The 40,729-nt window shown below is 66.6% G+C and carries 23 protein-coding genes (1 of these 23 cut by a window edge); 14 read left to right on the top strand and 9 right to left on the bottom strand.

The genetic code is table 11. The annotated features are described in order from the left end of the window. The first annotated feature begins 97 nt into the window (after positions 1-97). On the top strand, positions 98-13,051 hold the full coding sequence (locus tag J5M58_RS15355) for a non-ribosomal peptide synthetase (RefSeq protein WP_207878636.1): 12,954 nt from the start codon (positions 98-100) through the stop codon (positions 13,049-13,051). 310 nt (positions 13,052-13,361) lie between these two features. Here J5M58_RS15355 and dsbG read toward each other — a convergent pair whose 3' ends face one another. From dsbG to dsbD, 3 genes are read right to left on the bottom strand one after another with little or no spacing between them, the layout of a single operon-like run. Then, a complete protein-coding gene (gene dsbG, locus J5M58_RS15350) occupies positions 13,362-14,120 on the bottom strand; it encodes a thiol:disulfide interchange protein DsbG (RefSeq protein WP_112253012.1) in 759 nt (252 codons plus the stop codon). A gap of 1 nt (position 14,121) precedes the next feature. After that, entirely contained in the window at positions 14,122-14,958 is an 837-nt protein-coding gene (locus J5M58_RS15345; RefSeq protein ID WP_112253011.1) for a TlpA disulfide reductase family protein, read from the bottom strand. Beyond that, complete coding sequence (gene dsbD / locus J5M58_RS15340) at positions 14,958-16,673, bottom strand: protein-disulfide reductase DsbD (protein ID WP_112253010.1); 1,716 nt, start codon at positions 16,671-16,673, stop codon at positions 14,958-14,960. Before dsbD ends, J5M58_RS15345 begins: the two co-directional genes overlap by 1 nt. Before the next feature lie 324 nt (positions 16,674-16,997). On the opposite strand from dsbD, the gene J5M58_RS15335 reads away from it, so the two are divergent. The 8 genes from J5M58_RS15335 (at position 16,998) to J5M58_RS15300 (ending at position 26,814) form a co-directional block, all read left to right on the top strand. Next, the gene (locus tag J5M58_RS15335; protein ID WP_207878634.1) at positions 16,998-19,829 is read left to right on the top strand and encodes a xanthine dehydrogenase family protein molybdopterin-binding subunit; all 2,832 of its coding nucleotides are present in this window, start codon (positions 16,998-17,000) and stop codon (positions 19,827-19,829) included. Further along, positions 19,822-20,358 (top strand): (2Fe-2S)-binding protein, encoded by a 537-nt coding sequence (locus J5M58_RS15330; RefSeq protein WP_207878632.1) that lies wholly within the window; start codon positions 19,822-19,824, stop codon positions 20,356-20,358. Before J5M58_RS15335 ends, J5M58_RS15330 begins: the two co-directional genes overlap by 8 nt. A 2-nt stretch (positions 20,359-20,360) precedes the next feature. Beyond that, positions 20,361-21,572, top strand: coding sequence for a cytochrome c (locus tag J5M58_RS15325; protein WP_112253009.1), 1,212 nt, complete (start codon positions 20,361-20,363; stop codon positions 21,570-21,572). Between the two features lie 3 nt (positions 21,573-21,575). Then, positions 21,576-22,547, top strand: a complete 972-nt coding sequence (locus J5M58_RS15320) for an XdhC family protein (protein WP_112253008.1) — start codon at positions 21,576-21,578, stop codon at positions 22,545-22,547. Continuing rightward, positions 22,544-23,116 (top strand): NTP transferase domain-containing protein, encoded by a 573-nt coding sequence (locus J5M58_RS15315; RefSeq protein WP_112253007.1) that lies wholly within the window; start codon positions 22,544-22,546, stop codon positions 23,114-23,116. The genes J5M58_RS15320 and J5M58_RS15315 overlap by 4 nt, the downstream gene beginning before the upstream one ends. Positions 23,117-23,202: 86 nt before the next feature. Then, complete coding sequence (locus tag J5M58_RS15310) at positions 23,203-23,886, top strand: response regulator transcription factor (protein ID WP_015271116.1); 684 nt, start codon at positions 23,203-23,205, stop codon at positions 23,884-23,886. After that, positions 23,883-25,205: an ATP-binding protein gene (locus J5M58_RS15305; RefSeq protein WP_112253006.1), complete on the top strand. Its 1,323-nt coding sequence runs from the start codon at positions 23,883-23,885 to the stop codon at positions 25,203-25,205. The genes J5M58_RS15310 and J5M58_RS15305 overlap by 4 nt, the downstream gene beginning before the upstream one ends. A 217-nt stretch (positions 25,206-25,422) precedes the next feature. Further along, a complete protein-coding gene (locus J5M58_RS15300; protein ID WP_207878630.1) occupies positions 25,423-26,814 on the top strand; it encodes an aspartate aminotransferase family protein in 1,392 nt (463 codons plus the stop codon). A 141-nt stretch (positions 26,815-26,955) separates the two neighbouring features. Here the strand turns inward: J5M58_RS15300 and J5M58_RS15295 are convergent, their stop codons facing one another. Continuing rightward, positions 26,956-28,077, bottom strand: coding sequence for a cupin-like domain-containing protein (locus J5M58_RS15295; protein ID WP_207878628.1), 1,122 nt, complete (start codon positions 28,075-28,077; stop codon positions 26,956-26,958). Between the two features lie 140 nt (positions 28,078-28,217). On the opposite strand from J5M58_RS15295, the gene J5M58_RS15290 reads away from it, so the two are divergent. Further along, positions 28,218-29,186, top strand: coding sequence for an alpha/beta hydrolase (locus J5M58_RS15290; protein WP_112253003.1), 969 nt, complete (start codon positions 28,218-28,220; stop codon positions 29,184-29,186). Positions 29,187-29,314: 128 nt separating this feature from the next. On the opposite strand, the gene J5M58_RS15285 is transcribed toward J5M58_RS15290, so the two are convergent. Both J5M58_RS15285 and pvdM read right to left on the bottom strand, forming a co-directional pair. Continuing rightward, complete coding sequence (locus tag J5M58_RS15285; protein WP_207878626.1) at positions 29,315-30,601, bottom strand: aminotransferase class V-fold PLP-dependent enzyme; 1,287 nt, start codon at positions 30,599-30,601, stop codon at positions 29,315-29,317. 17 nt (positions 30,602-30,618) lie between these two features. Then, complete coding sequence (gene pvdM, locus J5M58_RS15280; RefSeq protein WP_112253001.1) at positions 30,619-31,965, bottom strand: pyoverdine-tailoring dipeptidase-like protein PvdM; 1,347 nt, start codon at positions 31,963-31,965, stop codon at positions 30,619-30,621. 187 nt (positions 31,966-32,152) lie between these two features. Here pvdM and J5M58_RS15275 point away from each other — a divergent pair, with 187 nt between their 5' ends. Continuing rightward, positions 32,153-33,763: a PvdJ/PvdD/PvdP-like protein gene (locus J5M58_RS15275; RefSeq protein ID WP_112253000.1), complete on the top strand. Its 1,611-nt coding sequence runs from the start codon at positions 32,153-32,155 to the stop codon at positions 33,761-33,763. Positions 33,764-33,884: 121 nt separating this feature from the next. Here the strand turns inward: J5M58_RS15275 and J5M58_RS15270 are convergent, their stop codons facing one another. Genes J5M58_RS15270 through J5M58_RS15260 form a run of 3 tightly spaced genes read right to left on the bottom strand, consistent with a single transcriptional unit; the run spans position 33,885 to position 38,429 of the window. Then, complete coding sequence (locus J5M58_RS15270) at positions 33,885-35,288, bottom strand: efflux transporter outer membrane subunit (protein ID WP_207878624.1); 1,404 nt, start codon at positions 35,286-35,288, stop codon at positions 33,885-33,887. Between the two features lie 3 nt (positions 35,289-35,291). Then, entirely contained in the window at positions 35,292-37,256 is a 1,965-nt protein-coding gene (locus J5M58_RS15265; RefSeq protein WP_207878622.1) for a MacB family efflux pump subunit, read from the bottom strand. Then, the gene (locus J5M58_RS15260; protein ID WP_112252997.1) at positions 37,257-38,429 is read right to left on the bottom strand and encodes an efflux RND transporter periplasmic adaptor subunit; all 1,173 of its coding nucleotides are present in this window, start codon (positions 38,427-38,429) and stop codon (positions 37,257-37,259) included. It abuts the gene before it with no gap. Positions 38,430-38,760: 331 nt separating this feature from the next. Between J5M58_RS15260 and J5M58_RS15255 the strand changes: the two genes are divergently transcribed. The 3 genes from J5M58_RS15255 to J5M58_RS15245 form a co-directional block, all read left to right on the top strand. Next, a complete protein-coding gene (locus J5M58_RS15255; protein WP_112252996.1) occupies positions 38,761-39,237 on the top strand; it encodes a sigma-70 family RNA polymerase sigma factor in 477 nt (158 codons plus the stop codon). A 168-nt stretch (positions 39,238-39,405) separates the two neighbouring features. Further along, positions 39,406-39,885 carry a histidine kinase gene (locus tag J5M58_RS15250; protein WP_112252995.1) on the top strand — a complete coding sequence of 160 codons (480 nt, stop codon included), beginning with the start codon at positions 39,406-39,408 and terminating at the stop codon, positions 39,883-39,885. A gap of 72 nt (positions 39,886-39,957) precedes the next feature. After that, positions 39,958-40,729, top strand: partial view of an MFS transporter gene (locus tag J5M58_RS15245; protein ID WP_207878620.1) — the 5' portion only. 551 nt of this gene lie beyond the right edge of the window; only the first 772 of its 1,323 coding nucleotides appear in the window; its start codon is at positions 39,958-39,960; the stop codon falls past the right edge of the window.

The raw sequence follows: 40,729 nt of genomic DNA, 5'->3' as shown, positions 1-40,729 counted from the left end.
CCGTTTCCCTGTGTACACCTCAGGCCGCCACATGCCGCTGCGCCCACGTTCGCGCAGCAGCCGGCCCGACCCAACCAGACACTGGCAGGAACACCCCATGACGGACGCCTTCGAACTCCCGCTCTCGCTGGTCCAGGCCCTGGCGCAGCGCGCCGCGCACACCCCGGACAAAGTCGCCTTGCGCTTTCTGGCCGACGCGCCCGGCGAGCAGGCGGTGCTCAGCTACCGGGACCTCGACCAGCGCGCCCGCACCATCGCTGCTGCCTTGCAAGCCCGGGCCGGCTTCGGCGACCGCGCGGTGCTGTTGTTCCCCAGCGGGCCAGATTATGTGGCGGCGTTCTTCGGCTGCCTGTATGCCGGCGTGATTGCGGTGCCGGCCTACCCGCCGGAGTCCGCGCGCCAGCACCACCAACAGCGCTTGCTTTCGATCATCGATGACGCCGAGCCGCGCCTGCTGCTGACTGTCGCGGCGCTGCACGACAGCCTGCAGGGCCTGGAGGCCCTGACGGCGGCCAACGCTCCCGAACTGCTGGCGGTGGATGGCCTGGACCCGGCGCTGGCCGCGCAATGGCGCGAGCCCGCGCTCAAGGGTGATGACATCGCCTTCCTGCAGTACACCTCCGGCTCCACCGCACTGCCCAAGGGCGTGCAGGTCAGCCATGGCAACCTGGTGGCCAACGAGCAACTGATCCGCCAAGGCTTTGGCATCGACCTCAACCCCGACGACGTGATCGTCAGCTGGCTGCCGCTGTACCACGACATGGGCCTGATTGGCGGCCTGCTGCAGCCGATCTTCAGCGGCGTGCCTTGTGTGCTGATGGCGCCGGGCTACTTCCTGGCACGGCCGCTGCGCTGGTTGCAGGCCATCAGCGAGTATGGCGGCACCATCAGCGGCGGCCCCGACTTCGCCTACCGGCTGTGCAGTGAGCGGGTCAGCGAGGCCTCCCTGGCCGGGCTCGACCTCAGCCGCTGGCGGGTGGCCTATTCCGGCTCCGAGCCAATCCGCCAGGACAGCCTGGCGGCCTTTGCCGACAAGTTCCAGGCCTGCGGCTTCGACCCGCAGAGCTTCTTCGCCAGCTACGGCCTGGCCGAAGCGACCCTGTTCGTCAGCGGCAGCCGCCGTGGCCAGGGCATCGCCGCGCTGGAGCTGGACGCGCAAGCCTTCGCCGCCAACCGTGCGGAACCTGGCAAGGGCAGTGTGCTGATGAGCTGTGGCTACCCGCAGCCCGGGCATGCCGTGCGCATTGTCGAACCACAACGCCTGCAGGTGCTGGGCGACAACCAGGTGGGCGAGATCTGGGCCGGCGGCCCGAGCATCGCCCTGGGTTACTGGCGCAACCCTGAAGCCAGTGCCCGCACCTTCGTCGAGATGGACGGCCAGACCTGGCTGCGTACCGGCGACCTGGGCTTCATGCGCGAAGGCGAAGTGTTCGTCACCGGGCGCCTGAAGGACATGCTGATCGTGCGTGGGCAGAACCTGTACCCGCAGGACCTGGAAAAAACCCTCGAGCGGGAAGTGGATGTGCTGCGCAAAGGCCGGGTGGCGGTGTTCGCCGTTGAGCAGCAAGGCGAGGAGGGCATTGGCGTGGCGGTGGAAATCAGCCGCAACGTGCAAAAGGCGATCAAGCCCCAGGAGCTGATCAAGACCCTGCGCCAGGTGGTCGCCGACGCCTGCCGCCAGGCCCCGGCCGTGGTCCTGCTGCTGAACCCGGGCGCGCTGCCCAAGACCTCCAGCGGCAAGCTGCAACGTTCAGCCTGCCGTCTGCGCATGGACGATGGCAGCCTGGACTGCTACGCCCGTTTCCCTGAGGGGAGCGAGCCCGTTGCCAGGACGGTAGCGGGTGATGACCTGCAGGCGCGCATCGCCAGTGTGTGGCGCGACATCCTCAAGGTCGAAGCGGTGGCGGCAGACGACCACTTCCTGCTGCTGGGCGGCAACTCCATCGCCGCCACCCATGCCACCGCACGCCTGGCCGATGAGCTGGGCGTCAACCTGGGCCTGCGTACCCTGTTCGAGGCGCCGGTACTGGCGGACTACGCCCAGGCAGTGGCCGCGATCATCGCCCAAGGCGGTGGTCGGGGCGGTGCCATCGCCACCCTGGAACGCACCCAGGCGCTGCCCCAGTCGCTGGCGCAGAACCGCCTGTGGCTGCTATGGCAGTTGGACCCGCAGTCGGCGGCCTACAACATTCCGGCCGGCCTGCAGTTGCGCGGTGAGCTGGACGAAGGCGCCCTGGAAGCGGCCTTCCAGGCGCTGGTGGCGCGCCACGAATCATTGCGTACCCTGTTTGCCGAAGAGAACGGCCAGGCCCTGCAGCGCATCCTGGCGCAGCAGCCGTTCGACCTTCGCCGCCTGGACCTCGAAGGCCAGGCCGCCGAGCAGGTCGCCGCCCAGCGCGAAACCGAAGCTCGCCAGCCGTTCGACCTGACCCGCGGGCCGTTGCTGCGGGCGACCCTGGCGCGCCTTGACGATGAACATCATCAGCTGTGGGTGACCCTGCACCATATCGTCGCCGACGGCTGGTCGCTGAACATACTGCTCGACGAATTCGTCAAACTGTACGCCGCCCATTGCCAGGGCCTCGACGCGAACCTGGCACCGCTGACCCTGGGCTATGCCGACTACGGCACCTGGCAGCGACAGTGGCTGGCCGCAGGCGAAGCCGAGCGTCAGCTGCAGTACTGGCAGGCGCGCCTGGGGGGTGAACTGCCGGTGCTCGACCTGTGCACCGACCACCCGCGTGCCAGCCAGCGCGACCACCGCGCCGCCCGCTTCAGCCTCAAGGTACCAGCCAGGCTCACCGAAGCGCTGAATGGCCTGGCCCGCGAGCAGCAGGCCAGCCTGTTCATGGTGCTGCTGGCCGGCTGGCAGGCGCTGCTGCACCGCTACAGCGGCCAGGTCGATATCCGTGTCGGCGTGCCCAACGCCAACCGGCCGCGCCTGGAAACCCAAGGCATGGTCGGCTTTTTCATCAATACCCAGGTGCTGCGTGCGCAACTCGATGGCCGCCTGCCGTTCGACCAGTTGCTGGCCCAGGTGCGCCAGGCCACCCTGGATGCCCAAGCCAACCAGGACTTGCCATTCGAGCAGCTGCTCGAAGCCTTGCCCGAGGCTCGCGAGCAAGGCCTGTTCCAGGTCATGTTCAACCACCAGCAACGCGACCTGTCTGCCCTGCGCCGCCTGCCGGGCCTGCTGGCCGAAGAGCTGCCGTGGCACAGTCGCGAAGCCAAGTTCGACTTGCAGCTGCACAGTGAAGAAGACCACCAGGGCCGCCTGAGCCTGGCCTTCGACTATGCCGCTGAATTGTTCGATGCCGGCTCCGTCAAGCGCCTGGCCCAGCACCTGCTGGCCCTGCTCGAGCAGGTGTGCACCGAGCCGCAGCTGGCGCTGGGCGAGGTGCAATTGCTCGATGAGGCTGGCCGCGCGCAACTGCTGAGCTGGGGCGAGGCACCGGCTGCGACGCCGCAGCGCCTGCTGGTCGAGCAGCTCAGTGACCAGGCACGCCTGACCCCGCAGCGCACCGCCCTGGTATGGGACGGTGGCAGCCTGGATTACGCTGAGTTGCATCAGCAAGCCAACCGTCTGGCCCACTACCTGCGTGACAAAGGCGTCGGCCCCGACACCTGCGTGGCCATCGCCGTCGAGCGTTCGCCGCAGCTGCTGGTCGGCCTGCTGGCCATTCTCAAGGCCGGTGGTGCCTATGTGCCGCTGGACGTCGATTACCCGGCCGAGCGCCTGGCCTACATGCTCGCCGATTGCAATGCGGGCCTGTTGCTGAGCCACAGCAGCCTGCTTGGCAAGCTGCCACAGGTTGACGGCGTCAGTGCCATCGCCCTCGACCAGTTGCACCTGGACAGCTGGCCAAGCCATGCCCCTGGCCTGCACCTGCATGGCGACAACCTGGCCTATGTGATCTACACCTCCGGTTCCACCGGCCAACCCAAGGGCGTGGGCAATACCCACGCGGCACTGGCCGAGCGCCTGCAATGGATGCAGGCCAGCTATGCGCTGGATGACAGCGACGTGCTGATGCAGAAGGCGCCGATCAGCTTCGACGTTTCGGTGTGGGAGTGCTTCTGGCCACTGGTGACCGGCTGCAAGCTGGTGCTCGCCGGCCCCGGTGAGCACCGCGACCCGCAGCGCATCGCGGCGTTGGTGCAGGCCCATGGCGTGACCACGCTGCACTTCGTGCCGCCGCTGTTGCAGGTGTTCGTCCAGGAGCCGCAGGCGGGTGCCTGCAGCAGCCTGCGCCGGCTGTTCTCTGGTGGCGAAGCGCTGCCCGCCGCGCTGCGTGACCGCGTGCTGCAAGTGCTGCCGCAGGTGCAGTTGCACAACCGCTATGGCCCGACCGAAACCGCCATCAACGTCACCCACTGGCACTGCCAGGCTACCGATGGCGAACGCTCGCCGATCGGCCGCCCGCTGGGCAATGTGCTGTGCCGCGTGCTGGACGACGAGCTGGAGCTGACCGCCCCAGGTGTGCCGGGCGAGCTGTACCTCGGCGGTGCAGGCCTGGCCCGTGGCTACCTGGGCCGCCCGGGCCTCACCGCCGAACGCTTCGTGCCCCGGGCAGATGGCAACGGCGAACGCCTGTACCGCAGTGGCGATCGCGCCCGCTGGCAGGTGCAGACCGAGGCGCTGGAATATCTTGGCCGCCTCGACCAGCAGGTCAAGGTACGTGGCTTCCGTGTCGAGCCCGAGGAAGTCCAGGCCTGCCTGCTGGCACAAGCGGGGGTCGAACAGGCGCTGGTACTGATTCACAAGGATGCCGTAGGCGCGCAACTGGTCGGCTACTACAGTGGCAGCGCCCAGCCTGATGCGTTGCTGGCGGCGCTGGCTGAACAACTGCCGGCCTACATGGTGCCGGCACAACTCATCCCGCTGGCGCAGATGCCACTGGGCCCCAGCGGCAAGGTCGACCGCAAGGCATTGCCGGCCCCGGTGTGGCAGCAGCGGGAGCACATCGAGCCGCAAACCGAGTTGCAACAGCAGGTCGCCGCCATCTGGCGCGAGGTGCTGAACCTGCCGCGCATCGGCCTGCAGGACGACTTCTTCGCCCTCGGTGGCCACTCGCTGCTGGCCACTCAAATTGTCTCGCGCACGCGTCAGGCCTGCGATGTCGAGCTGCCGCTCAAGGCCCTGTTCGAAGCCAGCGAGCTAGGCGCTTTCTGTGCCGAGATCGCGGGTATCCGCGCTGCCGGTGAACGCAACCTGCAAGGCGCAATCGCCCGCGTCGACCGCCGCCAGGCGGTGCCGCTGTCGTACTCGCAGCAGCGCATGTGGTTCCTCTGGCAAATGGAGCCGGACAGCCCGGCGTACAACGTCGGCGGCATGGCGCGCCTGCGCGGCACCCTGCATGTGGATGCCTTCGAGCGCGCGTTGCAGGCGCTGGTGGTGCGCCACGAAACCTTGCGCACTACCTTCCCCAGCATCGATGGCGTGCCGTACCAGTGCGTGGCCGAAGACAGCAGCCTGCACCTCGACTGGCAGGACTTCAGCGCCTTGCCCGCCGATGCCCGCCAACAACGCCTGCAACAACTGGCCGATGGCCAGGCGCACCAGCCGTTCGACCTGGAGCGCGGTCCGCTGCTGCGTGCCTGCCTGGTCAAAGCCCAAGAGCGCGAGCACTTCTTCGTGCTGACCCTGCACCATATCGTCACCGAAGGCTGGGCGATGGACATCTTCGCCCGCGAACTGGGCGAGCTGTACGAGGCCTTCGTCGATGACCGCGAATCGCCGCTGGCGCCGCTGCCGGTGCAGTACCTGGACTACAGCGTGTGGCAACGGCAATGGCTGGAAAGCGGCGAGGGCGCTCGCCAGCTGGCCTACTGGCAGGCCCGCCTGGGCGATGAACACCCGGTGCTGGCGCTGCCTGCCGACCGCCCGCGCCCGGCAGTGCAGAGCCACCGTGGCGAGCTGTACCGCTTCGAGCTCGACCCGGCGCTGGTCGCCCGTGTGCATGCCTTCAACAGCCAGCGCGGCCTGACCCTGTTCATGACCATGACTGCCACCCTGGCCGCCTTGCTGCACCGCTACAGCGGCCAGCGTGACCTGCGCATTGGCGCGCCGGTGGCCAACCGCATCCGCCCGGAAAGCGAAGGGCTGATAGGCGCGTTCCTCAACACCCAGGTGCTGCGTTGCGAGCTGGACGGCCAGATGACTGCCGTACAGTTGCTGGAGCAGGTACGCCAGGTTGCCATCGAAGGCCAGTCGCACCAGGACCTGCCGTTCGACCAGCTGGTGGAAGCCCTGCAGCCACCGCGCAGCAGCGCCTACAACCCGCTGTTCCAGGTGATGTGCAACGTGCAGCGCTGGGCCTTCCAGCAAAGCCGCCAGCTTGCCGGCATGCAGGTGGATTACCTGGTCAACGACGCCAGCGCCACCAAGTTCGACCTGTACCTGGAGGTGACCGACCTCGACGGCCGCCTGGGTTGCTGCCTGACCTACAGCCGCGACCTGTTCGACGAACCACGCATCGCACGCATGGCCGAGCACTGGCAGCAACTGCTGGCCGGCCTGCTCGACAACCCGCAACAGCGCCTGTGCGAGCTGCCGATGCTGAGCAGTGCCGAGCAGAAAATGCTGGCGGGTCAGTTGCAGGGCGAGCCGGATTTCGCTCTCGACCAGACCGTGCACGGCCTCTTCGCCGCCCAGGCTGCGCGCACGCCACACGCTGGCGCGTTGACCTTCGCCGGCCGGCACATGACCTATGCCGAACTCGACCAGCAGGCCAACCGCCTGGCCCGTGCCCTGCGCGAGCGTGGCGTCGGCCCGCAGGTGCGGGTGGGCCTGGCGCTGGAGCGCTCGCTGGAAATGGTCGTCGGCCTGCTGGCCATCCTCAAGGCCGGTGGCGCCTACGTGCCGCTCGACCCCGAGTACCCGCTCGACCGCCTGCGCTACATGATCGAAGACAGCCGCATCGGTCTGCTGCTCAGCCAGCGCGCGCTGCTGCAAACCCTGGGGCAGCTACCCGAAGGCGTGGCGCGCTGGAGCCTCGAGGACGACAGTGCCAGCCTTTCAGCCTACAGCGATGCGCCGCTGGACAACCTCAATCTGCCGCAGCACCAGGCCTACCTGATCTACACCTCCGGTTCCACCGGCAAGCCCAAGGGCGTGGTAGTCAGCCACGGCGAGTTCGCCATGCATTGCCAGGCGGTGATCGACGCCTTCGGCATGCGCAGCGACGACTGCGAGCTGCATTTCTATTCGATCAATTTCGATGCCGCCAGCGAGCGCCTGTGGGTGCCGCTATTGTGTGGTGCCCGGGTGGTACTGCGCGCCCAGGGGCAGTGGGGCGCCGAAGACATCTGCCAACTGGTGCGCGAGCAACAGGTGAGCATCCTCGGCTTCACGCCCAGCTACGGCAGCCAGTTGGCGCAGTATCTGGGCGGGCAGGGCGAACAGTTGCCAGTGCGCCTGGTCATTACCGGTGGTGAAGCGCTGACCGGTGAACACCTGCAGCGCATCCGCCAGGCCTTCGCGCCGCAGCAGTTCTTCAACGCCTACGGGCCGACCGAAACCGTGGTCATGCCGCTGGCCTGCCTGGCACCACAGACATTGCCGGCGGAGCTGGGCAGTGTACCGATCGGCCGCGTCATCGGTAGCCGCACGGCCTACATTCTCGATGAAGACCTTGCCCTGTTGCCGCAAGGCGGTATTGGCGAGCTGTATGTCGGCGGTGCCGGCCTGGCCCAGGGTTACCACGACCGCCCCGGCCTCAGTGCCGAGCGCTTCGTCGCCGACCCGTTCGGCAGCGAAGGCGGGCGCCTGTACCGCACCGGTGACCTGGTGCGCTTGGGCAGCGATGGCCTGGTCGAGTACGTCGGTCGCGCCGACCAGCAAGTGAAGATTCGCGGTTTCCGCATTGAACTGGGCGAAATCGAAAGCCGCCTGCAGGCCCATGCCGATGTCGACGAAGCTGTGGTGCTGGCCCTCGACCTGCCGGGCGGCAAGCAACTGGTGGGTTACCTGGTGTGCAGGCAGGCCGCTGCCGACAGCGAGGCCCAGGGCCTGCTGCGCGACGCGGTGAAAGCCGATGCCCGCCAGCACCTGCCGGACTACATGGTGCCGGCGCACCTGGTGCTGCTCGACAGCCTGCCACTGATGGGCAACGGCAAGCTCGACCGCCGTGCGCTGCCGCTGCCGGACCTGGAGCAGGCACGCCAGCAGTACCAGGCGCCTGGCAACGAGGTGGAAGCGCAGCTGGCGCAGATCTGGCGCGACGTGCTAAACGTTGCCCGGGTTGGCGTGCAGGACAACTTCTTCGAACTGGGCGGCGACTCGATCCTGTCGATCCAGGTGGTCAGCCGTGCCCGTCAGGCCGGCTTGCAGTTCACCCCGCGCGACCTGTTCCAGCATCAGACCATCCAGACCCTGGCGGCCGTCGTTCAGCGCAGCGAAGCCGCCAGCAGCATCGAGCAGGGCCAGCGCCAGGGCCAGGCTGGCCTTACGCCGATTCAGCACTGGTACTTCGACAGTGAAGTGCCACAGCCGCAGCACTGGAACCAGGCTGTTCTGCTGGAGGCGCGCAAGCCGCTGGATAAGGGAGTGCTGGAGCAAGCCTTGGCCGCCCTGGTGCAGCACCACGACAGCCTGCGCCTGCGCTTCAGCCAGGCCCAGGGCCGCTGGCAGGCCGAATATGCTTCGCCTGCCACCGGCCAATTGCTGTGGACAGCCACGGTCGCCGACTTCGCCGATTGCCAAGCGCTGTACACCGGCCTGCAACGCAGCCTCGACCTGCAGCAGGGCCCGCTGTTGCGTGCCTTGCTGGTAAATGACGGACAGGGCAGCCAGCGCCTTTTACTGGCGATCCATCACCTGGTGGTCGATGGCGTGTCGTGGCGCGTGCTTCTGGAAGACCTGCAGGCGCTGTACCGTGGCCAGCCACTGCCGGCCAAGACCCACGCCATGGGCGACTGGGCCGCACGCCTGGCCAGCTATGCTGGTAGCGATTCGCTGCGCGACGAACTGGGCTGGTGGCAAGGCCAGTTGGGCGGTGTGCGCCGCGAACTGCCATGCGATCACCCGCAGGGCGGCAACCTGCACCGCCACGCCCGTACCTTGGCCATCGGCCTGGATGTGGCGCAGACCCGGCAGTTGCTGCAGCAGGCCCCGGCGGCCTACCACACCCAGGTCAACGACCTGTTGTTGACCGCGCTGGCGCGTGCCCTGTGCCGCTGGAGCGGCGACGAAGAAGTGCTGGTACAGCTTGAAGGCCATGGCCGCGACGGGCTGTTCGAAGACATGGACCTGACCCGCAGCGTTGGCTGGTTTACCAACGCCTACCCGCTGAGCCTGCGTCCGTTGCCAGGCGACGACGATGCGGCGCGGGCAGGCTCGATCAAGCGCATCAAGGAGCAGCTGCGCCAGGTGCCGCACAAAGGGCTGGGTTACGGCGTGCTGCGCTACCTGGCCGATACGGCCGGGCGCGAGCAGATGGCGGCTTTGCCGCAGGCACGCATCACCTTCAACTACCTGGGCCAGTTCGACCAGCAGTTCGACAGCACGGCGCTGTTCCAGCCGCTGGACGCCCCGGCCGGTTTGGCCCACGACCTCGATGCACCGCTGCCCAACTGGCTGAGTGTCGATGGCCAGGTGTATGGCGGTGCCCTGCAATTGCGCTGGACCTTCAGTGCCGAGCGCTACGACGAGCGAACCATCGCCAGCCTGGCCGAAGCCTATCGCCAGGAGCTGCTGGCCCTGGTCGAGCATTGCCTGGCTGATGGCAACGGCAGTTTCACGCCCTCGGACTTCCCGCTGGCGCACCTGACCCAGGCGCAGATCGACGCGCTGCCGGTACCGGCCGCGCAGATCGAGGACGTCTACCCGCTGACGCCGATGCAGGAGGGCATGCTGCTGCATACCCTGCTGGAGCCGGGCACCGGCCTCTACTACATGCAGGACCGCTACCGCATCAACAGCGCGCTCGATCCCGAACGCTTCGCCCAGGCGTGGCAGGCGGTAGTGGCGCGCCACGAAGCGCTACGCGCATCGTTCAGCTGGAACACCGGCGAGGCGATGCTGCAGATCATCCACAAGCCGGGCAACACACCGGTGGACTACCAGGACTGGCGTGGCCTCGACGACAACGCCCAGGAGCAGCGCCTGCAGGCCCTGCACAAGCAGGAACGCGAGGCTGGTTTCGCCCTGCTCAGCGAGGCGCCATTCCACCTGCGCCTGGTGCGTGTGGCCGACGAGCGCTACTGGTTCATGATGAGCAACCACCACATCCTCATCGATGCCTGGTGCCGCTCGCTGTTGATGAACGATTTCTTCGAGATCTACCAGGCCCTGGGCGAAGGCCGGCAGGCCCGATTGCCGGTGCCGCCGCGCTATCGCGACTATATCGGTTGGCTGCAACGCCAGGGTCTGGACGACGCACGTGCCTGGTGGCAGGCCAATCTGGCCGGCTTCGAACGTGCCACCACCATCCCCAGCGACCGCCCGCTGCGCCATGACCATGCCGGTAGCGGCATGATCGTCGGCGACTGTTACACCCGCCTGGCGGTGAGCGACGGCGTGCGCCTGCGCGAGCTGGCCCAGGCCCACCAGCTCACCGTCAACACCTTCGCCCAGGCGGCCTGGGCCCTGGTACTGGCGCGCTACAGTGGCGACCGCGACGTGGCCTTTGGCGTGACCGTGGCCGGGCGCCCGGTGAGCATGCCGCAGATGCAGCGTACCGTCGGCCTGTTCATCAACAGCGTTGCCCTGCGCGTGCAATTGCCGGTGGCGGGTGAGCGCTGCAGTGTGCGCCAGTGGTTGCAAGGCCTTTTGGAGCGCAACATGGAGCTGCGCGAGTACGAATACCTGCCGCTGGTGGCAATCCAGGAATGTAGCGAACTGCCCAAGGGCCAGCCACTGTTCGACAGCCTGTTCGTGTTCGAGAACGCGCCGGTGGAAACCGCCGTGCTCGACCACGCCCAGCACCTGAATGCCAGTTCCGACTCGGGCCGCACCCACACCAACTTCCCGCTGACAGCAGTGTGCTACCCGGGCGATGACCTTGGCCTGCACCTGTCGTTCGACCAGCGCTACTTCGACTACCCGACCGTCGAGCGTCTGCTGGCCGAGTTCAAGCGCCTGCTGCTGGCGCTGATGCAAGGCTTTGAAGGGGAGATGAGCGCACTGCCGTTGCTGGGTGACGAAGAGCAGCGCTTCCTGTTGGAGGACTGCAACCGTACCGCACGTGCCTATCCGCTGGAGCAGAGCTACATTGCGCAGTTCGAGGCGCTGGTGGCCGCACATCCGCAACGTACCGTGGCCCGCTGCCTGGACGCGTCCTACGACTACGCCGGGTTGAACCTGGCGGCCAACCGCCTGGGCCATGCCTTGATCGCGGCGGGTGTGAACGTGGACCAGCCGGTGGCACTGCTGGCCGAGCGTGGGCTACCGCTGCTGGGCATGATCGTCGGCAGCTTCAAGGCCGGCGCCGGCTACCTGCCACTGGACCCGGGCCTGCCGGCGGCGCGCCTGCAAAGCATCATCCAGCTCAGTCGTACACCCGTGCTGGTGTGCAGCGGGGCCTGTGCCGAACAAGGGCGGCTGTTGCTGGATGAGCTGGAGCTGACGACGCGGCCGCAGTTGCTGGTCTGGGAAGATATCCAGGCCAGCCCGGTGGCCAGCCACAACCCCGGCATTCACAGCGGGCCGGACAACCTCGCCTATGTGATCTACACCTCAGGCTCCACCGGCCTGCCGAAGGGGGTGATGGTCGAACAGCGCGGCATGCTCAACAACCAGCTGAGCAAGGTGCCGTACCTGGCGCTTGGCGAGCAGGACGTCATCGCCCAGACGGCCTCGCAGAGCTTCGACATTTCGGTGTGGCAGTTCCTTGCCGCGCCACTGTTCGGCGCCAGGGTGGAGATCGTGCCGAACGCCATTGCCCATGACCCGCAGGCCCTGTTGGCGCATGTGCAGGCCACCGGCATCAGCGTGCTGGAAAGCGTGCCGTCGCTGATCCAGGGCATGCTGGCCAACGACCACCAGGCCCTCGATGGCCTGCGCTGGATGCTGCCGACCGGCGAAGCCATGCCACCGGAGCTGGCGGCGCAGTGGCTGCAGCGCTACCCGCAGATCGGCCTGGTCAACGCCTACGGCCCGGCGGAGTGCTCCGATGACGTGGCGTTCTTCCGCGTCGATGCCGCCTCGACCCGTGGCAGCTACCTGCCGATCGGCACGCCGACCGACAACAACCGCCTGTACCTGTTCGGCGAGGACCAGGCGCTGGTGCCACTGGGTGCGACAGGTGAGCTGTGCGTGGCCGGCACCGGCGTGGGCCGTGGCTATGTCGGCGACCCGGTGCGTACGGCACTGGCGTTCATTCCCCATCCTCATGGTGCCCCGGGTGAACGCCTGTACCGCACCGGCGACCTGGCGCGGCAGCGCCCGGACGGGGTGCTGGAGTATGTCGGGCGCATCGACCATCAGGTGAAGATCCGCGGCTACCGTATCGAACTGGGCGAGATCGAAGCCCGCTTGCACGAACAGCCGGAAGTCCGCGACGCTGCCGTTGGCGTGCAGGAGGGCGTCAATGGCAAGCACCTGGTGGGTTACCTGGTGGCGCATCAGGGCGTTGCAGCCGACGCTGCGTTGCTGGAACAGCTCAAGCAGCGCCTGCGTGCCGAGTTGCCGGAGTACATGGTCCCACTGCACTGGGGCTGGTTCGACAGCCTGCCGCACAACGCCAACGGCAAGCTCGACCGCAAGGCCCTGCCGGCCATCGACATCGGTGGCCAGCAAAGCCAGGTCTACCAGGCGCCGCGCAACGAGCTGGAAGAGGTACTGGCCGGAATCTGGGCCGATGTGCTCAAGGCCGAGCGGGTAGGGGTGCACGACAACTTCTTCGAGCTGGGCGGGCATTCGCTGCTGGCCACGCAGATCGCCTCGCGGGTGCAGAAGCAGTTGCAGTTGAACGTGCCGCTGCGGGCGATGTTCGAGTGCAGCACGGTGGAGGAGCTGGCGGCGTATGTGCAGGGGCTGCAGGGCAATGTGCTGGATGACGACAAGGTCGACCGGCTCAGTGACCTGATGGCTGAGCTGGAGGGCTTGTGACCTGAACAGGTGAGGCCTGCACCGCCCCTGGATTGGCGCACAAAAGTTGAAATTGCTGGGGCCGCTATGCGGCCCTTTCGGGACACAAGGCCGCTCCTACAGATACGGCGTTGTTCTCGAGGTTTGGCGCAGGACCTGTGGGAGCGGGCATGCCCGCGAACACCGGCGCAGCCGGTGCCATACACCGCGTTGAGTCTTCGCGGGCTTGCCCGCTCCCACAGGGCCGCCACCGCCTTCATGGCAGGTGCACTACTTGTAGGAGCAGCCTTGTGCTGCGAATGGGCGGCAAGGCAGCCCCGGCGATTTCACATCAGCGCTTGCCGAGAATCTTCCCAAGCAACTCCGGCCGCGGTGCGCCTTGCTGGCTCTGCAGGTTGCCCTGGTCATCCTGATAGAAGATCGCCGGGGTCGCCTGCAAACCCATCTCTTCCATCAGCGCCATGTTCGCCGCCAGCTTCTGCTGCACCGCCTCCGGCACCTGCTCCAGTGCCTTCAACTTGCTGGCCTTGCCCGCTTTTTCATGCTCATGCAGTGCCTTGGCCGGGTCTTTCGCCGCCAACAGCGCCGCCGACTTGCCCGGGCTATCCTCGCGGATGATGCCGACCATGATATGGCGCAACTGCACCTTGCCCGACTCCACCCACGGCCGCGCCTGCTCCCAGAACATGTTGCAGTAGGGGCAGTTGGGGTCGCTGAACAGGTACACCTTGCGCGGTGCATCGTCCTTGCCGTCGGCGATCCAGGCGGTTTTTTCCATCTTGGCCCAGATTTCCTTGCTCATCGGCGCATACACCAGCTTTTTCAGCGGCTCGGCACTGAGGTCCTTGCCCTGTTCGTCGAACAGGCTGCCGACCAGTACGTGCTTGCCGTCAGGGGTGAGGTACAGCGCCAGGCCGTTATTCTGATACTCGGCGGCATACCCGCGCAGGCCGTTGGGGGCGTCGAAGCTGCCTTTGATCACGGCGCCCTTGGCTTGCAGTTGTTGAATTGCCTTGGGCAGCTCTTCGGCCTGCAGGGTGGGGCTAGCCAGCAGGGCCAGGGACAGGGGCAGCAGTGCAGTCAGTCGCATGTCAGTTTCCTTGTGCGGCAGGGGCGGGCGCGGTGGCCCGGTCGAAAGGCTCCAGGGCGTGGCGCAGGCTGGCCTTGGACAGCTCGCCCAGATGGCTGCCGACCAGGCGCCCGTCGGCGTCGTAGAACAGGGTGGTAGGCAGTGCCATGGAGCCGACGCGCTGGGCCAGCAGGCCGGTGCCGTCGAACAGCACGTGGGTCAGGCTCAGGCCGGTGGTGGCGAGGAAGGTGCTGACGTTTTCCGGGGTCTCGCCCTGGTTGACGAACAGGAAGGTCACATGCGGGTAGGTGCTTTGCGCCTGTTGCAGCACCGGCATTTCGCGTCGGCAGGGTGGGCACCAGGTGGCCCAGATATTGATGACCAGCGGCTTGCCGCGGTAGCTGTGCAACGCTACGGATTGGCCGTTGGCCTTGCGCAGGCTCAAGTCGGGCAGTTCGGTGCCCTTGCTGTACAGGTGGCCGCCGAGGCTGGCCAGGCCCCAGAACAGCGCGCCGCTGAACAGCGCCCAGCCCAGCGGTCGGCGCAGACCCGGATGGCGCCAGCCCTGCCACAAGGCGCCGAGCACGATGCCGGCAATGCCCGACCAGAACAGGAAACCACCATCACGGATGTCGATGACCTGCAGCGGGTCGTCCTGGTACATCGGCCAATAGGCCAGCACGAAGCCGGCGCGTGCGCACAGCAGGCCGATCAGGAACAGGTTGAACAATGCCGATTCCGGGCTCTCGCCGCCACGCCGGGCGACCCACCAGCCGACCATGCTGGCGATCACCAGGGCGGTGAGCATCAGCAGGTGGTTCAGGGCCATGGTCAGCGGCCCGAGGGTTACGGTCAGCATCAGCCTTGGCTCCTGGTCTGGGTCCAGTGTTGCAGGAAGGCGGCTGAATCCACTTCACCGGTGATGCGCCGTGCGCGGCGTTCGTCGCCTTCCGGGCCGACCCAGATGATGCTGGGCGGGCCAGGTACCTGGTAGCGCTGCAGCAGGGCCTGGCTGGCCGGGGTGTCGGCGGTCACGTCCAGGCGCAGCAGGTGCACACCGGCCAGGCCGGCCTGCACGTCGCTGCGGGCGAACACCTGTTTTTCCATGACCTTGCACGACACGCACCAATCGGCATAGTAGTCGAGCATCACCCACTGGCCACGGGCCTTGGCCGCATCCAGTTCGCGTTGCAGGTCTTCCGGGCGGCTGACGGTGACAAAGGCGTCCTCGGCCTGCTGGCCGGTGGTTGGCGCAGTACCGCCAGCGGCGAATGGGCGCAGCGGCTGCCAGAGGTCGTCGCCACCGGCCGCTGCACCCACCAGCAGCAGGCCACCCCACAGGGCACCCAGCAGTGGCAAGGCGCGCAACGCCGGCAACCGCTGCAGGGCTGGCCAGGCAGCCCAGGCCAGGGCGATCAGCAAGGCACCGCTCATGGCCAGCAACAGTGCTGCAGGCAGCAGCCCGCGCAAGGTGTATAGCGCCATGCCCAGGAACACGAAGCCGAACACGCCCTTGACCCGGTTCATCCAGGCACCCGGGCGGGGCAGGTAGCGGTTGCCCAGGGTAACCAGCAACAGCAGCGGCACGCCCATGCCCAGGCCGAGGCTGAACAACACCAGCCCCCCCTGCAGCACGTCGCCGCTCTGGGCGATGTACAGCAGTGCGCCGGCCAACGGCGCGGTCATGCACGGCCCCATCAGCAGGCCGGACAGCGCGCCCAGCAGCGCGGCGCCATACAGGTTGCCGCCACGGGTGCCTTGCCCGGCACGGTCGAGGCGATCGCGCAAGGCGGCGGGCAATTGCAACTCGAAGGCACCGAACATCGGCAGGGCCAGCAACACGAACAGCCCCGCCAGGCTGGCCAGCAGCCAGGGTTGCTGCAGCCAGGCCTGCAGGCTGGCACCCAGCAGCGCGGCGACCACGCCCAGGGCGGCATACACCAGGGCCATGCTCAGTACATACACCCCGGCCAATATCCAGCCGCGCCGGGCACTGGCGCCATTGCCCAGTACCAGCCCGGCGAGGATCGGCAGCATCGGCAGCGAGCAGGGGGTAAAAGCCAGCAACAGGCCCAGGCCGAAGAACGCCAGCAGGCTCCAGGCCAGGTGCCCCTTTTGCAGACCGCTGGCCAGGGCCTGGTCACTGGCTTGTTCGGCCGCCGGCGGCACACTGCCGCCCAGGTCGATCAGCGTGGTTTGCGGCGGGTAGCACAGGCCGGCGTCGGCACAGCCCTGCCAGCCCAGGCGCAGCTGGCCCTGGGCATCGGCCGGGAGTAGCAGTTCGAGTTGGTCGCGGTAAACCGCACTGTCGCCGAAGAACTCGTCGTGGTGGTTGAGGGCAGCTGGCAGTTGCGGGTGCTGTGCGGCAGGCAGGCCGTCGAACTTCAGGCGCTTCTGATACAGGTAGTAGCCAGGCTGGATCTGGAAGAACAGGCGCATCTGGCCATCGGCCTGGCGGTCATGGGTAAGCACGAAGGCCTGGTTGACCGGCAGGAAGTCCGGTTTGACATCGAACGGGTTGGCCTGCAACGGGCCGGCCAGCAGCAGTGTCAGGAAGAGCAGGAGGACGCGCATGTCTTCGCCTTGGCAGTACGTTGAAGGGGGTCATGCTGGCTTGGGTCGATTAACCCAAGGTTAACTCTGGTTTTTGGTCAGGGGGGCGCATCAGGGCTTGGAGGTGTATGCCGTGGAATTGTCTGCGCGTGGGAGAGCCCCCCGACGAACTCCTACCAGGCACAGCCAAATTCCCCCCACATCCCAGATATGTCGCGACATATTGTCTGCTTGACTTTGCCTGCGCCACTACAATTGCTGTAAAGTTGACGCACAGGTCAGCTTTTGCGAGCTAGTACCAGAATCAAAAAAAGGGCAGACCCCCTGCTGCCCAGAGGATCAAGCATGTCCAACCGTGATATTTCCCGGCGCGCCTTCCTGCAAGGCGGCCTGATAGCTGGTGTCGGCGTGACCATGGCGCCGCTCGGCAGCCAGGCGTTCGCCGCGCTGATGGAGGAACGCGTCACCACCTCGCCGCAGAAGTGGATGAACCATGACGGCAAGGCGCGTTTTCGTAACGATGCCTTGTCCAAGGTGTGCGGCGACAAGGTGTTCGCCCGCGACATCCGTGCCAAGGACATGCCCGGCTGGCCCGCGCAGCAGGGCCATGCGCTGCTGCTCAAGGCGACCAAGGCCGACCGTATCTATGCCGGCCATGACCTCAGCCTGCTTGGCACCGACCTGCAACCGGACCGCATCGTCACCGCTGCCGACCTGGAGCGGGACGGCATCGCCTGGCCCGAGGCCCACTCGCCCGACCCGCTGCTGCCGCCCGGCAAGGTGCCGATGTTCATCGGCCACCCGGTGGCAATCCTGATCTGGCACGACTTCGAGCGCTTCCGCCAGGCCAAGCGCAAGCTGCAGTTCAACGACCAGGCGATCCGCTATGGCGCCCAGGCGCCGCTGTACCAGCGCGACCCCTACGGCAGCTTCCGCTTCGTGCGCGTGGGCGGTGCCACGCCGTTCGACGATGATGAATTCTCCAGCCTGAAGAATTCCATGCTGTTCCCCACCATCCTCAACCGCAAGCCGGTGTGGTCGAAGCAGCCCAACCAGCATGGCGACCTGACCGAGCAGGGCCTGTTCTACGCCAAGCGCATGGCCGAGCAGCTGGACAACCCGCCCGAGGACTGGCTGGTGTTCGACGAGCGCTACAAGACGCCGTCCATCGAGCCGGCCGCACTGGAGCCGGACAACGGCAACGGTTGGTACGACCCGGCCAGCGGTACGCTGCATTTCGTGGTCGCGACCCAGTGCCCGTTCGAAGTGGCGCAGGAATGCGTGCACATGATCAAGCCGTCGCGCTTCGCCCTGAACACGCTGAACATGCACCCGGGCTATACCGTGGGCTACGGCTCGAAAGACAACAACATCTTCGTCTTTTACGCCGCCGTGGCCGCGTTGTATGGCGCCGGTGTACCGATCCGCCTGGCCAACGACCGCTATGAGCAGTTCCAGAGCGGCATCAAGCGCCATGCCTTCGATATCCGCTACCAGTTGGCGGTGGACAAGAAGGACAACAGCTTCAAGATCTTCCGCGCCGACATGAGCTGCGACGGCGGCGGGCGTATCAACTACAGCCCGTCGGTGGCAGCGGTGGGCGCCACGGCGGCCCAGTCGATCTACTACATGCCGCAGAACGACCTGTCGGTCACTGCCTATCATTCCCGGGGCGTCGAGGCCGGCTCCATGCGTGGCTACGGCACCCTGCAGACCATGGCCGCTACCGAAATGATGGTGGATGAGATCGCCGGGCGCCTGGGCGTCGATGCCATCGACCTGCGCCGCGCCAACGCGCTGAAGTCGGGCATGAAGAACACCCAGGGCGCGGTCCCGGCCGGCGCGCTGCGCCTGTACGAGATTCTCGACAAGGCCGCCGTGCACGACTGGTGGCGCAACCGCGACGCGCGCAAGCAGCAGATGGATGCCAAGGACCCGGACCACTGGTATGGCGTGGGCTTTGCCATCTGCCAGAAAGACTTCGGCACCGGCTCCGAAGCTCCGATGGCCAGCATCGAGTTCAGCCGCGACGGGCGCATCAGCCTGCGTCACATCGGCACCGAGCTGGGAACCGGCATGTCCACCTCCCAGGCCCTGGTGGTCAGCGATTTCCTCGGTCGCTCTGCCGACGAGGTGAAGACCGCGGTCACCGAATGGCCGGAGCTGCAGCTGACCACCAGCGGCAACCCGTACCTGATCAGCCAGCCCGAGCAGGATGCCGCGCTGCGCAACCCGCGTTGGGTCGGCAAGCTCGCTTCACCATCGTCGGCGACCAACTCGGCGTTCTATTTCAGCCATGCCACCCGCGAAGCGGCACGCGTGCTGTTCAACCACGGTCTGTGGCCGGCGGCCATGGCCATCTGGAGCCAAGGCCCTTACGGCGGCCAGGCCAACCCGCTGGTGGTGCGTCGCGAGAACGCGGTATGGGTCAACGGCGAGCTGACCGGCAACGGCCTGTCACCGATCCCGTTTGCCCAGCTGGCCCAGAAGGCCCATGACATGGGCCTGGTCACCGGCGTCAGCGTGCACGGCTTCAACCGCTGGAGCTGGGCCGAGGCCGACTTCGTCATCGACGGCGTGCGCGAGCGCTTCCCCCTCGACGCGCTAGCGGTGAAATATGGCGATGGCGCGGTGAACGCCAAGAAGGCGCAGATGAGCAGCCACGGCTACCACCTGCTCGACCGGCAGAACGCCGCCTACCCCGACACCCAGCTGAACAACGCCATGGTCACCTACTACAGCCCGGTGGCGACCATTGTCGAAGTCAAGGTGAACAAGGGCACTCACGAAGTGCAGGTGCTCAACCATCACAGCTGGGTCGAGTGCGGTCGGGTGCTGGTGCCGGAGCTGGTCAAGGGCCAGCTCGAAGGCGGTATCGCCATGGGCATCGGCCATGCCTTGACCGAAGAAATGCCGTTGTACGAGGGCGGGCCCGGGGAGGGCGACTGGAACTTCAACCGCTACCGCCTGCCGCACGCGCGCGATGTGGCGGTGTGGCAGCAGACCAGCGAAATCCTCCCGCCGCTGTCACCGACCGACCCGTCCAAGGGCATCGCCGAGGTGGTGATGATTCCGGTCGTCGGTGCCATCGGCAATGCCGTCGCGCATGCCATCGGCAAGCGCGTTCGCGATCTCCCCATCACCCCAGCCCGTATCAAGGAGGCCCTCAATGGCTAACCGCCCACTGCAACTGACCCTCAACGGTCAACCGGTCGGCCCGGTCGAGGTCCCCGATGACCTGGCGATGATCGACTACCTGCACGAACACCAGAACCTCACCGGCTCGCGCCTGGGCTGCGGCCAGGGTATCTGCCACGCCTGTGTGGTGATCGTCGACAACGCTGACGGCACCAGCGAGGAGGTGCGCACCTGCATTACCGGCGCGCATTACTTCGAGGGCAAGAAGGTCCGCACCATCGAGGGCCATGCCAGACAGGACGAGGCCGGCAACCTGACGCTGAACCCAATCCAGCAGAAGTTCGTCGACCTGTTCGCCTTCCAGTGCAGCTACTGCGCGCCGGGCTTCGTCAATGCCGCCACGGTGCTGGTGGAAACCGCCCAGCGCCAGCCGCTGAAGAAGAGCGAGGTGGAAGACCGCATCGAGGCGAGCCTGGGCCACCACATCTGCCGTTGCACTGGCTACGTGCGTTACTACGACGCTACTCGCACGGTGCTCAACGACCTCGGCCTGGTCAAGGAGGGTTGAGCATGGGTCTTGTTCGTAGCGCACTGGCGCTGGCTCTCGGCCTTGCCATTACCTCGCTTGCCCAGGCAGCCGACCAGGCGCAGGTCAAGCGCGGTGAATACCTGGCCCGCGCGGCCGACTGCATGGCCTGCCACACCGCCGAAGGCGGCGCGCCGTACGCCGGCGGCCTGCCGATCCATTCGCCGTTCGGCACCATTTACGGCAGCAACATCACCCCGGACAAGCAGTACGGCATCGGCAACTACAGCGCCGACGAATTCTTTGCCGCGGTAACCGAGGGCAAGCGCAAGGACGGCGCCAACCTCTACCCGGCGATGCCGTACACCTCGTACCACCTGATCAAGCGCGAAGATTCGGACGCGATCCTCGCCTACCTGATGACCGTGCCGCCAATCAACCGCCCGGCACCGCAGACTGCGTTGCGCTTTCCGTTCAACGTGCGCCAGGGGCTGAGCGGCTGGAACATGCTGTACGGTAAAAGCGTTCAACTGCAGCCGACCGAGGGCAAAAGCCCGGCCTGGCAGCGTGGGCAGTACATGGTCGAAGTCATGGGCCATTGCGGCGAGTGCCATACCCCGCGCAACCCGATCGGTGCGTTGCAGCAAGACCAGCGCCTGAGCGGCGGCCTGCTGGGTGGCTACCTGGCCCCGAGCCTGCTGGCCCAGGACCTCGCCGAGCGCGGCTGGACCCAGCCGGACCTGACCACCTTCCTCAAGCATGGCATCAGCGCCCAGGGCAGCATGTTCAACGAAATGTTCCCGGTGGTGCACCACAGCACCCAGCACCTGGAGGATGCCGACCTGGCGGCCATGGCCACCTACCTGCTGGGCGACCAGCCACCGCCGGCCAAGACCATCCAGGCGGTGGCGCTGGAGCAGATGAGCGACAGCGCCAAGCGCGGCCGCCAGCAATACCTGAATGTCTGCGCGGGCTGCCATGGGGTGGACGGCGAGGGCAAGCCGCACATCGCCGTGGCCATGCGCGGCAACACGGTGCTGCGCCAGGCCGACTCGCGCAACCTGGTCAAGGTGGTCCTCGAAGGCATCCGTGAGCAGCAGTTCACCGGCTTCGAGCGCATGCAGCCGATGCCGGGCTTTGCCGACAAGCTCGATGACCAGCAGGTGGCGGATATGGTCAACTACCTGCGCCAGGCCTGGGGTGGATTGCCCGGTGACCTGAGCGTACAGCAGCTCGCCGAGCTGAAGGCGGAGTAAAGGGTGCAGCATCTCGATCTACAGGTGGTCCGCCAGGCGTTGCAGTGGTCGCGCGGCGGCCAGAGGGTGTGGTTGTGCACGGTGCTCGCCACCTATGGCTCGGCGCCCCGTGCGCCGGGCTCGCTGCTGGCGGTGAACGCCAGCGGGCAGTGGCTGGGTTCGCTGTCCGGTGGCTGCGTTGAAGACGACTTTCTCGAGCGCGTGGGGCGGGGAGCGTTTCCCGAACCGGTGGCCATCGTGCGTTACGGCGATGGCAGCGACTCGCGTTCGAGTATTCGCCTGCCGTGTGGCGGCGTGCTGGAAGTGCTGGTGGAAAACCTTTCGGCCGAATGCGATGTGCAGGCGCACCTGCGTGAGCTGGAAAGCGCATTGCAGGGCCAGCGCCGTGTGCTGCGTGAAGTGAGCCTGCCCGAGGGCCGGCGCCTGCTTGTCAATGACCACAGCCAGGGGCCGCGTGTGGAGCGTGAAGGTGCCTGTGTACGCTTGCGTGTGGGGGCAGCCCAGCGTCTGCTGCTGGCCGGCTACTCCAGCGTCGCGCACTTCTGTGCCGAGTTCGGCAAGGGCATGGGCTTCGAAGTCATCCTCTGCGAGCCGCGTGACGAAGTGCTCGACGGCGTGCGGCTGGATGGCATCGAAGTGCGCCGCGAGCTGCCATCAGAGTTCATCGCCCATGGCGGTTGCCATGCCGACACTGCCGTGGTGGCGCTGACCCACGACCCGAAGATCGATGACCTGGCGATGCTCGAAGCGGTGCGCACCGAGGCGTTCTATATCGGTGTGATGGGTTCCCGGGCGACCTCCGACAAGCGCCGTGAACGCCTGCGGCGGATCGGTGGCCTGGGTGACGTCGAACTGGGCCGCATCCACGCCCCCATCGGCCTCAACCTGGGCAGCAAGACCCCGGCCGAGATCGCTTTGGCGGTGCTGGCCGATATTCTGCGGGTGCGCAATGGCATCGAGAGGGCGGCGCTGTGAGCGTGGTTGCGCTGGTGCTGGCGGCAGGGAGCGGCCGGCGTTTTGGTGCCGACAAGCGCCGGGCGACGTTGGCTGATGGTCGCAGCCTGCTGGCCCATAGCGTGGAGCGGGCTCGGGCGGTATTCGATGATGTGCGCGTGGTGTTGCGCGCGGGCGAGTGGGGCGAGGATTTTGCCTTGCCTGGCGATTGCCGGGTGGTCGTCAGCCCGGATGCGGCGTCGGGGATGGGGCATAGCCTGGCTGCCGGTGCCAGGTCGTTGGGTGATAGCCAGGCGCAGGCGGTGGCGATCTTGCTGGGTGATATGCCTTGGATCGAAGCGGCAACCTTGCGTCGGCTGGCCGAGGCGGCCACCGCCTCGACCATCGTGCTGCCGGGCCATGCGGGGAAGCAGGGGCATCCGGTGATTTTCGGGCGCGACTTCTGGCCGGCGCTGGGGCAGCTTGCCGGGGATGAAGGGGCGCGGGCGGTGGTGCGGGCGCAGCGGGATTGTTGTGTGGTGGTTGAGGTGGAGGATGCGGGGGTGCTGCTGGATGTAGATACGCCGCAGGCGTTGAAAGGGTCAAGGTGAACACCCCCACCCAACAAAAAGGTCCATAATCCCCCCTTAATCCGCCCAAGGTGCAATGCCAGCCACACCATTCCGGGAGCCCCGCCATGCACGTTCTGCTCTGTGAGGACGACGACCTGATCGCCGCCGGCATCTGCGCCGGCCTTACCGCCCAGGGCCTGACCGTGGACCGTGTGGGCAACGCCGCCGATGCACGGGCGATGCTGCAGGCGGCGCAGTTCGATGTGATGATCCTCGACCTTGGCCTGCCCGACGAAGACGGCCTGAAGCTGTTGCGCCGCCTGCGCGAGAAAGGCGAGACGCTGCCAGTGCTGGTGCTCACTGCCCGTGATGCGGTTACCGATCGGGTCGATGGCCTGCAGGCCGGCGCCGACGATTATTTGCTCAAGCCGTTTGACCTGCGCGAGCTGGCCGCACGCCTGCACACCCTGCTGCGGCGGGTGGCCGGGCGGGCGGTGAATGTGATCGAGCACGGCCCACTGCGCTATGACCCGAGCAGCTGCGAGGCAACCCTGGCCGGCCAGCCGGTCGACCTGTCCCGGCGTGAACAGGCATTGCTCCAGGCGCTGTTGCAGAACCCCGGGCGTGTACTGTCCAGCGAGCAGCTCAAGGATTGCGTGTACGGCTTCAGCGACGAAGTCGAGAGCAATGCGCTGAACGTGCATATCCACCATCTGCGGCGCAAGCTGGGCAACGGCATCGTCGAGACCGTGCGCGGCCTGGGTTACCGCCTTGGCCCGGCGCAGGCGCCGGAGCAGGCCGCATCATGAGCCTGCGGGTACGCCTGAGCCTGATCCTGGGCAGCGCCTTCGTGATCATCTGGGCGCTCGCCGCCGCGTGGATGCTGCGCGACCTGCGCCAGCAGATGATGTTCTCGCTCGACCAGCGCCTGGTGGCCTCGGCGCGCATGGTCGCCGGGTTGATCGACCAGTTGCCGCAGCCGCTGACTGCCAAGGGCGGCGAGGCGCACTTTTCCGCCGATCAGTTCAGCGTGCCGGACGGCATGGCCTGCCAGGTCAGCTCGCTGCGCGGCGAGATTCTCGCCAGCAACCACAAGCACGATGGCGTCATGGACGATGAACGCAGCGGTTTCCGCGACCAGACCATCGACGACGCGCTGTGGCGCACCTTCACCTACAACCATGGCGATGTTCGCATCACCACCGCCGACCGGCACATGGAGCGCGAGGCGCTGAACCAGTCGATCCTGCTGGCAGCCTCGGCGCCGGTGTTGATGGCCCTGCTTGGCAGCCTGGGGTTGTTGTGGATCGGCCTGGGCAAGGGCCTGGAGCCGCTCAACCGCATGCGCGATGCCCTGCGCCGCCGGCGCGCGGACAGCGTCGAGCCGCTGCAGGTGGCGGGCATGCCCAGCGAACTGCAACCGTTGCTGGAAACCCAGAACCAGCTGTTCCTGCGCATTGCCCAGACCATCGAGCGTGAGCGGCGCCTGACCGACGATGCCGCGCATGAACTGCGCAGCCCGCTGACGGCGATCAAGACCCACCTGCAGGTGGCGCGGATGACCGATGGCGCCGTACGTGAGCAGGCGCTGGAGCATGCCGAGCAGGGGGCCGACCGCATGCACCGCACGCTGGAGCAGTTGTTGATGCTGGCGCGGGTGGAGGGCAGCCTGTCGTTCGAGGATGGCGTGCAGTGCAGCGCCGAGCAGGTGGCCCGGCAGGCGGTGCAGGATGCCGGCGGTGGTGACAACCGGCGCATCGTGCTGCGCTTGCCTGAAGCCGCTACGCAGATCTACCTGGGCATGCCCGCCCCGCTGGCGGTGGCGGCGCTGCGCAACCTGCTGGACAACGCCTTGCGCCATGGCGGCGACGAGGCGGTGGAGCTTGAGGTGCAGATGGCTGACGGCCAGGTGGGCTTCATGGTGCGCGACCATGGGCCGGGGATTGCCGAGGCGGACCTGGAGCACCTGACCGAGCGCTTCTGGCGTAACGGGCAGAGTGGTGGATGCGGGCTGGGGCTGGCGATCGTGCAGGCGATCGTGCAGCGTTGTGCCGGTAGCCTGAAGTTCGACAGCCGCAGTGATGGGTTGCGGGTGTTGTTGCAAGTGCCGGCGCGCTCGGCGCATTGATGTTTATCGCCTGCGCCGGCCTCTTCGCGGGTAAACCCGCTCCCACAGGTACTGCATCATCCCTGAAATCTGTGGCAACCCTGTGGGAGCGGGTTTACCCGCGAAGAGGCCGGGCCTGTTTTCAAAAATCCCATGGCAACCGCTAAATCCTCCCCGCACTCAAGCGTTTCCCAAGCGACGAACACCCGCACTTTCGCTTGCTTGCGAGGATTCACCCATGCCCACCGCTTCCTGCCTTGCCCAGGTCCCGCCGGCCAGCGCGCCGCGTGCCTTGTACGAGTTCACCGATTCACCCTTGCTGCAACGCCAGCAACAACAGGAATCCAACGCCCGCAGCTACCCGCGCCGCATCCCGCTGGCGCTCAAGCGCGCCCGCGGCATCCATGTGGAAGATGTCGAAGGCCGCCAGTTCATCGACTGCCTGGCCGGCGCCGGCACCCTGGCGCTGGGCCACAACCACCCGGTGGTGGTCGAGGCGATCCAGCGGGTACTGGCCGATGAGCTGCCGCTGCACACCCTGGACCTGACCACGCCGGTCAAGGACCGCTTCGTCCAGGACTTGTTCGGTGTGCTGCCAGAGGCGTTGCGCCGTGAAGCCAAGGTCCAGTTCTGCGGCCCGACCGGTACCGATGCGGTGGAGGCAGCGCTGAAGCTGGTGCGCACTGCAACCGGCCGCAGCACCGTGCTGGCCTTCCATGGCGCCTACCACGGCATGAGCCAGGGGGCGCTGAGCCTTATGGGCAGCCATGGGCCGAAGCAACCGCTGGGGGCCTTGCTCGGCAATGGTGTGCAGTTCATGCCGTACCCCTACGACTATCGTTGCCCGTTCGGCTTGGGCGGCGAAGCCGGGGTCAGGACCAACCTGCATTACCTGGAAACCCTGCTGCTCGACCCGGAAAGCGGCGTGCCGCTGCCGGCGGCGGTGATCCTCGAGGTGGTGCAGGGTGAGGGCGGGGTCATCCCGGCCGATATCGAGTGGCTCAAGGGTGTACGCCGTATCACCGAGCAGGCCGGTGTGGCGTTGATCGTCGATGAGATCCAGAGCGGGTTTGCCCGCACCGGGCGCATGTTCGCTTTCGAGCATGCCGGCATCGTCCCGGACGTGGTCACCCTGTCCAAGGCCATTGGCGGCAGCCTGCCGCTTGCGGTGGTGGTGTACCGCGACTGGCTGGATACCTGGAAACCGGGCGCCCACGCCGGCACTTTCCGTGGCAACCAGATGGCCATGGCGGCGGGTTCGGCGGTGATCGATTACCTGGTCGAGCATCGCCTGGCCGAGCATGCCGAGGTCATGGGGCAGCGCCTGCGCCAGCACCTGCAGCAGTTGCAGCGGGATTATCCGCAGTTGGGTGATGTTCGCGGGCGGGGGCTGATGCTCGGGGTAGAGCTGGTGGAACCGCAGGGGCAGCGGGATGCGCTTGGGCATCCGGCGGCCAACCGCGAGCTGGCGGCGAAGGTGCAGCGCGAGTGCCTCAAGCGCGGGCTGATCCTGGAGCTCGGTGGGCGGTATGGGGCGGTGGTGCGCTTCCTGCCGCCGTTGATCATCAGTGGCGAGCAGATCGATGAGGTCGCGCAGCGGTTTGCTGAGGCGTTGATCGCAGCGGTCTGATCGGTTGCCGGGGCCGCTGCGCGGCCCTATCGCCGGCAAGCCGGCTCCCACAGGGACCGCGCCGACCTGAAGGCTTGCGTTGTACCTGTGGGAGCTGGCTTGCCGGCGATAGGGCCGCGCAGCGCCCCCTGGCAATCCCGACTACCAGCCGCGCCCGGAATTCACCCAGAAGTTCACCGACAGCGAGGTGGTCACAGACTCCACCTGGTGAAACCACCCTTCGGGCAGGAACAGCAGGTCACCGGCCTGCAGCACCACGCGCAGGAAAAGCACTTCGCGCGCCGCCGGGAAACGCTGGAAGTCCGGGGCATCGGGGTTGAAGTCGCAGCCGTCCAGGCCGCCCTTCGGGCTGGTCGACCAGGTGCCCAGGGCTGGGCGATGGTGCGGCGCGGCGAGGATGAACGATTTCTGCCCCCATACCTGCGCGAACAGGTTGTCGGTGTCGTCGCGGTGCAGTGGCGTCAGGGTGCCCTTGGGGCCGATCCAGATGCGCGGCGCAATGAACTTCTCGCGGGCGAAGTACTGCGGGTAGCGAATCAGCGTCAGCAGCTTTTCCGGCACGATGTTGTTGCCCATGTAGGCCGGGGTTTCGCCGGGTTTGGCAGGGGTGTCGAGCGAGGCGATGAAGTCGGCCATGGAGGTGGAACGGAAGTCACGGTCGGTGGAGAAGGTCTTCTTCACGTAGTCGCCGTGGCGGGTGATGCCCTGCAGTTCGGCGAAATGTTCCAGCGAAGCTTCGCGGCCCATGGTGAACAGCGGCCAGTCCTGCAGGGCATCACTGATGACCACCGGCGTCCCGTGCTTCAGGTATTCGCTCTGGAAGCGCGCCAGCGACAGGTCGGTGCGGGCAATGCATGCCACCTCGCGCTGTGCCGGTTGCGCGGCCGACACCCGTTCGCTGAAGCGTGCCGGTGTCGGGTAGCGTTGGTTCATCGACACCTTGGTCGCCGGCGCACCGCGGCGGGCGTTGCTGATGATCTGCGGCAGCAGGGTGGCCAGGCCCATGTTGCCGCTGATCTTCAGGCGGGCGCTGGCGAACAGTTCTTCGACGTTGGCGGTGCCGCCCATGATGCCGATGAAGTCACGCTCGGTCACCTCGATGGTGACGTCCGGGGCGCTGTGCCGGCCGGCACCGGTGCGGCTGCTGTCGCGCACCTCCGACCAGAAGGCCAGGTCCTGGCTGAAGACGAACTGGAAAACGCCTTCGATGCCGACGGCATGGGCGTTGGCGAACAGTTTGCTGAGGATGCTCTGAAGGTCCACGGTATGCCTCTGGCGGTCTTTCGTTGTGCAGGGATAACGAGTGCTCGCACCAACGATTTAGCCGTGTGGACGGGTAATTTTTCGCCATGCTGCTACGTCCCGTAGGGAGGCTCGAGTCACATTTCACCCAAGGAACCCACATGGCACTGCACCCTGATCTGGCGGCATTTCTGGAACTGGTCGAATTTGGCCGGCTGACGGGCAGGAGCCTGCCCATGCACGCAATGGACGTGGCCCAGGCCCGTGCCGAGTTCGAGGGCAGCTCGCAGGTACTCGACCCGAGCCCGCCCGGCAACGTCACGGTCAGCGAGTTGCAGCTTACCGCGCGCGACGGTGCCCGCCTGGCTGCTCGTCTGTACCGCCGGGGCGATGCCGGGGCTGCCTTGCAGCCAGTGATCCTGTACCTGCATGGCGGCGGCTATGTGGTCGGCAGCCTCGATTCGCATGACTCGGTGTGCCGTCGCCTGGCGGCCCTGGGCGAGTTCGCGGTGCTGGCGGCGGACTACCGGCTGGCACCGGAGCAGCAGTTCCCGAAAGCCCTGCACGATGTGCTGGACGCCGCCAACTGGCTGGCTGAGCAGGCGGCCTCGCTGGGCCTGGACAATCGCCGGGTGGTGCTGGCAGGGGACAGCGTGGGCGCGAGCCTGGCGGCGGTGCTGGCCATTACGGCGGTGGCGCAGCCCGAGGCGCTGGCGTTCAAGCCGCTGGCACAGTTGCTGTTTTACCCGGTGACCGATATCTCCTGCCAGCGTGAGTCCCATCGCCAGCATGCCGAGGGTTACCTGCTGGAGACGCCCACCCTGGAGTGGTTCTACCAGCACTATGCGCCGCAGCGCGAGCAGCGCCTGGACTGGCGGGTGTCGCCGTTGCTGTCGACGCTGCGCCAGCCTTTGGCACCGGCTTACCTGTTCGTGGCCGAATATGACCCGTTGCATGACGAGGGCATGGCCTATCGCGACTGGCTGGTGGCAGGCGGGACGGCGGTGACCTTTGCCCGGGTGGAGGGGCTGACCCATGACTTCTTGCGCATGTCGGGGATCGTGGGGCAGGTGGAGGGGATTTACCGGGATGTCGGGGAGTGGTTGAAGCGGGTCGATGGCCAATCCTGACTTGAGCTCGCCGGGGGCGCGTTGCGCCCCTTTCGCGACACAAGGCCGCTCCCACAAAAGCACTGCGCCCACCGAACCATGTGGGAGCGGCCTTGTGTCGCGATGGGCCGCAAAGCGGCCCCCGGGCCTCACCCGCGAACGTGCTTCTTCAACGCATCGACCAATCGCTCGATCTCCGCCTCGGTATTCAACAGCCCAGGCGCCGTCCGTACCACCGGCCCCACATCCCGCGACACGGCATCCACCACGATGCGCTGGCTGTTGAGGTACCGGGCCACCTCGTCAGCATCCTGCCCCGTCACCCGGAAGAAGGTGAACCCCGCCGAATACTGCGTGCTGCGCGGTGTCACCAGCTCGATCCCCGGCAGCGCTTCAAGCCGCTGCCTGAGATAGCCATTAAGCCCATGAATCCGCGCCTGCACCGCCGCCTTGCCCAGCTGCAGGTGTAGCTCGAACGCCTTGCCCAATGCCCAGCGGTGCTCGAAGGCGTGGTAACCCCCGGGCGTCATCACCGTGGCAAAGTCCTCATTCTCGGAAAACGTCGCAATGGTCGGGTTCAGCTGCTTCAGTTCGCTGGACGCCGCGCAGATGATCCCGGTACCCCGTGGCCCGAACATCCACTTGTGCGTGCCGGCGATGAAGTAGTCGCAGTTGAGATCGGCAAAGCGCATGTCTTCGACGCCGAAGCCATGCACACCGTCGATCACGTAGATGATCTGGTCCTGCTCGTCACGCTGGCGATTGACCTCGCGCACCAGCGCGCCGATCTCGCCCACGGGCAGTTTCACGCCACTGCCCGAGTGCACCCAGGTCATGCCCAGCACTCGGGTTTTAGGCCCGATGGCCGCCGCGATGGTGGCCAGTACCTGGTCGCTGGTGACCTTGGCGGGGTCGTCGAACAGGCGCAACCGGTGGACCGGTGTGCCATCGCGCGAGGTGCGGAAACCCATGGTATGGCGGGCGGCCGAATGCTCGTGCACGGTGGTGAGAATTTCCTGCCCCGGGGCAATCTTCAGCCCGCCATAGATCAGCCCCAGGCCTTCGGTGGTGCTGCCGGTCAGGGCGATTTGCCGGGGCGTCACTTCGAGGTAGCGGGCTGCCCATTCACGCACGGCGGCTTCGTGCTTCCACTCCGACTGGCTGTCCCAGTCGACCATGCGGGCCGGGTGGTGGTCGAAGCGCGCACGCAGGGCCTCGATGGCTTCGCGCACGGGCCGTGGGTGCGAGGTGATCAGGAAGTTGGCAAAGTGCGCGTACGCTGGGTCCAGCTCGAACAGGTTGCGAAACGCGGCCCAGTCGCTGGCGGTCGCCGGTGGTGCAGTTGCCGCTTGGGCGGCCGGCAGCAGTGGGCCTGTGAGGGGCAGGGCGGCCGCAAGCAGGCCGGCCTGCTTGAGAAAGGTGCGACGATCGTTCATCAAATGGCTCGCTAGGGTCAGGGGGATGAGGTGGCGACAGGTTGCGCGGCGCGCTGCACCTGCTCCCACACCCGCAGGAAGTTGCCGCCCCAGAGCTTGGCGATATCCGCTTCGGAGTAGCCGCGGCTGATCAGTTCGGCGGTGACGTTGCGTGCTTCACTGGCGTTCTGCCAACCGTCGATGCCGCCGCCTTCATTGAAGTCCGAACTCAGGCCGACATGGTCGATGCCGACCTTGCGCACGGTGTAGTCGATGGCGTCGCCATAGTCCTTGAGCGTGGCCGGCGGTTCTTCCTCGAGAATGCCGTACAGCGCGTTGGCGTACTGGCCGACCTTCTGCTCGGGCCAGCCGGCGATCACCGGGTCACCGGGCATCAGTGCGTAGTCGAGGTTGGCCAGTGGCGGCAGGTCGTAGCGGGCGCGCAGGGCGTTGAGTTTGTCCTGGGTCTTGCTGCTCAAAGGCTTGAGATAGGTGGAGAAGGCCACCAGCTGGATCACGCCGCCGCTGTCCTTGATCAGCTGCAGCTCCTTGTCGGAGAGGTTGCGCCTGATATCGACCATGGCCCGTGGCGCCGAGTGCGAAGCCACCACCGGCGCGCGGCTGAGGGCAACGGCCTGGGCCAGGGCCTTGCTGGACATTTGCGACACATCGATGATCACGCCCAGGTCGTTCAGCCGCTGCACGGCGCGCTTGCCGAGCGGCGAAAGGCCGTCCAGGGCATCGGCGGTGTCATTGAAGAACGGCAGTGGGCGCGAGGAATCGGCCCAACTGTTGTTGCCCACGTAGCTGAAGCCGAACATGCGCACGCCGCGCGCGGCCCAGCGGTCGAGTTGGTCTATGTCATCGCCCAGGGCATAGGCATTGAGCATGCTGAGGAACACCGCGAATTTGCCTTCGCCGTGCAGGCGCCGCATGTCTTGCGGGGTATAGGCGATACCCACCTGCAGCGGGAAGTCGCGGACCATGGCGGTGATGGCGTTGTAGCGCACCTCCTGGGTGTGGCGGGCGGCTTCGACGAAGCCTGGGGTGGGGCGGTGCGGGCCACCGTCACCGGTCCAGGATTCCGGCCAGGCGAAGATGGTCAGGGCCGCGCCGGACAAGCGCCCGCGTGCGGCCTTGGCCAGGTCGAAGCGGCCATTGCCATCCCTGTCGGCTTCGCTGCCTTCGGTGCCGAAGGTCAGCGGCAGGGTGACATGGCTGTCGAACGAGATGATGCGTTCCTGCAGGTCGTTGGCCTGGCGGGTCACCTCCCTGGAGTAGCCGGCGGGTGTGGCGAAGTAGTGCCAGGCGGCAAACCCGGCGCCAGCGGCAACCGCCGCGGCCAGGCTGATAAACAGGGCTTTCTTCCAGCGTGGAGTCGTCATCTTGGTCTCAATAGGTTCACCGTCGAGGGATGGGCACAGAGGCCGCCGCTACCTGCAGTGAACGAGCGCGCACCCGGGAAATTTAGCCGCGTATGCTCCCTGAACGCCGCTAAATTTCGCCTGCCGTGCAACGTTCTAGCCTTGGACGGGCCGTGCTCCATGGCCGCAATGAATGCACAGGTATGCAATGACGATTTCCCGACGCGGTTTCATCGCCGGTGTGGCATTGACGGGTGTGGTGGTGCCCGGTGCGCTGGGGGCGCTGTATATGCAGCGCCAGCGTGCCGCCGAGGAATTCCCGGAAACCCCTGGCGAGGCCGTCGTCGAGTTGGCCGATACCCGCCTGCAGCAGCTGGGCGATACACTGCGCGGCATCTGGCGCTGGACCCTGCAGGGCAGGGATGCGGGGCTGGACGGTCTACCCACGGGTGAACTGGAGCTGTTCCTGGATGTGACGACCAGCGGGCGGGCCTTGCGCGGTTACCTGGATACCCCCGAGCGCCTGCGCGGGCAGGAAGAGCCGCGCTACCGCGTGGTAGGCGACCTGTTGGCGGACAAGCCGGGCACCCTGCGCTGGCGCCTGTTTTCGGCCCAGGCCCGCTATGAGTGCCACATCGTGCTCGACGAGGTCTGGGGCCGGTTCGGCAACGCCGGGCCGGCCACCCTCAGCGGGCGCATTGCACGCCTGGACCGCGCGCTGACATTGCCCGTGGAGGACAACCAGTTCCTGGCCTTGAAGCGCAGCTTCCCCGAGGCGCGCGAGCGTATCCCGCTGAACCCGCAACTGCTGGCCTGGCTGACCGCCCCGGAGCATCGCCTGTTCCACCAGCTGTGGCACTCGTCGCGGGACAAATGGCACAAACTGAGCAAGGACAAGCAGGGCGCCCTGCGTGGCCTGGGCTGGCAGCCCGGGCCGCGTGACCGCGAGCGTGACGCGCGGGGCCGGCACAAGGACCGCAACGGCTCCGGCGAGGATTTTTTCTTCATGCATCGGCACATGCTTGGCAGTGCCCGCGCCTTGCAGGACTTGCCGTCATGGACGCGCTTCCCGTTGCCGCAGCCGGAACTGGAACGCGACCGGGCCGGCTTCGCCCGCTACTTCGACAACCATGACGGCAATGCCCTGCCGCCCACCTGGCTGGCCAGCGGTGATGCGGAATACACCCAGTGGGTACGCGACATCAAGACACCGGATACCTTCCATGGCAACTTCCAGGTCTGGGAATCACGCTACACCGACCCGGAGTACCTGAGCACCTTGACCCTGGGCCAGTTCGGTTCGGAAGTGGAACTGGGCCTGCACGACTGGCTGCACATGCGCTGGGCATCGGTGCCGCGCGACCCCTCCAACGGCATGCCGGTGCCGACGGCGCGCACGCCGGATGATTTTGCCGAACGCTGGTTTGCAGAACAGAACGATTTTCTCGGTGATCCGTTTTCATCCCATGTGAACCCGGTGTTCTGGCACTTTCATGGCTGGATCGACGACCGCATCGAGGACTGGTTCCATGCCCATGAGCGGCTGCATCCGGGCGAGGTGCGGCGCCTGGAAGTCAATGGCGTGCCATGGTTTGCGCCAGGTCGCTGGGTGGAGGTGGCCGACCCGTGGCTGGGGCCGGATACCCACGGTTGCTCGACGGTGCCGGGCTTGCGCCCCGGGCGCAGTGTAGAGATGGACCCCGAGACCATGAAGCTGGCGTTGCGCATCATCTACAGCGATGACGACCTGCTCGACAAGCTGCGGCCCAAGGTACCGCAGCGGCCGTGGTATGCGCGCAACCTGAAGGTGCGGAACTAGTCGCTGCCTGCGTTGGCCCTATCGCCGGCAAGCCAGCTCCCACAGGTGCAGTGCATGTCTTGAACCCGGCGCAGAACCTGTGGGAGCTGGCTTGCCGGCGATAGGGCCGGTACAGGCGCCCCTAATGGCTGACCACCCACCCACCCCCCAATGCCTTGTACAACGCCACGCTGCCCTGCAACCGGGCCAGGCGCAGTTGCGCCTGCTGGTCCTGCGCCGCATACAAGGTGCGCTGGGTCTCCAGCACGCTCAACAACGTCTCCGCGCCCGCGCCATAACGCTGCTGCGCCAGGTCGAACGCCAGCCGCGCCTGCGTCACCTCTTCATCCTGCCATTGCCGCTGGTGGTCCACGCCCCGGATCGCATTGAGGGCTTTCTCGACATCGGCAAAAGCGGCCAGGATGCTGCTGCGGTAGGTCTCCAGCAACTCCATCTGTTCAGCTTCGGCCAGTTCACGCGCGGCACGCAGCCGGCCGTTGTTGAAGATCGGCGCGACCAGGCCGCTGGTAAGGGTGTAGTAGGAGCTGTCGAACAAATGGGCAAAGGTATTGGCGCCAGCCCCCAGGTTGGCCCCGAGGGTGAGCTTGGGCAGCATGGCGGCGCGGGCGACCTGCACGTTGGCGCTGGCGGCGGCCAGCCGTGCTTCTGCCGCGGCAATGTCCGGGCGGCGGGTGAGCAGTTCGCTGGGCACGCCGCTGCCAATGGCGGGCCATTGCAGGGTGTTGATCGCGTCCTGGCTGGCAGGTAGCGATTGCACCGGGTCGCCGAGCAGGGTCGCCAGGGTGACCCGGCTGTCTTGCCACTTCTGTTCCAGTAACGGCAGTTGGCGTTGCTGCGCGGCCACCAGGCTGCGCTGCTGGGCTAGTTCCAGGCGCGTGGCGGAACCGCTGCGCTGGCGTGCTTCGACCAGGCCCAGCACGTCCTGGGCGTTGCGCAGGTTGAGGCGGGCAATGCGCAACTGCTCCTGCAGGGCCAGCCCCTGCAGGTAACTGTCAGCCACCGCGCTGACCAGGGTCAGCTCCACGGTCTGGCGGTCGAAGCGGCTGGCATCCAGGCTGCGCAGTGCACTTTCGCGGGTCGCCCGCAGGCCGCCCCAGAAGTCGATTTCGTAGCTGGCGCTGAGCTGCATACCGAACGAGGTGCTGGTGGGTTCGCTGCGGCTGACATCCAGCTGGTCGTAGCCGTCGCCGTGCAGCAGGCGTTGGCGGCTACCGTCCAGGCCCAGCTTCAGCTCCGGCAGCAGCGGCGCGCCAGCAATGACGGCGCGGGCCTGGGCCTGGCGTACCCGCGCCGTGGCGGCAGCCAGGTCGTGGGCATTGTGCAGGGCGTGCTGCACCAGGCGGTCGAGTTCGCGGCTGGCGAAGGCTTGCCACCACTGTGTCGTTGGCAGTTGTGCCGAGGGTGATGCGGCCTCGCCTTGCCAGGCGGCTGGCGCGGCGATGCCGCTGGCGGGTGTTGGCGGCGTGCTGCAAGCGGCGAGGCATATGCATAAGGTCAACAGGCTGATGCGGCTAGGCAGAGTCATGGGTTATTCGCTGGTAAGGGCTTTGACCGGGTCGAGGCGGGCGGCTTTGCGCGCTGGCATGAAGCCGAACACGATGCCGGTAACGACGGCGCAGGCGAAGGCGCCGAGCATGGCGGGCAGGGCAAAGGCCACTGCCACTTCGGCCAGCATCAGGCCACCACCAATGGCCAGGGCCAGGACGATGCCGGCCAGGCCGCCGACCATCGACAGCATCACCGCCTCGCTGAGGAATTGCCGCAGAATGTCGCGTTGGCGCGCGCCGGTGGCCATGCGAATGCCGATTTCACGGGTGCGCTCGCGCACGGTCATCAACATGATGTTCATCACGCCGATGCCGCCCACCAGCAGCGAAATCGCCGCGATCGCCCCCAGCATCAGCGACAGGCTGTTCTGCGTGCGCGCCTCGGCCTGGATCAGCGCCGCGTCATTGGTCAGCTCGAAGTCCTGGCGGCCGTTGTGGCGCTGGCGCAGCAGCTTGTCGATGGCCGCTTCGGCTTCGTTGACCCGCGTGGAGTCGAGGGCAGCAACAGCGATGTAGTCCGGGTCGCGCTGGCCGAACAGGCGGATGGCTGCAGCGGAATAGGGCACCACGATGCGCCCGTCGCTGTCCTGGTCGCCAGAGCTGGCGCCCTTGCCGGCCAGGATACCGACCACCTGGAACGGCACATTGCCAATCAGCAGGTACTGCCCCAAGGGGGCGCGCCCAGGGTCGAGCATCTTTTCCCGCACTTTCTGGCCGATTACCGCCACCGCGGCAGCGTTGGCTTCATCGGTATCGGTGTAGAAGCTGCCTTGCACCGCCGGCCAGTTGAAGATCTCGGGGAACCCGGTGTTGTTGCCACCCACGTAGAACCGCTGGCTGTTGTTGCCGTGGCGCACCATCATCTTTTCGCCAATCACCGGCATCACGTGCTTGACCTGCGGAAGTTGGCCGATGGCGGCGACATCGTCGAGGGTGATGGTGCCGGCCTGCTCGCCCAGGCTTGCCGGCTTGCCGTTGAGGTAGAGGATGTTCGAGCCGAAGGCTGCCATCTGCGCCATGACCTGGCGCTTGCTGCCTTCGCCCACCGCCAGCATCACCACCACCGAGGCCACGCCGATGACGATGCCCAGCAGGGTCAGGGCGGTGCGGAAGCGGTTGACCCACATCACCCGCCAGGCCGCCTGCAGGGCTTCGAGCAGTTCGCCTTTCCACGCGCCGTGCAAGGTCGCGCCACGGTCCAGGCGCTGGCGCAGCTGGTCGGCCTGCAGCCCGCGGCCATTGTCGACCGTGGGCGTTTCGGCGGCCGAATCGCTGATGATCAACCCGTCACTGATTTCGATCACGCGCTGCGCCCGCGCCGCGACGTTGCGGTCATGGGTGATCAGGATGATCACGTGGCCCTGGCTGGCCAGTTCGTCGAGCAACGCCATCACTTCGGTGCCGCTGTGGCTGTCGAGGGCGCCGGTGGGTTCGTCGGCGAGGATGATATGGCCGCCGTTCATCAACGCCCGGGCAATCGACACCCGTTGCTGCTGGCCGCCAGACAACTGGTGCGGGCGGTTGCCGGTGCGGCTGGCCAGGCCCAGGCGGCCGAGCAGGGCGCTGGCACGGGCGTGGCGTTCGTCGGCGGCGACGCCGGCATAGATGGCCGGCATTTCGACGTTTTCCTGGGCCGAGCCCGAGGGGATCAGGTGGTAGCCCTGGAACACGAAGCCAAACGCTTCGCGGCGCAGCCAGGCCAGTTCGTCGCTGCCCAGCTCTGCCACATCCTTGCCGGCGAAGCGATAGCTGCCGGACGTGGGGCGGTCGAGGCAGCCGAGGATGTTCATCAAGGTCGACTTGCCGGAGCCGGAGGCGCCGACGATGGCGACGAACTCGCCGGGATGGATGCGCAAGCTGATGCCATGGAGGATATCGACCTTGGGCGTTTCGACGCCGCCGTAGGATTTACGGATGTCGACCAGTTCGATCAGGGGTGTGCTCATTCAACCTCCGCTGACGCCAGGAGCGCCGATCACCAGGCGTTCGCCTTCGTTGAGGCCGTCCAGCACCTGCACCCGCAGGCGGTCGCTGAGGCCGGTGCGCACCTGGCGCTGTTCCACCTTGCCGTCGGCGGTCAGCACATGCGCCAGGCGCAGGCCATCGCCGTCGTCCAGCGCGGCCAGTGGTACGGTCAGCACCTGGCTGGCTTTGCCGGCGACAAAGAACACCTGCGTGGTCATCTCGGCCATCAGTGCTCCGTCTGGGTTGTCGACATCCAGCAGCACGCTGTACTGCACCACCTGGCTGCCGGCACTGCCATTGCTGACGCTGGCCGGGCTGCCGCCGCCCTGGCTGGCCTGCTCCAGTGGCTTGGGCGGGATCGGCAGCACTTGCCGAACGGTACTGGTCCAGCGGCGTTTGCCGCCGGCCAGGGTGGTGAAGTAGGCGGTCATGCCCGGCGTGACCTTGCCGATGTCGGCCTCCGACACCTGGGCCCACACGGTCATCGGCGAGAGCTTGGCGATGCGCAGGATCAACGGGGTTTGCTGTTGGGCGTTGAGGGTTTGCCCCTCACGGGCATCCACCGCCACTACCGTGCCGTCCATCGGCGCGTAGATGCGCGTGTAGCCCAGCTCGGCCTCGTCACTACGCAGGCTGGCCTGGGCCTGGCGGATCTGCGCCTGGAACATGTCGATACGTGCCTGGGTGACTTTCAGCTGTGCGGCGGCCGTTTGCACATCCTCGTCGCGGGTGGCGCCGGCGGCGGCCAGGTCCTGTTGGCGTTTGAGCTGCTGCCGGGCCAGTTGGAACTGCGCACGTTGTTCGGCCAGTTGGGCCTTGAGGTTGTCGATCGAGTAGCGGCCGGCATCCAGCCGGGCCTGCTGGGTCGAAGGGTCGATCTCGACCAGCAGCTGGCCTTTGCGCACTGTGTCGCCGACCTCCACATGCAGGGTGTGGATCTGCCCCGACGCCTGGGCACCGACGTCCACGTAGCGCCTTGGTTGCAGGGTGCCCAGCGCGGTGACGCTGCTTTCGATGTCGGCGCGGGTCACGGCAACCGTGCTGAGCGGCTGTGCGCCGTAGGGCAGGGCCTTCCAGGCCAGCAGGCTGCCCAGGCCGAGCAGGCCCAGGCCGGTGAGCAGGAGCCGGCGACGGGTGTTGGTTAAAGGTCTCATGCAGACATCCAGCCGAGGGGGTGCCAGATAGACGAAAGCGGCAGGGGGGGATTTAGCGCAGTGAATTTGGTGCGATCTGTGTAGGAGCGGCCTTGTGTCGCGAAAGGGGGGCGAAGCGCCCCCAGGATATTCGCATCACTGCAGATTGCCGGGGCCGCTTTGCGGCCCTTTCGCGACACAAGGCCGCTCCTATAGGGATTGTGTATGCCTTGGCCCTTGTTGCTGAGAATAATTATAATTTGTAAGATCGCACGCTGACATCACTCGGTCCCGCGTTGCTGCCTGAAAGGGCTTTCTGGCATAGGCTGGCAGGACGATCTCAGGTAACGTCGTGGAACATTACTATCGCGAACTGGTGGGCTTCCTTTCCGCGCGCCTGGGCAGTCGGCAGGCCGCCGAAGATGTGGCGCACGATGCCTACCTGCGGGTGCTGGAACGCACCGACGCCGAGCGCATCGAGCACCCGCGTGCCTTCCTTTACCGCACCGCGCTCAACCTCGTGGTCGACCGCCATCGGCGGCATCAGGTACGTCAGGCCGAGCCGCTGGAGGTGCTGGACAGCGACGAGCGCTGGCACACCCCGGCGCCGACTTACGACATGCAGTTCGACCAGCGGCTGGCGCTGATGCAGCGCGCTCTGGGTGAGCTGAGCAAGGTCTGCCGCGACTGTTTCCTGCTGCGCAAGCTGGAAGGTCTGTCACACCAGCAGATTGCCGAGCACCTGGGGATTTCCCGCAGCCTGGTGGAAAAGCACATCGTCAATGCCATGAAGCACTGCCGGGTGCGCATGCGCGAGTGGGAATCCTGATCGCCGGGTTGAATGCGGATGAAAATTCCGTCAGTCGATCACTTGATTTCCGCGGCTTTCCCGACTTCTATCAAAGAAGACCCCAGCCAGGCGTAGCCTTGGCAGCAGCCGTTACTGGCGCAGTATGGTCATGGAGCCTACCCATTACCCAACTGCCCAGGTCCCGCCATGGCCAACAAGACCCTGCGCATCCTCATCGCCGACGCACACCCCTGCCAGCGCCTGCAGCTGGAGCGGCTGCTCAACGGCCTGGGTTACTACCGGATAGCGCCAGTGGACAGCTTCGAGGAGCTGCAGCGCCTGGTGCTGAGTGCCTTGCAGCCGTTCCACCTGTTGTTGGGCAATATCGAGCTGGCCAGCCATGCCGGGGTCGATCTGGCGCGCTTCTGTCGCGTCAGCACGCAGATCCAGCATGCCCTGCTTTATCACTCTACCCAGTTGCAGGTGCCATTGGTGCCGCAGACCGAGCGCCAGGCCGTCAGCCTGAGCCTGCCCCAGGTGCCCGACAACGAGGCTCTGGAGGCATTCATGGCGATCATCGATACGCCGCTGCTGGTCGGCAAGGCACCGCTGCCGGGCACCGTGCCGGCTGCTACGGCGCGGCCACGGCCGAGGGCCAATTTCGTCAACACCATGTTCAGCCGCTAAAGCCGCAGCGGGCGGGGCAAGGGGGCAGCTATTTGCTATCCTCTTGCCCTTTGCCGATTTGCGGACCCTGCCATGACTGCCATCGATACCGCTCGCCCGCCCCGGTTCAGCCGCGGCGACCACCGGACCCTGGGCCTGGCGGCGTTGGGCGGCGCGCTGGAAATCTACGACTTCATCATCTTCGTATTCTTTGCGCTGACCCTCAGCCAGCTGTTCTTCCCGCCCGAGATGCCCGAATGGCTGCGCCTGCTGCAAAGCTTCGGAATCTTCGTCACTGGCTACCTGGCGCGGCCGCTGGGTGGCATCCTGATGGCGCATTTCGCCGACCACCTGGGGCGCAAGCGGGTCTTCAGCCTGAGTATCCTGATGATGGCCCTGCCGTGCCTGTTGATCGGGGTGATGCCGACTTACGCCGACATCGGCTATGCCGCGCCGCTGATCCTGCTGGCCCTGCGCATCCTGCAGGGCGCGGCGGTGGGCGGCGAGGTGCCGAGCGCCTGGACCTTCGTCGCCGAGCACGCGCCAGCCGGGCGCCGCGGTTACGCCTTGGGCTTCCTGCAGGCCGGGCTGACCTTCGGCTACCTGCTGGGGGCGTTGACCGCGACCTTGCTGGCACAGCTGTTCACCCCCCAGGAAATCCTCGACTACGCCTGGCGCTATCCGTTCCTGCTCGGCGGGGTATTCGGCGTGATTGGTGTGTGGCTGCGTCGTTGGCTCAGCGAAACACCGGTATTTCTTGCCCTGCGCGCGCGCCAGCAGCAGCCGGTGAGCTTCCCGCTGCGGCGGGTGCTGGGCGAACACCGCCGGGCGTTGATCCCGGCGGCGCTGCTGACCTGTGTGCTGA

This window comes from Pseudomonas sp. 32_A, assembly GCF_017490905.1.
In the GTDB taxonomy this organism is placed as follows: Bacteria; Pseudomonadota; Gammaproteobacteria; order Pseudomonadales; family Pseudomonadaceae; genus Aquipseudomonas; species Aquipseudomonas inefficax.
The sequence above is the reverse complement of the archived record's forward strand: the minus strand, read 5'-3'. Positions and strand labels throughout refer to the sequence as shown.

What these genes read in the sequence shown, in the direction of transcription:
- J5M58_RS15335 (WP_207878634.1), top strand. Translation starts at nt 16,998, where the DNA reads ATGTCCAACCGTGATATTTCCCGGCGCGCCTTCCTGCAAGGCGGCCTG.
- J5M58_RS15325 (WP_112253009.1), top strand. Translation starts at nt 20,361, where the DNA reads ATGGGTCTTGTTCGTAGCGCACTGGCGCTGGCTCTCGGCCTTGCCATT.
- J5M58_RS15275 (WP_112253000.1), top strand. Translation starts at nt 32,153, where the DNA reads ATGACGATTTCCCGACGCGGTTTCATCGCCGGTGTGGCATTGACGGGT.
- J5M58_RS15250 (WP_112252995.1), top strand. Translation starts at nt 39,406, where the DNA reads ATGGCCAACAAGACCCTGCGCATCCTCATCGCCGACGCACACCCCTGC.
- J5M58_RS15345 (WP_112253011.1), bottom strand. Translation starts at nt 14,958, where the DNA reads ATGCTGACCGTAACCCTCGGGCCGCTGACCATGGCCCTGAACCACCTG.
- J5M58_RS15305 (WP_112253006.1), top strand. Translation starts at nt 23,883, where the DNA reads ATGAGCCTGCGGGTACGCCTGAGCCTGATCCTGGGCAGCGCCTTCGTG.
- J5M58_RS15265 (WP_207878622.1), bottom strand. Translation starts at nt 37,256, where the DNA reads ATGAGCACACCCCTGATCGAACTGGTCGACATCCGTAAATCCTACGGC.
- J5M58_RS15285 (WP_207878626.1), bottom strand. Translation starts at nt 30,601, where the DNA reads ATGAACGATCGTCGCACCTTTCTCAAGCAGGCCGGCCTGCTTGCGGCC.
- J5M58_RS15330 (WP_207878632.1), top strand. Translation starts at nt 19,822, where the DNA reads ATGGCTAACCGCCCACTGCAACTGACCCTCAACGGTCAACCGGTCGGC.
- J5M58_RS15290 (WP_112253003.1), top strand. Translation starts at nt 28,218, where the DNA reads ATGGCACTGCACCCTGATCTGGCGGCATTTCTGGAACTGGTCGAATTT.
- J5M58_RS15260 (WP_112252997.1), bottom strand. Translation starts at nt 38,429, where the DNA reads ATGAGACCTTTAACCAACACCCGTCGCCGGCTCCTGCTCACCGGCCTG.
- J5M58_RS15300 (WP_207878630.1), top strand. Translation starts at nt 25,423, where the DNA reads ATGCCCACCGCTTCCTGCCTTGCCCAGGTCCCGCCGGCCAGCGCGCCG.
- pvdM (WP_112253001.1), bottom strand. Translation starts at nt 31,965, where the DNA reads ATGACGACTCCACGCTGGAAGAAAGCCCTGTTTATCAGCCTGGCCGCG.
- J5M58_RS15355 (WP_207878636.1), top strand. Translation starts at nt 98, where the DNA reads ATGACGGACGCCTTCGAACTCCCGCTCTCGCTGGTCCAGGCCCTGGCG.
- J5M58_RS15270 (WP_207878624.1), bottom strand. Translation starts at nt 35,288, where the DNA reads ATGACTCTGCCTAGCCGCATCAGCCTGTTGACCTTATGCATATGCCTC.
- dsbG (WP_112253012.1), bottom strand. Translation starts at nt 14,120, where the DNA reads ATGCGACTGACTGCACTGCTGCCCCTGTCCCTGGCCCTGCTGGCTAGC.
- dsbD (WP_112253010.1), bottom strand. Translation starts at nt 16,673, where the DNA reads ATGCGCGTCCTCCTGCTCTTCCTGACACTGCTGCTGGCCGGCCCGTTG.
- J5M58_RS15310 (WP_015271116.1), top strand. Translation starts at nt 23,203, where the DNA reads ATGCACGTTCTGCTCTGTGAGGACGACGACCTGATCGCCGCCGGCATC.